The 57,671-nt window shown below is 36.6% G+C and carries 46 protein-coding genes, 24 tRNA genes, 3 rRNA genes, 2 pseudogenes and 1 riboswitch; of the genes and pseudogenes, 11 read left to right on the forward strand and 64 right to left on the reverse strand.

Annotation, left to right across the window (positions count from 1 at the left end; all coding sequences use genetic code 11):
* Positions 1-20: 20 nt before the first annotated feature.
* A complete protein-coding gene (locus LK443_RS01130) occupies positions 21-1,214 on the forward strand; it encodes an acetyl-CoA C-acetyltransferase (RefSeq protein WP_227931809.1) in 1,194 nt (397 codons plus the stop codon).
* 68 nt (positions 1,215-1,282) lie between these two features.
* Here LK443_RS01130 and LK443_RS01135 read toward each other — a convergent pair whose 3' ends face one another.
* The gene (locus tag LK443_RS01135) at positions 1,283-2,572 is read right to left on the reverse strand and encodes an Mbeg1-like protein (RefSeq protein ID WP_227931810.1); all 1,290 of its coding nucleotides are present in this window, start codon (positions 2,570-2,572) and stop codon (positions 1,283-1,285) included.
* 166 nt (positions 2,573-2,738) lie between these two features.
* Between LK443_RS01135 and LK443_RS01140 the strand changes: the two genes are divergently transcribed.
* A complete protein-coding gene (locus tag LK443_RS01140; protein WP_227932427.1) occupies positions 2,739-4,226 on the forward strand; it encodes a DUF1846 domain-containing protein in 1,488 nt (495 codons plus the stop codon).
* A gap of 47 nt (positions 4,227-4,273) precedes the next feature.
* Here the strand turns inward: LK443_RS01140 and pcp are convergent, their stop codons facing one another.
* The 26 genes from pcp to LK443_RS01270 form a co-directional block, all read right to left on the reverse strand.
* Positions 4,274-4,921 (reverse strand): pyroglutamyl-peptidase I, encoded by a 648-nt coding sequence (gene pcp, locus LK443_RS01145; protein WP_227931811.1) that lies wholly within the window; start codon positions 4,919-4,921, stop codon positions 4,274-4,276.
* Between the two features lie 58 nt (positions 4,922-4,979).
* Positions 4,980-5,051: transfer RNA gene (locus tag LK443_RS01150), tRNA-Glu, on the reverse strand.
* A 14-nt stretch (positions 5,052-5,065) separates the two neighbouring features.
* Positions 5,066-5,136 (reverse strand) — tRNA-Gly (locus LK443_RS01155).
* Positions 5,137-5,146: 10 nt separating this feature from the next.
* Positions 5,147-5,219, reverse strand: a tRNA-Asp gene (locus LK443_RS01160).
* Positions 5,220-5,232: 13 nt separating this feature from the next.
* A tRNA-Val gene (locus LK443_RS01165) sits at positions 5,233-5,305 on the reverse strand.
* A gap of 5 nt (positions 5,306-5,310) precedes the next feature.
* Positions 5,311-5,382, reverse strand: a tRNA-Glu gene (locus tag LK443_RS01170).
* Positions 5,383-5,397: 15 nt separating this feature from the next.
* Positions 5,398-5,485, reverse strand: a tRNA-Ser gene (locus LK443_RS01175).
* A 35-nt stretch (positions 5,486-5,520) separates the two neighbouring features.
* Positions 5,521-5,594: transfer RNA gene (locus LK443_RS01180), tRNA-Ile, on the reverse strand.
* 13 nt (positions 5,595-5,607) lie between these two features.
* Positions 5,608-5,678, reverse strand: a tRNA-Gly gene (locus LK443_RS01185).
* 9 nt (positions 5,679-5,687) lie between these two features.
* A tRNA-Phe gene (locus LK443_RS01190) sits at positions 5,688-5,760 on the reverse strand.
* An 8-nt stretch (positions 5,761-5,768) separates the two neighbouring features.
* Positions 5,769-5,841 (reverse strand) — tRNA-Asp (locus LK443_RS01195).
* 10 nt (positions 5,842-5,851) lie between these two features.
* Positions 5,852-5,924, reverse strand: a tRNA-Met gene (locus LK443_RS01200).
* A 12-nt stretch (positions 5,925-5,936) separates the two neighbouring features.
* A tRNA-Ser gene (locus LK443_RS01205) sits at positions 5,937-6,026 on the reverse strand.
* Positions 6,027-6,041: 15 nt separating this feature from the next.
* Positions 6,042-6,115 (reverse strand) — tRNA-Ile (locus LK443_RS01210).
* A 12-nt stretch (positions 6,116-6,127) separates the two neighbouring features.
* Positions 6,128-6,201, reverse strand: a tRNA-Met gene (locus tag LK443_RS01215).
* A gap of 18 nt (positions 6,202-6,219) precedes the next feature.
* Positions 6,220-6,292: transfer RNA gene (locus LK443_RS01220), tRNA-Ala, on the reverse strand.
* A 9-nt stretch (positions 6,293-6,301) separates the two neighbouring features.
* Positions 6,302-6,375, reverse strand: a tRNA-Pro gene (locus LK443_RS01225).
* Between the two features lie 5 nt (positions 6,376-6,380).
* Positions 6,381-6,454, reverse strand: a tRNA-Arg gene (locus tag LK443_RS01230).
* A 25-nt stretch (positions 6,455-6,479) separates the two neighbouring features.
* Positions 6,480-6,565 (reverse strand) — tRNA-Leu (locus LK443_RS01235).
* 25 nt (positions 6,566-6,590) lie between these two features.
* Positions 6,591-6,662, reverse strand: a tRNA-Gly gene (locus LK443_RS01240).
* Positions 6,663-6,678: 16 nt separating this feature from the next.
* Positions 6,679-6,751 (reverse strand) — tRNA-Thr (locus LK443_RS01245).
* Positions 6,752-6,753: 2 nt separating this feature from the next.
* Positions 6,754-6,826 (reverse strand) — tRNA-Lys (locus LK443_RS01250).
* 8 nt (positions 6,827-6,834) lie between these two features.
* Positions 6,835-6,907 (reverse strand) — tRNA-Val (locus LK443_RS01255).
* 14 nt (positions 6,908-6,921) lie between these two features.
* Positions 6,922-7,037, reverse strand: a 5S ribosomal RNA gene (rrf, locus tag LK443_RS01260).
* A 74-nt stretch (positions 7,038-7,111) separates the two neighbouring features.
* A 23S ribosomal RNA gene (locus LK443_RS01265) occupies positions 7,112-10,028 on the reverse strand.
* A gap of 202 nt (positions 10,029-10,230) precedes the next feature.
* Positions 10,231-11,780 (reverse strand): 16S ribosomal RNA (locus tag LK443_RS01270).
* The 16S, 23S and 5S rRNA genes sit together here with 22 tRNA genes alongside, the layout of an rRNA operon.
* A 423-nt stretch (positions 11,781-12,203) precedes the next feature.
* Between LK443_RS01270 and LK443_RS01275 the strand changes: the two genes are divergently transcribed.
* Positions 12,204-12,276: transfer RNA gene (locus LK443_RS01275), tRNA-Thr, on the forward strand.
* A 92-nt stretch (positions 12,277-12,368) separates the two neighbouring features.
* Here the strand turns inward: LK443_RS01275 and pepT are convergent.
* The 14 genes from pepT to thiT form a co-directional block, all read right to left on the reverse strand.
* Positions 12,369-13,601: a peptidase T gene (gene pepT, locus LK443_RS01280; protein WP_227931812.1), complete on the reverse strand. Its 1,233-nt coding sequence runs from the start codon at positions 13,599-13,601 to the stop codon at positions 12,369-12,371.
* Complete coding sequence (gene nusG / locus LK443_RS01285) at positions 13,601-14,158, reverse strand: transcription termination/antitermination protein NusG (protein WP_227931813.1); 558 nt, start codon at positions 14,156-14,158, stop codon at positions 13,601-13,603. The genes pepT and nusG overlap by 1 nt, the downstream gene beginning before the upstream one ends.
* A gap of 93 nt (positions 14,159-14,251) precedes the next feature.
* The gene (secE, locus tag LK443_RS01290) at positions 14,252-14,422 is read right to left on the reverse strand and encodes a preprotein translocase subunit SecE (protein ID WP_227931814.1); all 171 of its coding nucleotides are present in this window, start codon (positions 14,420-14,422) and stop codon (positions 14,252-14,254) included.
* A 19-nt stretch (positions 14,423-14,441) separates the two neighbouring features.
* Complete coding sequence (gene rpmG, locus LK443_RS01295; protein WP_006703972.1) at positions 14,442-14,594, reverse strand: 50S ribosomal protein L33; 153 nt, start codon at positions 14,592-14,594, stop codon at positions 14,442-14,444.
* 74 nt (positions 14,595-14,668) lie between these two features.
* Positions 14,669-15,607, reverse strand: a complete 939-nt coding sequence (gene menA, locus LK443_RS01300; protein ID WP_265416423.1) for a 1,4-dihydroxy-2-naphthoate polyprenyltransferase — start codon at positions 15,605-15,607, stop codon at positions 14,669-14,671.
* Between the two features lies 1 nt (position 15,608).
* Entirely contained in the window at positions 15,609-16,709 is a 1,101-nt protein-coding gene (locus tag LK443_RS01305; protein WP_227931816.1) for an FAD:protein FMN transferase, read from the reverse strand.
* A 128-nt stretch (positions 16,710-16,837) separates the two neighbouring features.
* Complete coding sequence (locus LK443_RS01310) at positions 16,838-17,362, reverse strand: FMN-binding protein (protein WP_227931817.1); 525 nt, start codon at positions 17,360-17,362, stop codon at positions 16,838-16,840.
* A 233-nt stretch (positions 17,363-17,595) separates the two neighbouring features.
* Complete coding sequence (locus LK443_RS01315; protein WP_227931818.1) at positions 17,596-18,573, reverse strand: polyprenyl synthetase family protein; 978 nt, start codon at positions 18,571-18,573, stop codon at positions 17,596-17,598.
* Between the two features lie 56 nt (positions 18,574-18,629).
* Entirely contained in the window at positions 18,630-20,546 is a 1,917-nt protein-coding gene (locus LK443_RS01320) for an NAD(P)/FAD-dependent oxidoreductase (RefSeq protein ID WP_227931819.1), read from the reverse strand.
* Positions 20,547-20,674: 128 nt separating this feature from the next.
* Positions 20,675-21,196: a Gx transporter family protein gene (locus LK443_RS01325; protein ID WP_227931820.1), complete on the reverse strand. Its 522-nt coding sequence runs from the start codon at positions 21,194-21,196 to the stop codon at positions 20,675-20,677.
* Between the two features lie 134 nt (positions 21,197-21,330).
* A complete protein-coding gene (locus LK443_RS01330) occupies positions 21,331-22,632 on the reverse strand; it encodes a lipid II:glycine glycyltransferase FemX (RefSeq protein WP_227931821.1) in 1,302 nt (433 codons plus the stop codon).
* Positions 22,633-22,766: 134 nt separating this feature from the next.
* The gene (glnA, locus tag LK443_RS01335) at positions 22,767-24,101 is read right to left on the reverse strand and encodes a type I glutamate--ammonia ligase (RefSeq protein ID WP_227931822.1); all 1,335 of its coding nucleotides are present in this window, start codon (positions 24,099-24,101) and stop codon (positions 22,767-22,769) included.
* Between the two features lie 12 nt (positions 24,102-24,113).
* The gene (locus LK443_RS01340) at positions 24,114-24,479 is read right to left on the reverse strand and encodes a MerR family transcriptional regulator (protein ID WP_227931823.1); all 366 of its coding nucleotides are present in this window, start codon (positions 24,477-24,479) and stop codon (positions 24,114-24,116) included.
* A gap of 447 nt (positions 24,480-24,926) precedes the next feature.
* The gene (gene thiT / locus LK443_RS01345) at positions 24,927-25,478 is read right to left on the reverse strand and encodes an energy-coupled thiamine transporter ThiT (protein WP_227931824.1); all 552 of its coding nucleotides are present in this window, start codon (positions 25,476-25,478) and stop codon (positions 24,927-24,929) included.
* A gap of 41 nt (positions 25,479-25,519) precedes the next feature.
* Positions 25,520-25,614, reverse strand: a riboswitch (TPP riboswitch).
* A gap of 314 nt (positions 25,615-25,928) precedes the next feature.
* Between thiT and merR the strand changes: the two genes are divergently transcribed.
* The 3 genes from merR (at position 25,929) to LK443_RS01360 (ending at position 29,472) form a co-directional block, all read left to right on the forward strand.
* Entirely contained in the window at positions 25,929-26,321 is a 393-nt protein-coding gene (gene merR / locus LK443_RS01350; RefSeq protein ID WP_000640387.1) for an Hg(II)-responsive transcriptional regulator, read from the forward strand.
* 28 nt (positions 26,322-26,349) lie between these two features.
* Positions 26,350-27,990 carry a mercury(II) reductase gene (merA, locus tag LK443_RS01355; RefSeq protein WP_227931825.1) on the forward strand — a complete coding sequence of 547 codons (1,641 nt, stop codon included), beginning with the start codon at positions 26,350-26,352 and terminating at the stop codon, positions 27,988-27,990.
* A gap of 159 nt (positions 27,991-28,149) precedes the next feature.
* Positions 28,150-29,472, forward strand: coding sequence for an ISL3 family transposase (locus LK443_RS01360; RefSeq protein WP_001281646.1), 1,323 nt, complete (start codon positions 28,150-28,152; stop codon positions 29,470-29,472).
* Here the strand turns inward: LK443_RS01360 and pfkB are convergent.
* Positions 29,400-30,407 carry a 1-phosphofructokinase gene (gene pfkB, locus LK443_RS01365; protein ID WP_227931826.1) on the reverse strand — a complete coding sequence of 336 codons (1,008 nt, stop codon included), beginning with the start codon at positions 30,405-30,407 and terminating at the stop codon, positions 29,400-29,402. The genes LK443_RS01360 and pfkB overlap by 73 nt on opposite strands.
* A 182-nt stretch (positions 30,408-30,589) precedes the next feature.
* Here pfkB and LK443_RS01370 point away from each other — a divergent pair, with 182 nt between their 5' ends.
* Entirely contained in the window at positions 30,590-32,290 is a 1,701-nt protein-coding gene (locus LK443_RS01370; protein ID WP_227931827.1) for an IS1182 family transposase, read from the forward strand.
* 18 nt (positions 32,291-32,308) lie between these two features.
* Here the strand turns inward: LK443_RS01370 and eno are convergent, their stop codons facing one another.
* The 6 genes from eno to LK443_RS01400 form a co-directional block, all read right to left on the reverse strand.
* Complete coding sequence (gene eno / locus LK443_RS01375; RefSeq protein ID WP_227931828.1) at positions 32,309-33,607, reverse strand: phosphopyruvate hydratase; 1,299 nt, start codon at positions 33,605-33,607, stop codon at positions 32,309-32,311.
* Between the two features lie 99 nt (positions 33,608-33,706).
* Entirely contained in the window at positions 33,707-35,236 is a 1,530-nt protein-coding gene (gpmI, locus tag LK443_RS01380) for a 2,3-bisphosphoglycerate-independent phosphoglycerate mutase (RefSeq protein WP_227931829.1), read from the reverse strand.
* Positions 35,236-35,994 carry a triose-phosphate isomerase gene (gene tpiA / locus LK443_RS01385; protein WP_227932428.1) on the reverse strand — a complete coding sequence of 253 codons (759 nt, stop codon included), beginning with the start codon at positions 35,992-35,994 and terminating at the stop codon, positions 35,236-35,238. The genes gpmI and tpiA overlap by 1 nt, the downstream gene beginning before the upstream one ends.
* 80 nt (positions 35,995-36,074) lie before the next feature.
* Positions 36,075-37,265: a phosphoglycerate kinase gene (locus LK443_RS01390; RefSeq protein ID WP_227931830.1), complete on the reverse strand. Its 1,191-nt coding sequence runs from the start codon at positions 37,263-37,265 to the stop codon at positions 36,075-36,077.
* Between the two features lie 128 nt (positions 37,266-37,393).
* Entirely contained in the window at positions 37,394-38,395 is a 1,002-nt protein-coding gene (gap, locus tag LK443_RS01395) for a type I glyceraldehyde-3-phosphate dehydrogenase (protein WP_227931831.1), read from the reverse strand.
* 36 nt (positions 38,396-38,431) lie between these two features.
* Complete coding sequence (locus LK443_RS01400; RefSeq protein WP_227931832.1) at positions 38,432-39,478, reverse strand: sugar-binding transcriptional regulator; 1,047 nt, start codon at positions 39,476-39,478, stop codon at positions 38,432-38,434.
* A gap of 286 nt (positions 39,479-39,764) precedes the next feature.
* Between LK443_RS01400 and LK443_RS01405 the strand changes: the two genes are divergently transcribed.
* A tRNA-Arg gene (locus LK443_RS01405) sits at positions 39,765-39,836 on the forward strand.
* A gap of 354 nt (positions 39,837-40,190) precedes the next feature.
* Here LK443_RS01405 and LK443_RS01410 read toward each other — a convergent pair.
* The 10 genes and pseudogenes from LK443_RS01410 to LK443_RS01455 all read right to left on the reverse strand — a co-directional run bounded on the left by LK443_RS01410 (position 40,191) and on the right by LK443_RS01455 (position 48,415).
* Positions 40,191-41,135: a metal ABC transporter substrate-binding protein gene (locus tag LK443_RS01410; protein ID WP_227931833.1), complete on the reverse strand. Its 945-nt coding sequence runs from the start codon at positions 41,133-41,135 to the stop codon at positions 40,191-40,193.
* Positions 41,132-41,962: a metal ABC transporter permease gene (locus tag LK443_RS01415; RefSeq protein ID WP_227931834.1), complete on the reverse strand. Its 831-nt coding sequence runs from the start codon at positions 41,960-41,962 to the stop codon at positions 41,132-41,134. The genes LK443_RS01410 and LK443_RS01415 overlap by 4 nt, the downstream gene beginning before the upstream one ends.
* Positions 41,955-42,689: a metal ABC transporter ATP-binding protein gene (locus tag LK443_RS01420; protein ID WP_227931835.1), complete on the reverse strand. Its 735-nt coding sequence runs from the start codon at positions 42,687-42,689 to the stop codon at positions 41,955-41,957. Before LK443_RS01420 ends, LK443_RS01415 begins: the two co-directional genes overlap by 8 nt.
* 152 nt (positions 42,690-42,841) lie before the next feature.
* Positions 42,842-43,672 carry a MurR/RpiR family transcriptional regulator gene (locus LK443_RS01425; protein ID WP_227931836.1) on the reverse strand — a complete coding sequence of 277 codons (831 nt, stop codon included), beginning with the start codon at positions 43,670-43,672 and terminating at the stop codon, positions 42,842-42,844.
* Between the two features lie 122 nt (positions 43,673-43,794).
* On the reverse strand, positions 43,795-45,300 hold the full coding sequence (locus LK443_RS01430) for a PTS transporter subunit EIIC (RefSeq protein ID WP_227931837.1): 1,506 nt from the start codon (positions 45,298-45,300) through the stop codon (positions 43,795-43,797).
* A 31-nt stretch (positions 45,301-45,331) separates the two neighbouring features.
* Complete coding sequence (locus LK443_RS01435; protein WP_227931838.1) at positions 45,332-46,006, reverse strand: N-acetylmannosamine-6-phosphate 2-epimerase; 675 nt, start codon at positions 46,004-46,006, stop codon at positions 45,332-45,334.
* Between the two features lie 259 nt (positions 46,007-46,265).
* Positions 46,266-46,960: pseudogene (locus LK443_RS01440) on the reverse strand (phosphoglycerate mutase).
* A 54-nt stretch (positions 46,961-47,014) separates the two neighbouring features.
* Positions 47,015-47,722, reverse strand: coding sequence for a glucosamine-6-phosphate deaminase (locus LK443_RS01445; protein ID WP_227931839.1), 708 nt, complete (start codon positions 47,720-47,722; stop codon positions 47,015-47,017).
* 121 nt (positions 47,723-47,843) lie between these two features.
* A pseudogene (locus tag LK443_RS01450) lies at positions 47,844-47,992 on the reverse strand (PspC family transcriptional regulator); the annotation flags it as partial.
* A 237-nt stretch (positions 47,993-48,229) separates the two neighbouring features.
* Positions 48,230-48,415, reverse strand: a complete 186-nt coding sequence (locus LK443_RS01455) for a hypothetical protein (RefSeq protein WP_227931840.1) — start codon at positions 48,413-48,415, stop codon at positions 48,230-48,232.
* 216 nt (positions 48,416-48,631) lie between these two features.
* Between LK443_RS01455 and LK443_RS01460 the strand changes: the two genes are divergently transcribed.
* Positions 48,632-48,841, forward strand: a complete 210-nt coding sequence (locus LK443_RS01460) for a hypothetical protein (RefSeq protein WP_227931841.1) — start codon at positions 48,632-48,634, stop codon at positions 48,839-48,841.
* A gap of 59 nt (positions 48,842-48,900) precedes the next feature.
* On the opposite strand, the gene nadE is transcribed toward LK443_RS01460, so the two are convergent.
* The 6 genes from nadE to LK443_RS01490 all read right to left on the reverse strand — a co-directional run bounded on the left by nadE (position 48,901) and on the right by LK443_RS01490 (position 56,371).
* Complete coding sequence (gene nadE, locus LK443_RS01465) at positions 48,901-49,728, reverse strand: ammonia-dependent NAD(+) synthetase (RefSeq protein WP_227931842.1); 828 nt, start codon at positions 49,726-49,728, stop codon at positions 48,901-48,903.
* Positions 49,729-49,750: 22 nt separating this feature from the next.
* Positions 49,751-51,226, reverse strand: coding sequence for a nicotinate phosphoribosyltransferase (locus LK443_RS01470; protein WP_227931843.1), 1,476 nt, complete (start codon positions 51,224-51,226; stop codon positions 49,751-49,753).
* A 290-nt stretch (positions 51,227-51,516) separates the two neighbouring features.
* Complete coding sequence (locus tag LK443_RS01475) at positions 51,517-53,229, reverse strand: phospho-sugar mutase (RefSeq protein WP_227931844.1); 1,713 nt, start codon at positions 53,227-53,229, stop codon at positions 51,517-51,519.
* Positions 53,230-53,260: 31 nt separating this feature from the next.
* Positions 53,261-54,193 (reverse strand): LysR family transcriptional regulator, encoded by a 933-nt coding sequence (locus LK443_RS01480; protein ID WP_227931845.1) that lies wholly within the window; start codon positions 54,191-54,193, stop codon positions 53,261-53,263.
* A 119-nt stretch (positions 54,194-54,312) separates the two neighbouring features.
* Entirely contained in the window at positions 54,313-55,356 is a 1,044-nt protein-coding gene (locus LK443_RS01485; protein WP_227931846.1) for a PTS sugar transporter subunit IIC, read from the reverse strand.
* Between the two features lie 73 nt (positions 55,357-55,429).
* Positions 55,430-56,371, reverse strand: a complete 942-nt coding sequence (locus tag LK443_RS01490) for a 2-dehydropantoate 2-reductase (RefSeq protein ID WP_227931847.1) — start codon at positions 56,369-56,371, stop codon at positions 55,430-55,432.
* 108 nt (positions 56,372-56,479) lie between these two features.
* Here LK443_RS01490 and LK443_RS09505 point away from each other — a divergent pair, with 108 nt between their 5' ends.
* Both LK443_RS09505 and LK443_RS01500 read left to right on the forward strand, forming a co-directional pair.
* A complete protein-coding gene (locus LK443_RS09505; RefSeq protein ID WP_227932429.1) occupies positions 56,480-56,578 on the forward strand; it encodes a helix-turn-helix domain-containing protein in 99 nt (32 codons plus the stop codon).
* Between the two features lie 249 nt (positions 56,579-56,827).
* The gene (locus LK443_RS01500) at positions 56,828-57,103 is read left to right on the forward strand and encodes a LysR family transcriptional regulator substrate-binding protein (RefSeq protein ID WP_265416424.1); all 276 of its coding nucleotides are present in this window, start codon (positions 56,828-56,830) and stop codon (positions 57,101-57,103) included.
* The last annotated feature ends 568 nt before the right edge of the window (positions 57,104-57,671 follow it).

The raw sequence follows: 57,671 nt of genomic DNA on the forward strand, positions 1-57,671 counted from the left end.
GAAATTTTAAGGAGAATGATATGAATTCAAACGATATTGTTATTATTAGTGCTACTAGAACAGCCATTGGAAAATTTGGAGGACAATTCGCTTCTATTAGTGCTGTTGACCTAGGTACAGCCGTTGTAAAATCTGCGATTGAAAAAGGAAATATAGATCCAACTTTAATCGACACAGTCATTTTTGGACAAGTATTACAAGCAGGTCTTGGTCAAAACCCTGCCCGTCAAGTTGCGCTAAATTCAGGATTACTGCATACGAGTACAGCTTTAACCGTAAACGAAGTTTGTGGTTCTGGATTAAAATCTATTTTATTAGCAGCTCAAGCCATTCGCCTAGGAGATGCAAAAATTGTATTAGCCGGCGGAATGGAAAATATGTCTTTAGCACCACATTTATTACAAAATCGATTTGCTACAAAAAATGGAAATTACACCATGATTGATGCTTTATTCCACGATGGCTTAACCGATGCCTTTTCAAATGAAGCCATGGGAATAACTGCTGAAAATCTAGTTAAAAAATATGGATTGACTCGTCAACAATTAGATGAATTTGCAGCACACTCTCAAGACAAAACATACCAAGCACAACAAAATGGTGCTTTTGATAAAGAAATTACACCAATTGAAATCACGAATAAAAAAACAAAACAAGTTATAAGCATCGATAAGGATGAATTTATTCGCCCAGAAACAACCGTAGAATCTCTCAGTTCTCTAAGACCCGCCTTTAAAACAGAAGGAGTCGTAACAGCTGGAAATTCTTCAGGAATTAACGATGGAGCTGCAGCTTTAATCTTAACAACACGAGAAGTTGCCGATACTTTAAACTTGCCAATCTTAGCTACTTTAACAGGATATGCTGAAGCAGGAGTCGACCCTTCTATGATGGGAATCGGACCAGTCCCTGCCATTGAAAAACTCATTCAAAGAACTCATATCCCATTAGATAAAGTTGATTTATTTGAATTGAACGAAGCTTTTGCTGCTCAAAGTTTGGCAGTCATCAAAGACTTAAACATTAACCCTGAAAAAGTGAATGTTAACGGTGGTGCCATTGCCTTAGGGCATCCAATTGGAGCTTCAGGTGCTCGGATTGTGGTGACTTTAATTCATGCTTTACAACAACGTCAATTACAAACCGGAATTGCCTCTCTATGTGTTGGAGGGGGAATGGGTGTAGCCTTAAGTTTAAAAGTTGAGGTTCTATAATTTATAGCGTTGATGGAGAAAATCCACCAACCCTATTTGACAAAGAGCCAATATAACCAAGCCAAGCATTATTCAGACTGCTTGGCTTGGTTTGTTTCTAAATTCTTTTGTTTTTGTCGGTGTTGATAATAGTGACGAATTTCTTCGTTTTCTTCTGTAGACTGATAAGTCACAGCAATGCGATGTTCTTCCGTCCAACTTTCTACTAATTCTTCTACACTCGGCAATGTTAAAGGTGGAAGTTCTACTGGAATGGACAACGTATCTTTCCATATTTCATAACGAATTTGGAATAATAATCGTCCCACTCTTAATAAGATTTCTCGTTTTTCTGTATCCATTTGATAGGCTTTTTTGAAAAATTCTTGCATATACATCCTAAAATGATGATAAACTTCATTAACCGTCTCTACGCCCATTTCAAAAAATAATTCAAAAAATGTATCAAAAAATAGTTTTAAATCTTCATCCGTAACGGTCTCGGTCCATTGTTTAAACGTTTGATCCGTTAATTGGCTATTTTTCGTCAATTCGGTTCGTTCAACAAAACAATCCTCTTCTATATTCCACATTAAAGCACTATGTTGAACAATGCCACTTCCTTGACTTTCAATAATATGATAAGGAACTTGAGATTCTAACATCAACCCTACTATCGAATCTTGCGGAATATATCTTTTTGCTTTTGATACTACTCTTTGATATCCTTCTGTCATTAAAATCGAACGATGTACCCCTGGAGAATCCCAACAATAAATCTGCTGTATTCGCTGTTGAATGGATTCTTCTTGCATTGCACTTGCATATAAGGACAGATTTCCTCCTTTAGAATGTCCGGATACATTTAAACTTCCTGCGAATAACTCTGCTTGTTTTCTTAAATACTCTATCGCATCTGTTTGTGCAGGAATCAAGTCAGAATAAGTCATCATAAAGTCTTCTTTCCAACCTATTAAACTTTCATCTGTTCCTCTAAAAATAATCCATCGACTTTCTTCTTCCCATTGATAACAAACTGCAGCAAATTGTTTTGTAAGTTCATCATCAATATCGTTCAAAAATCCAAACACTTTAATATCTTTGAAACGTTGACTTTTAGACACAACATCTAGTAATTTCATTCTTTCTTTTGTAATCATAAAGGGATTATTTTCGTGTTCTTTTTCTTTGATTGTTGCAAATTCTTTACCTAATTGGTTAAGTGAAATGGCAGCTTTTACCTCAAAAGATGAAGGTACAATTCCATCAAATGGTAAATAGGCGATTTCTGTTAAAACTAAAATATCAATATCCGTTACTGATTTTTCTTGAAATGTTTGAGCTTCGTATTGCTGTACATAAGTAATTAAATTTCCCATAAAAAGCTCCTTTCGGACTCGGTTTTATTAAGTAAGTTTACCACCTCATCTAAACAAATGCAAAAGTAGACAACTAAAAATATGCAAAAGTGAAAATTTTTCTTTCTTTTTTGATAAGAGAATGCTATACTTTGGACTTGAAAATAATGAAACGGGGGCGTTAAAAATGCAATTAGGATTTGATAGCGAAAAATACCTGGAAGAACAAAGTCAATATATTTTAGAGCGCGTGAATAGTTATGACAAACTCTATTTAGAATTTGGTGGTAAACTCATTGGAGATTTTCACGCAATGAGAGTATTACCTGGATTTGATCCAGATGGAAAAGTCAAACTACTCTATCGTTTGAGAAACCAAGCAGAAATTATCATCTGTGTTTACGCTGGGGATATCGAACAAAATAAAATACGTGGAGACTTAGGCATTACTTATGACCGAGATGTCTTACGAATGATTGATGATTTACACCACTGGGATTTGAAAATTAATAGCGTACTCATTACAAGATACACTGGTCAACCAGCTGCCACACAATTCAAAAATATGTTAGAACGCAGAGGAATGACCGTTTATACTCACGGTCACACAGAAGGCTATCCAATGGATGTGGATACCATTGTCAGTGATGCAGGCTACGGAGCCAATGCATACATTGAAACCACTCGCCCATTAGTCGTTGTAACAGCACCTGGTGCCAATAGCGGAAAACTAGCGACTTGTTTAAGTCAGCTCTATCATGAAACCAAAAGAGGACGTTCCGCAGGTTATGCAAAATTTGAAACATTCCCTGTATGGAATTTACCATTAAACCATCCTGTTAACATTGCCTATGAAGCTGCAACAGCTGATTTAGAAGATGTCAATATGATTGATCCATATCATTTGGAAAAATATGGCATTACAACGGTTAACTATAATCGAGATATTGAAGCATTCCCACTTTTAAGAAGAATTTTAAGAAAAATATACAAAGACCAAGAAATTCCTTATTACTCACCAACCGATATGGGAGTAAACCGCGTTGGATTTGCCATAACAGACGATGCAGTCGTACAAGAAGCTTCTAAACAAGAAATTATTCGCAGATACTACCACTTACAATGTGATTACAAACGTGGCATTGGCACATTAGAAACTGCTCAACGTGGAAAATATATTATGGATGAAATGGGACTAACCCCTCAAGATCGTCCAGTTGTCGAAAAAGCATTGAGTAAAGCCAAAGAATCCAACAGCGAAATCGTTGCTATTGAGTTACCAAATGGTAAAATGATTACTGGAAAACAAAGCGAAACAATGACAGCAGGAGCTGCTTGCTTATTAAATGCGATTAAAGAATTAGCAGGTATTCAAAAAGATTTACACTTATTACCGCCCGTTATTCTTGAATCCATTACAAAATTGAGTCAAGATGTCTTTCGTCAGCAAAGACGATCCCTCGATAGTAAGGAAGTACTCATTGCTTTAAGTATGTCTGCCGTTACAAATCCATCTGCAGAAGCCGCTAAAAATCAATTAGTCTTTTTAAGAAATTTACAAGCACATAGTACCGTTATTTTACAAAAAGCCGATGAAGAAATTTATCGTGATTTAGGCATTACCATTACGAGTGAACCATCCTTTGCAGGAAATAGTTTTTATTATAGTCACTAAACACAAAACAGGATTGACGGACTCTCCCATCAATCCTGTTTTTTATATTAATGAATTGCTCCACCAATGGTTTTTAAATCCTCTTTATCTTGATAATCAATAACTGTTTCAACACAAAGCGTTAGAGCTTGAACCATTTCTTCTAATTCCATAGAAGGATATTGATTTTTTTCTTTTACTTGTTCAGGTAAGAAAGGTACATGAATAAAGCCAGCTTTTAATAATGGATGATTTTTAGAAGCATAATAAAGTACTTGATACATAATATGATTACATACAAAAGTACCTGCAGTATTTGAAACAGAAGCAGAAAAACCTGACGCAATCATTTTATCCACCATAGCTTTAATAGGTAATGTTGAAAAATAAGCACTTTCTCCATCCTTTTGAATTGGGAAATCAATGGGTTGATTGTCTTCATTATCTGGAATACGTGCATCATCAATATTTATCGCAATACGTTCTGGAGTAATTCCCTGTCTTCCTCCTGCTTGTCCTACACAAATGACAACATCAGGATTGAAACTTTCCATTTCTTTCTTTAATACCTCAAAGGATTTCTGAAATACCGTAGGAATTTGAATTCCTTTTATTTCTGCATTTTTTATTTTTTCTGGAATATGACGAACAACTTCCCAAGAAGGATTAATATTTTCTCCACCAAATGGATCAAAACCTGTTAATAAAATTTTCATTTAACATTCTCCTTTATTTCTATAGATACAAAAAAAGCACTCGTAAGAGTGCTAATGATGACCCGTACGGGACTCGAACCCGTGTTACCGCCGTGAAAGGGCGGTGTCTTAACCGCTTGACCAACGGGCCAAGAAAAAATTTAAAGCGGGTGACGAGAATCGAACTCGCGACAACAGCTTGGAAGGCTGTAGTTTTACCACTAAACTACACCCGCATTCTATAAACGGTCCCGACGGGAATCGAACCCGCGATCTCCTGCGTGACAGGCAGGCATGTTAACCCCTACACCACGGAACCATATTTTAGGGAATGGAGGTTAACGGGATCGAACCGCTGACCCCCTGCTTGTAAGGCAGGTGCTCTCCCAGCTGAGCTAAACCTCCATCTATGACCCGTACGGGACTCGAACCCGTGTTACCGCCGTGAAAGGGCGGTGTCTTAACCGCTTGACCAACGGGCCAGAATTTTAAAAGAACGGAGAAGGAGGGATTTGAACCCTCGCGCCGGTTTCCCGACCTACACCCTTAGCAGGGGCGCCTCTTCAGCCTCTTGAGTACTTCCCCAATATCCAATGCAATATTTCGATAAAAAATATCTATGGGCCTAAATGGACTCGAACCATCGACCTCACGCTTATCAGGCGTGCGCTCTAACCAGCTGAGCTATAGGCCCTTAACTTCCAAAAAGCGGGTGACGAGAATCGAACTCGCGACAACAGCTTGGAAGGCTGTAGTTTTACCACTAAACTACACCCGCATTATATAATGGCTCGGGACAGAATCGAACTGCCGACACTTTGAGCTTCAATCAAATGCTCTACCAACTGAGCTACCGAGCCTAGAATTACGGTCCCGACGGGAATCGAACCCGCGATCTCCTGCGTGACAGGCAGGCATGTTAACCCCTACACCACGGAACCTTGGTAGAAATTGCGGAGGTAGGACTCGAACCTACGACCTTCGGGTTATGAGCCCGACGAGCTGCCAACTGCTCCACCCCGCGATAACATTAGTAAGGAGGATAAGGGATTCGAACCCTTGCACGCTTTTACACGCCTGACGGTTTTCAAGACCGTTCCCTTCAGCCGGACTTGGGTAATCCTCCGTGAATATAGGTCAATGGACCTTGTAGGACTCGAACCTACGACCGGACGGTTATGAGCCGTCTGCTCTAACCACCTGAGCTAAAGGTCCAAGCTCAATTAATAGCGGCGAAGGGGATCGAACCCCCGACCTCCCGGGTATGAACCGGACGCTCTAGCCAGCTGAGCTACACCGCCATAATTATATAATCTTAATGGAGACTAGCGGGATCGAACCGCTGACCTCCTGCGTGCAAAGCAGGCGCTCTCCCAGCTGAGCTAAGCCCCCATAAAAAAATCGGGAATACAGGATTCGAACCTACGACCCCTTGGTCCCAAACCAAGTGCTCTACCAAGCTGAGCTAATTCCCGATATATGCACCCAACAGGAGTCGAACCTGTAACCGCTTGATTCGTAGTCAAGTACTCTATCCAATTGAGCTATGGGTGCAAATTTTATTCAATTATATTGAAAATGCCGAGGGCCGGGGTCGAACCGGCACGGTCATCACTGACCGCAGGATTTTAAGTCCTGTGCGTCTGCCAATTCCGCCACCCCGGCATAGGCCATGGTTTATCATTGGCAAAGCGGAAGACGGGGTTCGAACCCGCGACCCCCACCTTGGCAAGGTGGTGTTCTACCACTGAACTACTTCCGCAATTTATTCGTTTAAATGCCGGCTAAAGGACTTGAACCCTCGACCCTCTGATTACAAATCAGATGCTCTACCAACTGAGCTAAGCCGGCTATGAGTGATACAGGGCTCGAACCTGTGACCCTCTGATTAAAAGTCAGATGCTCTACCAACTGAGCTAATCACTCATGATTCATGGAGGTTAACGGGATCGAACCGCTGACCCCCTGCTTGTAAGGCAGGTGCTCTCCCAGCTGAGCTAAACCTCCATAATATTTGAAAAGCGTGGCAACGTCCTATCCTCACAGGGGGAAACCCCCAACTACTATCGGCGCTAAGAAGCTTAACTTCTGTGTTCGAGATGGGAACAGGTGTATCCTTCTTGCCATCGTCACCACACTTCTCTCTTGAAAAAGCTCTCGCTCTCTCAAAACTGAATCTATATCCAAATTCTTCCTCTTTTACCTTCAACCTTGGTTAAGTCCTCGACCGATTAGTACTAGTCCGCTCCATGCCTCACGGCACTTCCACTTCTAGCCTATCTACCTGTTCGTCTCTCAGGGGTCTTACTCACTTAAAATGATGGGAAATCTCATCTCGAGGGGGGCTTCACGCTTAGATGCTTTCAGCGTTTATCCCGTCCACACATAGCTACCCAGCGATGCTCTTGGCAGAACAACTGGTACACCAGCGGTGTGTCCATCCCGGTCCTCTCGTACTAAGGACAGCTCCTCTCAAATTTCCAACGCCCGCGACGGATAGGGACCGAACTGTCTCACGACGTTCTGAACCCAGCTCGCGTACCGCTTTAATGGGCGAACAGCCCAACCCTTGGGACCGACTTCAGCCCCAGGATGCGATGAGCCGACATCGAGGTGCCAAACCTCCCCGTCGATGTGAACTCTTGGGGGAGATAAGCCTGTTATCCCCAGGGTAGCTTTTATCCGTTGAGCGATGGCCCTTCCATTCGGTACCACCGGATCACTAAGCCCGACTTTCGTCCCTGCTCGACTTGTTGGTCTCGCAGTCAAGCTCCCTTCTGCCTTTACACTCTTCGAATGATTTCCAACCATTCTGAGGGAACCTTTGGGCGCCTCCGTTACACTTTAGGAGGCGACCGCCCCAGTCAAACTGCCCGTCTGACACTGTCTCCCACCTTGCTTCTAGGTGCGGGTTAGAGGGTTCATGTAACAAGGGTAGTATCCCACCATTGCCTCCTTGGAAACTGGCGTTCCCATCTCTTCGGCTCCTACCTATCCTGTACATGTCACACAAACACTCAATATCAAACTACAGTAAAGCTCCATGGGGTCTTTCCGTCCTGTCGCGGGTAACCTGCATCTTCACAGGTACTATAATTTCACCGAGTCTCTCGTTGAGACAGTGCCCAGATCGTTACGCCTTTCGTGCGGGTCGGAACTTACCCGACAAGGAATTTCGCTACCTTAGGACCGTTATAGTTACGGCCGCCGTTTACTGGGGCTTCAATTCAAAGCTTCGCCCTAATGGACTAACCTCTCCTCTTAACCTTCCAGCACCGGGCAGGCGTCAGCCCCTATACGTCATCTTTCGATTTTGCAGAGACCTATGTTTTTGATAAACAGTCGCCTGGGCCTATTCACTGCGGCTGGTATTTCTACCAGCACCCCTTCTCCCGAAGTTACGGGGTCATTTTGCCGAGTTCCTTAACGAGAGTTCGCTCGCTCACCTTAGTGTTCTCCACTCAACTACCTGTGTCGGTTTGCGGTACGGGTTCTGTTAATCTCACTAGAAGCTTTTCTCGGCAGTGTGACGTCAGTTGCTTCGCTACTTTTTTTCGCTCCCCTTCACAGCTTACCCCGTTTGTGACAAGCATTTCACTCATCAGCGGACTCGCTGCTTGGACGTACTTTTCCACTCGTACGCTCAACTTAGCCTCCTGCGTCCCTCCATTGCTCAAACAATTAACAGAAGTACAGGAATATCAACCTGTTATCCATCGACTACGCCTTTCGGCCTCGCCTTAGGTCCCGACTAACCCTGGGAGGACGAGCCTTCCCCAGGAAACCTTAGTCATTCGGTGGACGGGATTCTCACCCGTCTTTCGCTACTCATACCGGCATTCTCACTTCTAAGCGCTCCACATGTCCTTACGGTCATGCTTCTTCGCCCTTAGAACGCTCTCCTACCACTCAGTTATTATCTGAATCCACAGCTTCGGTAATCTGTTTAGCCCCGTTACATTTTCGGCGCAGGGTCACTCGACTAGTGAGCTATTACGCACTCTTTGAATGATGGCTGCTTCTAAGCCAACATCCTAGTTGTCTGTGCAACCCCACATCCTTTTCCACTTAACAGATATTTTGGGACCTTAGCTGGTGGTCTGGGCTGTTTCCCTTTCGACTACGGATCTTATCACTCGCAGTCTGACTCCCGGACATAAATACATGGCATTCGGAGTTTATCTGAATTCGGTAACCCGAGATGGGCCCCTAGTCCAAACAGTGCTCTACCTCCACGATTCTTCATTCCGAGGCTAGCCCTAAAGCTATTTCGGAGAGAACCAGCTATCTCCAAGTTCGATTGGAATTTCTCCGCTACCCACACCTCATCCAAGCACTTTTCAACGTGCCCTGGTTCGGTCCTCCAGTGCGTTTTACCGCACCTTCAACCTGGACATGGGTAGATCACTTGGTTTCGGGTCTACGTCAACATACTCTGCCGCCCTATTCAGACTCGCTTTCGCTACGGCTCCGACTCTTCATCTTAACCTCGCATGTTAACGTAACTCGCCGGTTCATTCTACAAAAGGCACGCCATCACCCATTAACGGGCTCTGACTACTTGTAAGCACACGGTTTCAGGTACTCTTTCACTCCCCTCCCGGGGTTCTTTTCACCTTTCCCTCACGGTACTGGTTCACTATCGGTCACTAGGTAGTATTTAGCCTTGCCAGATGGTCCTGGCGGATTCCGACGGGATTCCTCGTGTCCCGCCGTACTCAGGTGCTCTCTTGTGCCAACTTTCTGTTTTGCATACAGGACTGTCACCTTCTTTGGCCCTGCTTTCCAACAGGGTTCTGCTACAGATTGTCATACACGTTGTTGAAAGTCCTACAACCCCAGTGTGCATGCACACTGGTTTGGGCTCTTCCCGTTTCGCTCGCCGCTACTCAGGAAATCGATTTTTCTTTCTCTTCCTGCGGGTAATGAGATGTTTCAGTTCCCCGCGTCTACCTCGTCATAAGCCTGCGCTTATGCGTAACACCCCATCACGGGTGTTGGGTTCCCCCATTCGGAAATCTCTGGATCTTAGCTTACTTACAGCTCCCCAAAGCATATCGGTGTTCGTTCCGTCCTTCTTCGGCTCCTAGTGCCAAGGCATTCACCGTGCGCCCTTATTCACTTAACCATTATGGTCGCGTTGCTTCTTGTTAAAAAACTCTTTTTCGTTAGATTTCTCTAACTCTCGGTAAATTTTTGGTTTTCATTTGTGATATAGTATTCAGTTTTCAAAGGTCGAGTTGAGAGTTAACCTCTCAAAACTAAACAAAGATTTCAACCTGTAGGGTTCCGTGTTCATCTAACGTCGAAACATTAGATGTTATCCTTAGAAAGGAGGTGATCCAGCCGCACCTTCCGATACGGCTACCTTGTTACGACTTCACCCCAATCATCTATCCCACCTTAGGCGGCTGGCTCCGTAAGGTTACCTCACCGACTTTGGGTGTTACAAACTCTCGTGGTGTGACGGGCGGTGTGTACAAGACCCGGGAACGTATTCACCGCGGCGTGCTGATCCGCGATTACTAGCGATTCCGGCTTCATGTAGGCGAGTTGCAGCCTACAATCCGAACTGAGAATGGCTTTAAGAGATTCGCTTACCCTCGCGAGTTCGCTGCTCGTTGTACCATCCATTGTAGCACGTGTGTAGCCCAAGTCATAAGGGGCATGATGATTTGACGTCATCCCCACCTTCCTCCGGTTTGTCACCGGCAGTCTCACTAGAGTGCCCAACTCAATGCTGGCAACTAGTAATAAGGGTTGCGCTCGTTGCGGGACTTAACCCAACATCTCACGACACGAGCTGACGACAACCATGCACCACCTGTCTCTTTGTCCCCGAAGGGAATGCTCTATCTCTAGAGTGGTCAAAGGATGTCAAGACTTGGTAAGGTTCTTCGCGTTGCTTCGAATTAAACCACATGCTCCACCGCTTGTGCGGGTCCCCGTCAATTCCTTTGAGTTTCAACCTTGCGGTCGTACTCCCCAGGCGGAGTGCTTAATGCGTTAACTGCAGCACTGAAGGGCGGAAACCCTCCAACACTTAGCACTCATCGTTTACGGCGTGGACTACCAGGGTATCTAATCCTGTTTGCTACCCACGCTTTCGAGCCTCAGCGTCAGTTACAGACCAGAGAGTCGCCTTCGCCACTGGTGTTCCTCCATATATCTACGCATTTCACCGCTACACATGGAATTCCACTCTCCTCTTCTGCACTCAAGTCAACCAGTTTCCAATGACCCTCCCCGGTTGAGCCGGGGGCTTTCACATCAGACTTAATTGACCGCCTGCGCTCGCTTTACGCCCAATAAATCCGGACAACGCTTGCCACCTACGTATTACCGCGGCTGCTGGCACGTAGTTAGCCGTGGCTTTCTGGTTAGATACCGTCACACGCATAACAGTTACTCTATGCGCTGTTCTTCTCTAACAACAGAGTTTTACGAACCGAAATCCTTCTTCACTCACGCGGCGTTGCTCCGTCAGACTTGCGTCCATTGCGGAAGATTCCCTACTGCTGCCTCCCGTAGGAGTTTGGGCCGTGTCTCAGTCCCAATGTGGCCGATCACCCTCTCAGGTCGGCTATGCATCACGGCCTTGGTGAGCCGTTACCTCACCAACTAGCTAATGCACCGCGGGTCCATCCATCAGCAGAAGCCGAAGCCTCTTTTCCTTCTTCAGTCATGCGACTAAAGAACCTATGCGGTTTTAGCATCCGTTTCCGAATGTTATCCCCCTCTGATGGGCAGGTTACCCACGTGTTACTCACCCGTTCGCCACTAGATTGACCAATGCAAGCATCGGTCGCTCTCGTTCGACTTGCATGTATTAGGCACGCCGCCAGCGTTCGTCCTGAGCCAGGATCAAACTCTCATGAAAATATATTCATGAGCTTTTGAAAGCTCATTTTAATTACTGACTTATTGTTTTTCTCCTTAGAGAAAAGAAATTGTTGTTTCTTCACTTTTGTGAAGTCCCTACACATTTGGTTTGTCTTCTTTGTTTAGTTTTCAAAGGTCAACGTCGCTTTATCGCGACAACTCCTATATATTATCACAGGTGTTTTTTTCTGTCAACTACTTTTTAAAATTTATTTTAAATTTATTTTTCGCAATCGTTTCAAAGGCGAACGTTCGTTAACAGTGTTTATAATTTACCATAGCTTTTTATTCTTTGCAAGGCTTTTTTGTAACTTTTTTTATATTTTTTGAATATTTTAGTTTTATTCTGCTTAAAACTTTATGTTAACGGTTTTTTACTTATTTACTTCTTTCTTTTAGTGGAGTATACTATATTTGTAAAGCCGAAATAGCTCAGTTGGTAGAGCAACGCACTCGTAACGCGTAGGTCACAGGTTCGATCCCTGCTTTCGGCACTAGATAGAGTTTTTGTTAATTTTTATCAATTCTCAAACCATCTCTATTTCATATTTAAAGCCCTCAGACTTTTTGACCTGAGGGCTATTTTTTATTTGATTACGTTTTGAATAATCGTTAATACAACTTCTTTTGCTTTTTCCATGCTTTCTAATGTAACAAATTCATATTGCCCATGTAAATTTTCTGCACCTGTAAACAAGTTAGGTGTTGGAATTCCTTTAAAGGTAATAATACAACCATCTGTACCTCCTCTAAAAGGTTGGATATCTGGTTCGATTCCACATTGGCGGTATGCTTCTTTTGCTACTTCAACTGAAGTCATATCTTCTTTTAATACTTCATACATATTAAAGTATTCATCATAAATATGGCATTCAATTCTTGGAACATCATAAGTTTTATTTTGTTTTTCTACAATTTTTGCGAAATTTTTCTTACGTTCTTGGAACTTCTCCATAGAATGATCTCGAATAATATATTCCGCTTCTACCATTCCAATATTGCCTGATTGTTTAGTAAGCATATAAAAGCCTTCATACCCACTCGTTCTTTCAGGCACTTCTTGCTCTGGTAATTTTGAAAACAGTTTAGCTGCTTCTGCTAGTGCATTTACCATGACATTTTTTGCTTGACCAGGGTGTACACTTGTACCATTAATTTTCACTACCGCTCTTGCAGCATTAAAAGTTTCATATTCTAATTTTCCGACTATACCACTATCTAATGTATAAGCAAATTGAACCGGCATTCTTTCTGCTTTAAATCGATGGGCGCCTTTCCCAATTTCCTCATCTGGTCCAAAAGCTACCCAAATGTCTCCATGTGGAATTTCTGGGTTATCTAACAAATCGATAGCTGCTTCTACTATTGAAACTAATCCAGCTTTATCATCTGCTCCTAACAATGTTGTCCCATCTGTTGTAATCAGAGTTTGCCCAATATAATTTTTCAAGTTAGGAAATTCTTCTACTCGCATCATCAGCCCTAATTCAGAATTTAACAGAACATCTTCCCCATCATAATTCGAATGAATTTGTGGTTGAATATTTTCCGCATTAAAATCTGCAGTATCGACATGTGCTACAAATCCGATTGCAGGAGCCGTTTTACCTTCTGGTAAATTACTTGGAATACAAGCTACTAAATAAGCATCTTCTAAATCTAAAGAAATATATGAAAATCCTAATTCCTTCAATTCCTGTTTCAACATTTGTAAAAAATCTAACTGACTTTTTGTTGTTGGGACTGCAGATGAGTTTAAATCACTTCTTGTATTAATCTTCGCATATCGTACAAAACGATCTAACAGTCTTTCTCGCATTAGTAAGAGTCATCTTCTTTCACTTGATAGAATTCTAATTCTACAACAGTTTCACGACCAAACATTTCAATTGTTACTTTAACTTTTTGTTTTTCGTCATCGATTTCTGTTACTTTACCGCTCATACCATCAAAGGCACCTTCAGTGATAATAACATAATCTCCAACTTTAACATGCAAATCTACTGGCGCATGAGTTGGCACTCCTAAGCGACCTAATAATGTTTCTACTTCTTCTGGCAATAATGGAGATGGTTTAGAACCCGCTCCGTGAGATCCTACAAATCCTGTAACACCTGGAGTATTTCGTACAACATACCACGCTTGGTCTGACATAATCATTTCAACTAATACATAACCTGGGAAAGTTTTACTTACTATAACTTTTTCCTTTCCATCTTTCACTTCCACTTCTTCATCCTCTGGAACAATTACTCGAAAAATATTTTCTTCCATTCCCATTGAACTAATACGTAATTCAATATTTGATTTCACTTTATTTTCATATCCTGAATAAGTATGTAATACATACCATTCTTTTGCTGCATTACTCATCATAATTCCTCCTAATATTTTTTCATACAAAAAAACCTTCTCACTTGAAGGTTTTTGCTTGTTTTTATTATACCACTATTTTATAACTCTTGCGAATTATTTAATAATTAATTTAAATGCATTTGAAATAGCGAAATCCACCACAGTGAAAAAGCCTAATGCAAGTAATACTGCCATCACAACTGTTAATGTATATTTATTGACTTCTTTACCAGTTGGCCATGTTACTCTCTTCATTTCTTTAACAATATTTACTAAAAAACGCATTCGAAACTGCTCCTCTCGATTATTTAGTTTCTCGATGTAGTGTTTGTTTATTGCAAAACTTACAGAATTTTTTTAATTCTAAACGTTCGACACGTTTATTTTGTCCTAAAGTAAGTGTATAGTTTCTTGAACCACATACACTACATGCCAACGCTGCTTTCTTTTGTGCCATATTTTCACTACTCTCTTTCTTCTACTATATCATATCTATTCAATCATAAAATTCTCAGTGCCAATTGTCAAGCATTAGCGAAAAAATATCACACTAATGACTAATAATAATATTTGCATGACATGAATCATCAATATGTTTTTAATCGCTAATGCAAAAGTTGTTCGTTTCTCTTGTTTTTGAAGGAAGAGTTGAATATTTTTATACACTGGAATTGCAACTACTAAAGTCCCTAGCATTAACATTGGTGCTATTTGTAATACGACTGCTAACAGCATTGCTACAAAACTAATGAAATAGAGGACTTGGTATAATGTTAACGCCGTTGGTTTCCCGATATAATACACTAATGTATAGCGATGATTCGTAATATCTGTCTCTAAATCACATAAATTATTACTTAACATAATATTCGCAATCGTACATACTAATGGCAATGAGAGCAGTGCTACTTTGAAGTGATCTAACAACGATAATCGGACAACTAACATTCCTTGTTCGAATCCCATCCACGCAAAACTTGCTTCTGGAGAGTTTAGGAAAATCACAATCCAAAAAATTCCAAATCCCATAGTCACTCCTGACAACACTTCTCCTAACGGCATCCTCGAAATTGGAATCGGACCAAAAGTATAAAAAATACCAATCACAAAACAAAGTGCGCCCACAAATAATAAAATCACATTCGTTCTCATCACTAAAATGATTCCAATAATCGTTGCAATACCGACTAGAGCAGTAAATATAATGGTTGCCTGTTTCACCGTTAAAGATGATGTTCCAATAATATTTTCTTCTTGGCGGTACGTTTTATTTTTCGCTTTGACATAGTCCATCAAATTATTCATAACGGTCGTTGCCATATCAAAACATAACATTCCAACAAAGAACAACATCATATTCACAGCGTTGCAATTTCCGAATGTCCAAATGGAAAAGAGTAATCCGACCACAAAAGGAATGACACTCGCAATTTTCGTTCTTAACTCTACTAATTCTATAATATCTTTCATATTAATGCGTCCCCTCCCATGTATATTGATCATTCGTTAGTTTAAACGCATTTTTAATAGAATTTGAAACATAGACTTTCTTATCTCGAGTCATGAAGACTGCATCCACATCATCTTTTTGATTGACATATTTCAACCCTTCTTCTACACCGATTGAAAACATTGAAGTTGATAATGCATCTCCTCGTGTAGAACTTGAGACAATAATTGAAACTCCTGCAATGTCATTTTCATATGGATATCCTGTTTTTGGATTTAAAATATGATGATAAGTCTTACCATCTACTTCTAAATAACGTTCATATATCCCAGAAGTTACAATTGTCTTTTCTTTTTCTAAAATCGTTCCTAAAGTTGTACCGCGACTTTCTAGCGGATCTTGCAACCCAACATTCCAAGCTACCCCATCTCGCGCAGGAGAACCACCCATTACAACAATATTTCCTCCTAAATCAAGAACCGCTGTTGTCACACCTTCTTTTTTAAAGAAATTCCATAATTGATCTGCAATGAACCCTTTCGCAATTCCACCTAAATCTAGTAACATTCCTTTTTGAGTTAGAAAGACACTTTTTTCTTCATCATTTAAAACGACATTTTTATAATTCACTAAAGGTAGTGCATCATCAATTTCTTTTTGGGATGGTTTTCTAGCATCTGGGAATCCAATTCTCCATAAGCTTGTTAGAGGACCTACTGTAATATCAAAACTACCATCAAATTCCTCACTATAAGCTAGACCTTGTTTAATGACATCATATACTTCATCGCTGACTACAACCGCATGATCTCCTGCCGCCTCATTAATCACATCTACTTCAGAACCACTCGCATTCACTGTAATTCGAGCTTCCAAATCTTTCACCATTGTAAATGCGCGCGTTAATAATTCTTCAGTATTTGGATGATAAACAGATAACGCTACTGCAGTCCCTAGTAAAAAATCTGTTTTCTTAACAGGAGACTTAATAATTTCTCTAGGTGTTTTCACGGAAGCTGATGAAACAACTTCTACTTTTTGAACTTTCTTTTGTTGGCAACTCACTAATCCAATTGAACTTAAAGCAAGAGTTGTTACCAACAACCATTTATTGATTTTCATATTTCTCTCCTTAAATGTATAAATTCCATTCAAATAGTCTACTAAATTTTTCACAATAACTCAAGCCAAACTCCTGTTTCCCAAAAACAAAAAACCGAGCCTAAGCCCGGTTCATCGTCAAATTGAAATTAGCCTTGAGGTGCTGCCACCTTAATTTCTTTAGTGTCACCTTTTTGAGCTGCTTCAATTAATTTATTTGCATATTCTACAAATGAAGTGTGTGCATGTGTTGCTCCTGCAACTACTTCAACATCTGATGGAGTTTGTTTTTGTACTAAACCAACATTGTATGCTTTGAAGTATTCAGCTGGTCCAACTTTAACTTTATCTTTCATTTGTTTTTCATAAGCTTCATCTTCTGATTTACGTTTGCCATCTTTATTTAAGTTGTCATAATCTGAAGAAGTGATTTTGCCACCTTCAACTACGATTGTAAATTCTACATGCCAACCACGTTTGTCAGTTTCAGATACTAATTTGTAAGTACCATCTTTTAATTCTCCTGAAGCAGTAGATTTTGCTGCTTGAGTAGTTGCTGCTGTTGTAGTTGCAGTAGATGAAGTTGTTGATTTAGAACCTCCACCACATGCAGTTAATACAACTACTGATGATAATAAAACAGCTGCTGTTGCTAATGATTTTTTGATTGTCATTTGATTCATCCTTTTCTATTTAATTTTAGAATTTAGTAAATCCTTTTGGTATTATTATACCATGTTCCATTTTCTTTGCAAACTTAAACTGAAAGAACCATTTATCAGGCCCTATCTTCTACATCTCCCCAAAATTTCTATACGATCGACATCTTCTATTTTCAAGATGCCTCTTATACAATAAAACTCCAATCAACAGTCTATGCCACTATCAATTGGAGTTTATTTTACGATTACATCGTGCGTTCTAATAATTGTTTCGTTAATTGCGTTACTGTTGCCTTCATATCACTTTCAGGCAAACGTTCAATTTGAGACAACGCTTGTTTCGTATATTGCATTGCTAATTGTTGTGCTTTTTGCAGCCCACCAGAATCATGCACTAATTTCCTTAGTACCAATCTTTCTTCTTCAGAAATTTCTTGTTTTTTTTCTAGCAAAGGAATAATCTTTTGAGAGTTATTTTCCATTGCATAAATTAGCGGCGCTGTATAAATCCCTTGCGCAACATCTTCTAGAACAGGTTTTCCAAATTCTTGAGGAGTTACTTGATAATCTAAGATGTCATCTAAAATTTGAAACGCCATGCCAATTTGCTGACCAATTTTCTTTGCTCTGAGTGCATCATCCATTTCTCCTAATGTTGCGCCCATATAACAACTAATCATGAATAACTGGGCTGTCTTTCCCTCAATTCGTTTCAAATATTCTTGAAGTCCTAAATCATAGCGATAACAATTTCTCATTTGAGCTAATTCGCCTTCTAGAACTCGAGCCATACCATTTGTTGGAAGGACAATCCCTTCTAAATCTTTCACATATTCTGATAAGAGTTTATAACAACTCGTTAAAATAAAATCTCCTGCATAAATTGCTACACGATTTCCATAACGAGAGTTAATCGTTTTTTGACCTCTTCTCATATCCGCTTCATCAATCACATCATCATGGAGTAATGTTGCAACATGTAACAGTTCTAACGCCGCTGCAACGGCTCTTACTTGTTGCTGTTTCCCATTGTTACTCCAATTAGCAAATAATGTTAGATACGCTGGACGAATCATTTTCCCACCTTGTTGTAGCATCGTTACAATTGCTTGATGAATAGCTTGATCTTCCATTTCAACACTGTCTAACATTAACTGACGAATAGCTGATAATTCTTGTTTTAAAAACGGGTATTCATTCCACATTGAATGAATCATTTCCATAATTTTTTCTCCAATCACTATAGACAAAAAGCCGGCAAAGCCGACTTTTATCTTATTTAACGTTCTTGTTTATCTGCACCGAAACCATAAATATGTTTCGAAGTTCCATACCACCATTTACCAGCAGTTTTTTGGAACCATGGAATGAAGTAGTAATCTAAACCAAATGCACGTCCTGATCCGTTCATTAAAGCAATAGCTGCTGGGATAAACCACATATTTACCCAGTAGAACATACCTGACAATACAAATGTTGTGACTAATCCAACGGTTACTGCATTGACAATCCACGTTAAGAATCCAGCCATAATTGCTAAACCGATGGCTAATTCTACAAATGACATAATTGTTTGCATAACATGAGCTACTTCAACGTTTGGAATCATGATTTGCATAATTGAAGCAAACCAGTCTGGCATTTTATCTAATACCATCATTGGCTGTTCCCCATATGAATAGTTAAATCCAAATGAAGTTGCTACTTCCGCTACTGTTTGAGTTGCTGCTCCACTTGCTGCTGCTACTGTTTCAGCTGCTCCACTTGCTGCACTTGTTGGTTCAACTAACCAAGGGAATGGGAATGCTAAATGCGTTCCATCAATCCAACTATGTGCACCCCAAAGACCAAAGATTTTCTTCAATCCCTCGATTGTCCACATTCCACCATAGAATAAGCGTAATGGTAATGCCCAAAGAACATTCCCGTAACGAGATAAATGTCCACGGAAGATATTACGACGATCTTTAATGTGGAAGAATTCGTGGAATACATATTGAATGGCATAATATAATGAGAAGATTTCTAAGAAGTATTTGATATTTACTAAATGTTTCATCAACATTGCAAAGAATCCACTCAAGTGATATTTGCCCATTAAGAAGGCTACACCATAATGAGATCCAATTGAAACCATGAATCCATCATATTTCCCTTTATAAGCAACTTTTGCATCATTTTCTACATCTGCAATAATATTTTCCGCTGCTGTATGTCCAGTTTGTTCAGCTGCTTGAACGATTTGTGGAGTTGGACAATTTTCTTTATCAGGTTCTTCATAATAAGCTAAGTCCCCGATAGCATAAATGTATTCTTCTCCATCTACTTGCATGAATTCATTTACGACTAAACGACCTGCACGAGCAGATTTGAATCCAAATACTTCAGATTCAGTATTCGCTTTAACACCAGCTGTCCAGAATAATGAGTAAGTTGGAATAACAGTCCCGTCTACTAAACGAATGCTGTTTTCTTTTACTTCTTCAATTCCGTTGCCTTTAATCACTTTAATGCCACGGCTAGTCATGAATTTCTCAGCTTTAGCAGCATCTTTTTCATCCAACATATTTAAAATCGTTGGAACGGCTTCAACGATGTATAGTGAGAATTCACTTTCATCTAAGTTATATTGTTTTGCTAACACTGGAACCCAGTCCATAATTTCACCGACTAATTCTACCCCAGTAAATCCAGCACCACATACTGTAAATGTTAATAAAGCACGGCGTTTTGGAGTTACATGCTCTTTCGCTGCACGTTCTATACAGTGAATAATGTGTTCGCGCATTTTAATCGCATCTTCCATTGACCATAATGTAAATCCGTGTTCTTTCACACCTTGTACACCAAAGTCATTCGCTTCTCCGCCCATACCGATTACTAAATAATCATATCGGAAAGATTTATAAGTTGTTGATACAACTTTTTTAGTTTTATCTAAGCTTACTACTTTGTCTGTTACTAATTGAACATTTTTTGAACGAGCAAATAATTTTTGTAAATCATATTGAATTGATTCTGGTTCTACACGACCTCCAGCTACTTCATGTAACTCCGTCATGTATGTTAAATATGGATGTTTGTCAATTAATGTAATTGTAACATCTTTATCTTTTCTGAAATGACGTGATAATTTCTTCGTTGCTGCTACTCCTGCAAATCCTGCACCGATAACAACAATATTTTTTTTCGTCATTAGAAATCCCCTCTCATTTTATAAATTTTTCACTTAAGCATTATAGTATAAAATCCATGTTTTGTCTAATTTATTTTTAACTTTTCATAAATTTTTATAAATTTTCACAAATTTACATTTCCTGTTTTTCACGATAATTTTTTTAATATCTTCACATGATTTAATGCATAATTTGCCGCAATCCCAATCGCAATACCTGCAAAAATTCCTACAATCGACATGGCTGGTAAATATAAAAGTACTGTCCAAGATTTTGCGATAAAACTCGCAATCACTAATTGCCCAAAATTATGTAAGATTCCTCCTGTCGCACTCACACCAATCAGACTCACACGTTTTGGACCTAATTGTTTAATCAGTAACATTCCTAACAAACTAAACGTAGCACCAGCACTACTGTACAATAAAGTAGAGAAAGTCCCCCCTAACAAAGCTGCTAATAATGTTCTGAGTAACACTACTAATACCACTTCTTGTAAGGACAATGTATATAAACCGATGACCGTAATGATATTCGCAACTCCTAATTTAGCTCCTGGTGCAAACGCAAAAGGAAAAGGAATCGCTTGTTCTAGCAAACTCAAAATAATTCCTTGAGCTGTTAATAACGAAATAAATAACATTTTTTTCAACGTTAAATTTTGTTTCATTTATCTACCTCCTCTCTTCAAACTCGTCTTATAATTGTACCATAACTCTCAAAAATCTTAAAAAGATATCTAAAACCGAACACGAAAATGCCCCAAAAGCAGCTTTTATTCTTACTTTTGGGGCAGTACGCCAGTTATGAACGACGCATCAATAAATTTCTCTTCCATTCCATCACTTTTGGTGCAACATCTTGGAATATTGTAAACCAAAAGCGATTAATCGGTAAATCAAATTCTCCAATATACTCGACTAATATTGGGGCAAAAGACTGTTTGAATTTTGTAATACCCGTATGATCTTCCGCATTACTTGAAACACCAAACATATCATAGTGGCGAATACCTTTTTCATCATACAGTTGTTGCATAATCCATGTTTGCAAAGCTTTATTTGCATTTAAGCCTGCATCATCTGTAATATTCGCTCCATATAAATAATACGCCGTTTCTTTATACGTTGCGACAAATGCACCGCTTAAGACTTTTCCATTTGGATATTCTTTACATAACGCTTCTAACTCAACCACTTCTTGTTCATATTTTGAAATATTTTTCAACAAGCTTTCTCTTTGATTCAATAAATTAGCTCTCTTTTTCTCATTTTGAGTACTTTCAACTTGTGACGCAATTTTTTCCACCTCTGCTTTGGCTTGGTGAATTCTATTTTCTGTTGATTCTTTTGCGACATGATAATCAATTTTTGCAAAATATAAATCCATCATATCGTGAGTATGTAATGTTTCATAAATCGTTGTTAAATACTCTTTACTTCTCGCAATATATTGATCACGCTCAGCAGTAATACGATTTAACACTTCATAATCATCAATATCTTCGATACTCCCTTTATAACAAACAACTCCACGTTTTTGTGCCATTGTGACTTTATATCTTTCCTTAGAAGAGAAAGTGTCTAAAATCCCTTTCCCTTTATCTTCCAGTTCAACAATCATCGTCATTCTTGGTTGAATGCCATCAAAACCTAAATCTAGTGGCTGACTTACAAATCCTGATTCTAACAATAATTGACGAACGGATTCTTGATTGATTCCATCTTCTACAATTGAAAAGTCATTGCATCGTTCTCTCCACATAATTTCTGGGTCAATTTTCAACCCAAACACTCGTTTTTGTTTTAAATAAGCCTTCAAAGCTTGAATCACTTCTTTAAATTGTTCTGCATGATGATAATCCGTCACAATTCCTCTAGGAGCATACGCTAAATATCTTTTCACAACAGGAAGGGCACGATATAAAATCATCGTCGCTGCAACTGGTTCATCTTGATCATTCATCACAAAAAGAATGTCATTACTCCATTCTCCTCTTGTTTTCACTTCTCCCCATTCCGGAGTTTGAAAAAGAGTACAATTTCCTTGAGTTTGTAAAAACTCATGATATTCTGCAATAGAATTTCTCATATCTTTAATATACATCTCTAACTTCCTCTCACGTGTTGTCATTAAATAGTATGACACTTATATAGTGGATTGTCAAAAAATGTTGGAAGGGATGTTGTTGAATTTTTCCTTATAAAAAAACCGAGCTTTCGCTCGGCTTTTCTCATCTATTAAAACAGTTTTAAATATTGATCTAATTCCCATTGTGTGACTTGTGAACGATACGCTGCCCATTCGAATTTTTTCGCTTCTACAAAGTTGCTGTAAATATGTCCACCTAATGCATCTTTTACAACTGTGTCAGCTTTCAAGCAATCAATTGCTTCTGCTAAACTACTTGGAAGATCATCAATTCCTACTTCTTTTCTTTCAGCTGTTGTCATTGCATAAATATTGCGATCAACTGGATCAGGAACTGGTAATTTTTCACGAATTCCTTCTAAACCAGCACGTAAAATAGCTGCCATTGCTAAATAAGGATTTGCCACTGGATCCACACTTCTTAATTCGATACGAGTAGAAAGTCCTCTTGCTTCAGGAATACGAATTAATGGAGAACGGTTTTGAGCTGACCATGCAATATATACAGGCGCTTCATATCCTGGCACTAAACGTTTATAAGAGTTGACTGTAGGATTACAAATCGCTGTTAAAGCTTTCGCATGTTTCATAACACCTGCAATGAAATAACGACAACTATCACTTACTCCATGTTCATCCGTTGGGTCATAGAAAGCATTATTCCCTTCTTTATCAAATAATGATAAATTGAAGTGCATTCCACTTCCTGCAATTCCAAACACTGGTTTTGGCATAAAGGTTGCATGCAATCCATGTTTGCGTGCAATTGTTTTGACGACTAATTTAAAGGTTTGAATATTATCACAGGCTGCTACTGCAGGAGCATATTTCCAGTCAATTTCATGTTGACCTGGTGCTACTTCATGGTGACTGGCTTCAATGTCAAATCCAATTTTTTCTAATTCTAGTACAATTTCACGACGACATTCTTCTCCTAAATCGACTGGAGCTAAATCGAAGTAACTTCCTTGGTCATTTCCTTCAAGCGTTGGTTCTCCATTTTCATCTAATTTGAATAAGAAGAACTCTGGCTCTGGTCCTAAGTTAAAATTAGAAAATCCTAAGTCTTCCATTTCTTCTAAAATACGTTTTAAGTTTGAACGTGGATCTCCCGCAAATGGTGTTCCATCTGGTTTATATACATCACAAATTAATCGCGCGATTGTTCCGTGTTTACTACTCCATGGAAATACAACCCACGTATCTAAATCAGGATATAAGTACATATCACTTTCTTCAATACGAACAAAACCTTCAATAGATGAACCATCGAACATCATTTTATTCGATAATACTTTTTTTAATTGAGTAATTGGCACTTCCACATTTTTAATCGTTCCTAAAATATCCGTAAAAATCAAACGTAAATAGCGAACGTCCATTTCCTCAACTTGTTTTAAAATTTCTTCTTGTGTGATTGTCATCTTTCTCCACCCCTATAGTAATTTCTCTTGTCCAGATAATCTTCCAATATGCATAATTTCGTTATATAAAATTCGTCGAACGTCTTCATCCGTTAAACCATCATTTGATGAAGGTTTTTCTAACGGATTCTTTTTCACATTCGAATAAATTTTTTGAATCGCAACAATGGTCAATCCATCTGCCAAGTAGTCTTTGATTTCTAATAATCGATCTACATCGTTTAACGAATACATTCTACGATTAGTGTCTGAACGTTCCGGTGAAACTAAACGTTGTTCTTCATAGTAGCGAATTTGTCTTGCTGTTAAATCCGTTAATTTCATGACTGTTCCTATTGGAAACACTGCTAAAGAACGTCGTAATTCCTTTTCTCCCATCGTCAAACACCTCTCTTATCCTATATGATAGCTGTATTGTAAAAATAACGCACATAAAAGTCAAGGATTCTCTTACTTTTTATGTTATATTTTCTAACATGATTTTCTTTTCAATAAAAAAGACTAGGTTTCCCCATCCTTTCCATTTCGTTATTAGTTTTCAGTTCCCAAAACTTCTTTAATTAATGCTAATTTTGCCCATTGTTATTCTTCAGTTAAGATATTTCCTTCTTCAGTGGAAGCAAATCCACATTGAGTACTTAATGATAATCTCTCTAATGGAATATATTGGATCGCTTCTCTAACTAACGTAATGACATTGTAACTGACGGATCCGTTATTTTCACACACTAATTTAATATCGATATCTATAGTTTTTAACTATGTTAAAATGCTAAAAAAACTCTTATAGAACATCCATTCTACAAGAGTCTTTCTATATGCAACTTATTTTTCTTTATAAATTTTTGGAGATTTCAATAATAAAATTGCTACCACAATTGTTACAATGAGCGTTTGCAATCCAGCAACTCCATTAACAGTGAAAGAATACCAATATGGAGATACTCCTTCTGGTGCATATTTCCCCCAGAATAAAAATCCTGCTACAAAATGCCAAAAATAGCGAATACCAACACCGATGATCGAAGAAATAAAAATATAAACAATTGCTAACGCTTGTTTTTCACTACGAATAGCAGATTGGAATTGATGATGAAGTAATCCAGCAAATCCCATCACTCCAAACGCAACAATATATTCTAAAAGTACTTGAGAGAATGACAAGTAAACAACTTTTCCAAGCACAAAATGTAAGATTCCCCACACTAGACCTGAAAATAGCGCTGGATACAATCCTCTACGCAACGCGAACACTACTAAAACAATCGCACCAAACGATGGAGAAAACCATCCCATAAAATGAGGAATAAATGATAACGCCATCGCTAAAGCTGCAACAATTGCTCCCTCCACCCATGCAATTCTTTTGATTGACATAAAAAAGCCTCCTTGTTTTTTTACAAAGAGACCCTGTTGCAGACAATAATTCATACAATCCCTACGCACGTATTAACGTAACAGGTTCTAAGAGTTTGTAAACACATCTCAGCCAACGGCACCTCTTTGTATCTTTTTTTGAAATATGAATTTAGTATACGCCCTTATAAAGATAGTTTCAACACTGATTTCTTCATAAACAGTCTATTTTCTTGAAATTTCCTTAATTTTTATAGGTCTTCGGAATATATAGTGGAATTACTTTCTTAATAGTTTAAAAACAACTGGTGTTTAAATCGGATTTTCTGGTGGGATGTTAGGATAATCAATAGTATTATATAAAAGTATCAATCACATACGAGTGATACTTTAGGAAAAAAATAAAATAGTCCAATTTACTTGACCGTGTACTATGGTACATGGTTTATAATATTCAGGGGGTGAAATAAGATGATTTATCGCATTAGTGAGTTTGCAGATAAATGTGGAGTTAATAAAGAAACGATCAGATATTACGAGCGAAAAAATTTATTACAAGAACCTCACCGAACGGAAGCTGGTTATCGGATATATTCATATGATGACGTTAAGCGTGTTGGGTTTATTAAACGAATACAGGAACTTGGTTTCTCTTTAAGCGAGATTTATAAATTACTTGGTGTTGTAGATAAAGATGAAGTTCGTTGTCAAGATATGTTCGAATTTGTTTCTAAAAAACAAAAGGAAGTGCAAAAACAAATAGAGGATTTAAAACGAATTGAAACTATGTTAGACGACTTAAAACAACGATGTCCAGATGAAAAGAAATTACATTCGTGTCCAATAATAGAAACATTAACATGAGAGATTAATTAACGAAAGGAGCTTTTTTATGAATAAATTTAAGGTAAACATTTCAGGAATGACTTGTACGGGTTGTGAAAAACACGTAGAATCAGCACTTGAAAAGATAGGTGCTAAAAATATTGAGTCTAGTTATCGTCGTGGTGAAGCAGTATTTGAACTGCCCGATGATATTGAGGTTGAAAGTGCAATAAAGGCGATTGATGAAGCAAATTACCAAGCCGGAGAAATTGAAGAAGTATCATCACTAGAAAACGTGGCGTTAATTAATGAAGACAATTATGACCTTCTTATTATTGGTTCTGGTGCTGCTGCCTTTTCTTCGGCAATTAAAGCTATAGAATACGGTGCAAAAGTTGGAATGATTGAGCGTGGAACGGTTGGGGGAACCTGTGTGAATATTGGCTGTGTTCCGTCAAAAACTCTTCTTAGGGCAGGGGAAATCAATCATTTATCAAAAGACAATCCGTTTATAGGTTTACAAACATCCGCTGGAGAAGTGGATTTAGCTAGTTTAATCACGCAAAAGGATAAATTGGTGAGCGAACTTCGGAATCAAAAATATATGGATTTAATTGATGAATATAATTTTGATTTAATTAAAGGTGAAGCAAAATTCGTTGATGCTAGTACGGTTGAGGTCAATGGGACAAAGTTATCTGCAAAACGCTTTTTAATTGCAACAGGTGCATCGCCTTCGTTGCCCCAAATTTCAGGACTTGAAAAAATGGACTATTTAACTAGTACAACACTTCTTGAGTTAAAGAAAATACCAAAACGATTAACTGTAATTGGTTCAGGATACATTGGAATGGAGCTTGGACAACTATTTCATCATTTAGGTTCAGAAATAACGCTTATGCAAAGAAGTGAGCGACTTTTAAAGGAGTATGATCCTGAGATTTCAGAGTCAGTTGAAAAAGCGTTAATTGAACAGGGTATAAACCTTGTCAAAGGGGCAACTTTTGAGCGTGTTGAACAAAGTGGAGAGATAAAAAGGGTTTACGTAACAGTAAATGGCAGTAGAGAAGTCATTGAATCAGATCAGTTACTTGTTGCCACTGGAAGAAAAACAAATACGGATTCTTTAAATTTAAGTGCAGCAGGTGTTGAAACTGGAAAAAATAATGAAATCCTGATCAATGATTTTGGTCAAACAAGTAATGAAAAGATTTATGCAGCAGGAGATGTGACTTTAGGACCACAATTTGTATATGTAGCAGCCTATGAAGGTGGAATTATTACTGATAATGCTATTGGTGGATTAAACAAAAAAATAGATTTATCGGTAGTTCCTGCTGTTACGTTTACGAATCCGACGGTTGCAACGGTTGGTTTAACAGAAGAACAAGCAAAAGAGAAAGGGTATGATGTGAAGACATCTGTATTACCTTTAGATGCTGTTCCAAGAGCAATTGTAAACCGTGAAACAACCGGTGTATTTAAACTAGTAGCAGATGCAGAAACACTAAAAGTATTAGGGGTTCATATTGTATCTGAAAATGCAGGAGATGTCATCTATGCAGCATCATTAGCTGTTAAATTTGGCTTAACGATAGAAGATTTAACAGAAACCCTAGCACCATATTTAACAATGGCTGAAGGGCTAAAATTAGTTGCACTTACGTTCGATAAAGATATTTCGAAATTATCTTGTTGTGCAGGCTAAGGGAACTTTTTTACAACTCCCTATTCAAGTGAACCAGCTAATGCTTTAAGGGATTTTCTAAGTGCATTTGTGGTCACAAAAATAATTTAACACTGATGATTTCGACATCAAATCTATAATTGATACCTTAACACCGCAGAGTAATAAAGGATGAATAATATGTCAGACTTATTATCCCTACCAGACATTAAAACAATAGAACCGCCACAAGAAAATGAAACCGATATGATGTTTAAAGTTGAAGCAGTCGGACCACCTGAACGTTGTCCTGAATGTGGTTTTGACAAGTTGTACAAACACAGTTCAAGAAATCAACTAATTATGGATTTGCCCATTCGTTTAAAGCGAGTGGGCTTACAATTGAACCGTAGACGATACAAGTGTCGTGAATGCGGATCTACCTTCTGGGAACGCCTAATATCTGTAGATGAAAAGCGTAGTATGACCAAAAGGCTTTTAAAGTCCATTCAAGAGCAATCCATGTCTAAGACCTTTGTAGAAGTCGCAGAAAGCGTTGGTGTTGACGAGAAAACCATTAGGAACGTTTTTAAGGACTATGTGGCACTCAAAGAACGTGAATACCAGTTTGAAACTCCTAAGTGGCTTGGGATAGACGAGATACATATTATCCGTAGACCTCGGCTTGTATTGACTAATATTGAACGCAGGACTATTTATGACATCAAGCCTAACCGTAACAAGGAAACAGTCATCCAACGTCTTTCAGAAATCAGTGACAGGACTTACATTGAGTACGTCACAATGGATATGTGGAAGCCCTACAAAGACGCAGTGAACACTATCCTTCCACAAGCTAAAGTTGTCGTAGATAAGTTTCATGTAGTTAGAATGGCTAATCAAGCCTTAGATAACGTCAGAAAGTCTTTGAAAGCCCATATGAGCCAAAAAGAAAGACGTACCCTTATGCGTGAAAGGTTTATCCTTCTAAAGCGTAAACACGATCTAAATGAACGTGAATCATTCCTCTTAGATACTTGGTTAGGTAATCTTCCTGCTTTAAAAGAAGCCTATGAACTCAAAGAAGAGTTTTACTGGATATGGGATACTCCTGATCCAGATGAAGGTCATCTTCGTTATAGTCAATGGAGACACCGTTGTATGTCCAGCAACTCTAAAGACGCATATAAAGACCTCGTGAGAGCCGTAGACAACTGGCATGTTGAAATATTCAACTACTTTGATAAAAGGCTCACTAATGCTTATACGGAGTCAATTAACAGCATTATTAGGCAGGTAGAGCGAATGGGTAGAGGTTACTCGTTTGATGCCTTACGAGCCAAAATCCTTTTCAATGAGAAGCTCCATAAAAAGCGTAAGCCACGATTTAATTCAAGTGCTTTCAATAAAGCTATGTTATACGATACTTTCAATTGGTATGAAGTGAATGATCACGACATTACAGACAACTTAGGTGTCGATTTTTCCACACTTATTAAGAATTTGGAGAAGGGTGATTTATAAGCCCTTTTCCACCATAAAATCCGAATACCCATTTTTATTTGTGGTATTAATGCTTCAATCAACTCTCTAGTTGCAATCCCTACAGAAAAGGCAGTGGCACTACCTGATGCCGCCCCTTGTTTAAGGCTCTCTTTAAAATCATTTGTTTCTATATATTTCGCCATAAAACCTGCTAACATCGAATCTCCAGCACCGACAGAATTGATTAGGATACCTTTTGGAGTATTGGAAGTCAATACTTGTCCTGTTTCACTGACTAGAAATGCTCCTTCACCTCCACAAGAAATCAAAACATTACGTGCGCCCTTTTCTTGTAATTTAAACGCATAGGCTATCATTCCTTCTTGCGTTTTAATTTTCACTCCAAATAATTCTTCTAATTCATGTTGGTTCGGCTTAATAATAAACGGTTGATAAGGTAAACAGGCTAATAATGAAGCTTTTGTTGTATCTAGTACTAATTTTACCCCTCTTGCATGACAAAGCTTTGCAATTTCAACATAAGACGTCTCATCTAATCCTGGAGCAGCATTACCAGCTAAAAATACAACATCCTCTTCTTTCACCTTGTCTTCCAAATAATTCACTAATTCTTGAAACTTCTCTTTCCCCACAGCAGGGCCAGCTGCATTGATTTCTGTTTCTACTTCTCCTTTAACTTTGACATTAATTCTTGTTGTACCTTCTACAGAAATAAACCTCGGGTTAATCCCTTCGCTTTCTAGAAACCCTTCAATATACTTCCCTGAAAACCCTCCAATAAAACCTGTAGCAACATTATCAACTCCTAGTCGTTTTAACACAACCGACATATTAATCCCTTTGCCACCTGCTACATATTCCTCACCCATTGAACGATTTAATTTACCTAATTGACAATTTGGAACTTGGATGACTAAATCCACTGCTGGATTAAACGTAATGGTGTAAATCATATTCTCACCTACTTTCTAATGTAAAAAATAGAGGCTGGGCAAAAAGTCTCAAAAATAGAAGAAAGCACTATAAAATTCTGAAACAGGATTTTATAGTGCTTTTTAGTCTTATAAATTAAACATAGGAGTCTACCTCTGTTATAATAAGTTTGAATGAAATAAAATAAGAAAGGGTGACTCCTATGTACAAAAATTATACCACACCAACAGATACTTTAGAACTAAATTTTACATTAACCGTCCCTAAAAACCACATTGCTCAATTTATTAATCAGTTTGTAGATTCTATTCCAGATTCTATTATCTTTCCTAATACAACATCAAAAATGGGTAGACCTGCTCATCATCCTCGTATGTTATTAAAAATGATTCTCTTCGCTTATACTCGTTCTACGTATAGTGGTAGAAAAATTGTTCAATTAAATGAAGAAAATATTCCGATGCAGTGGCTTTCTCAACAAACTTATGTCTGTTACCATGTTATTAATAATTTTAGAAGTAATGAACAGTTTTCCTCTATCATTAAAAACATTTTCGTATACTTTACTTTATTACTCCAACACTATCATATTATTGATTCAGATAGTTTATTTATTGATGGTACAAAAGTTCAAGCAGATGCCAATCGTTATTCATTTGTATGGCGTAAAGCTATTGAAAGATATGATGAAGCTTTAAATGAAAAAATTAGTACATTATATGATCAATTAATTCAAAATCAAGTGAATATTGCTTTATCAGAAGAAGAAAAAATTACTGAATATGGTGTTCATGCCATGATTGAAGCTACTAATAACTCTCTAGAACAGTTAGAAGAACTCATTGAAGAAGAACCTAAACATATTGTTGGTGGTTCTAAAAACAAACAGAAAAAACGCTTGTTAAATTCTTTTAAACGTCAACTTGAAAAAGATTTTCTGCCTCGTAAAGAAAAATATACGATAGCTAAGGAAACATTTGATAACCGGAATAGTTATTCTAAAACAGATAACGATGCTACTTTTATGTGTATGAAAGAAGATGCCATGAAAAATCGAGAATTAAAACCTGGCTATAATCTTCAAATCGCAACGAATCATCAATATGTTTTAGGTTTTGATGTATTTCCTAATCCTACAGATATGCGTACTCTTAAACCATTTTTAAATTCATTTAAACTATTAGACAAATTTTCTATTATTATTGCGGATGCTGGATACGGTAGTGAAGAAAACTATCAATTGATTCTTGAAGAGTATGAAAAGACACCTTTGATTCCTTACACAATGTACGAAAAAGAACAAACGAAGAAATTTAAAAATGATCCATCTAATAGACAAAATTGGTATTACAATGAAGAGGAAGATTATTATATTGATCATTTAGGTGTAAAATTTAGTTTTAAATATTATTCAACAAGAAACGATAAGAATGGATTTACTCGTAGATTTAAAGTGTATGAGACAGATTCAATTCAAGAAACAGAAGCATTGGATGAATTAGCGAAAACTCCTACTGGACAACAACGTCAAATCCGTGTAAACCAAGTTTGGGAATCTTATAAAGAAACGATTAAAGAAGCGTTACATAGTGACCGTGGAAGTAGTATATATGCTCAACGAAAAATTGAAGTTGAGCCAGTTTTCGGTCAAATGAAGCGCAATTTTGGCATGCGCAGAACTCATGTTAGAGGTAAAAATGCAGTTCATAATGACATTGGTCTGCTCTTTTTAGGGATGAATTTGCAGAGATTAAGGAAATATATCTTAAATAATATGAATCAAGGGTGGTTTATCCCCCTTGATTTTACTGAATTTATTAAAAAGCACGTCCTAATTTTGATTTCAGTCAAAATCGGGACGTGCTTTCTTCTATTTTTGAGACTTTTTGCCCAGCCTCTCTAAAAACATCCTAAAATGAAATTATTTTTTTAAGTTATAGAATGCTGAAAGACCTTGGTAAACAGCTAAGTCACCTAATTGATCTTCAATACGTAATAATTGGTTGTATTTAGCAATACGGTCTGTACGGCTTAATGAACCAGTTTTGATTTGTCCAGCATTTGTAGCAACTGCGATATCAGCAATTGTTGAATCTTCAGTTTCACCTGAACGGTGTGATACAACTGCAGTGTATCCAGCTTTTTGAGCCATTTCAATTGCGTTGAATGTTTCAGTTAAAGTACCGATTTGGTTAACTTTGATTAAGATTGAGTTTGCAACGCCTTGTGCAATACCACGAGATAAGATTTCAGTGTTCGTTACGAATAAATCATCACCTACTAATTGAACTTTACCGCCTAAGCGTTCAGTTAATAATTTCCATCCATCCCAGTCGTTTTCGTCACATCCGTCTTCGATTGTGATGATTGGGTATTTTTCAACTAATTCAGCTAAGTATTCTACTTGTTGCTCTGGAGTACGTTTAGCACCTTTTTCACCTTCGAAGATTGTATAGTCATATACGCCATCTTTGAAGAATTCTGATGAAGCACAGTCAAATCCTAAGAATACATCTTTACCTGGTTCTAAACCAACTTTTTTAATTGCGTCTAAGATTGTTTCTACAGCATCTTCAGTACCTTCAAATGTTGGAGCGAAACCACCTTCGTCACCTACAGCAGTTACTAAACCACGGTCGTGTAAAATAGCTTTTAACGCATGGAATACTTCAGCACCCCAACGTAAAGCTTCTTTAAATGTTGGTGCACCAACTGGTAAAATCATGAACTCTTGGAATGCGATTGGAGCATCTGAGTGAGATCCACCGTTAACGATGTTCATCATTGGTGTTGGTAATACTTTAGTGTTGAATCCACCTAAGTATTGGTATAATGGTTGATCTAAGTAATCAGCAGCAGCACGAGCAACAGCGATAGATACGCCTAAAATTGCGTTAGCTCCTAATTTACCTTTGTTTGGAGTTCCATCTAATTCGATCATTAATTTGTCGATCGCCATTTGTTCGCGAACGTCAAAACCGATGATTGCTTCAGCAATAATGTTGTTTACATTATCAACAGCTTTTTGAACTCCTTTTCCTAAGTAACGAGATTTGTCGCCATCACGTAGTTCAACTGCTTCGTATTCACCAGTAGAAGCTCCTGAAGGAACCATACCGCGTCCGAACGCTCCGCTTTCTGTGTAAACTTCAACTTCGATAGTTGGGTTACCACGTGAATCTAATACTTCTCTTGCTAATACATCTGTAATAAATGGCATGATTTATTAACTCCTTTATATTTATTTGTACGTTTCTATTTTAATTGAAAAATGCTTTATATGCAATCTTTTCCTGAAGTTGAAAGCATTTTCTTAAGATTATTTTTGAATTAAGCTTTCGCCTGTCATTTCTTCAGGTTTTGCTACATTCAATAAGTCTAACATTGTTGGAGCAACGTCTGCTAAACGACCACCTTCACGTAAGGTAACACCTTTTTTCGTTACAATAACTGGTACTGGTACTGTTGTATGAGCAGTATGTGGTGTACCTTCTGGTGTAATCATTGTTTCTGAGTTACCGTGGTCAGCAAAGATAATTGCTGTACCGCCTTTAGCTAAAATAGCATCCACTACTTTACCTAAGTTTTCATCCACTGCTTCGATTGCTTTAATCGTTGGTTCTAACATCCCTGAGTGTCCAACCATGTCTGGATTTGCGAAGTTTAAGATGATTGCATCATTTTCATCATTTTGAATCGAATGATATAATGCATCTCCAACTTCATAACAACTCATTTCAGGTTTTAAGTCATATGTTGCAACTTTTGGAGAAGGGATTAAAATACGGTTTTCTCCTTGGAACTCTTCATTACGTCCACCATTCATAAAGAATGTAACATGTGGATATTTTTCAGTTTCTGCAATACGTAATTGTGCAAGCCCTGCTTTTGATAAAACTTCTCCTAAAACATTTGTCATTGGAATTGGTGGGAATGCAACTTCTGCATCTACACTTGGATTGTATAATGTCATTGTCACAAATTTAACATTTGCAGCATGTTCACCACGATCAAAGTTTGTCCACTCTTTATCTGTAAATGCATTTGATAATTGAATCGCACGGTCAGGACGGAAGTTAAAGAAGATAACTGCATCATTTTCTTCAATTTTCGCAACTGGTTGTCCATCTTTCACAATTACTGACGGAATAACAAATTCATCTGTTACATTTTCAGCATAGCTATGTTCAATGACTGCTTGAGCTGATTCGAATTGAGGTCCTTTTGCATGCGCAATGGCATCATAAGCTAATTGAACACGTTCCCAACGTTTATCACGGTCCATTGCATAGTAACGACCTGATACAGTTGCGATTTGACCTACTCCAACTTCTGCAATTTTTTCTTCTAAAGTCTTAATGTATGATGGACCAGCTTTTGGATCCACGTCACGTCCATCCATAAATGCATGAACATACACTTTAGAAATTCCTTTTGCCTTTGCTGTTTCAATTAATGCTAATAAATGATTAATATGGCTGTGTACCCCACCATCAGATAATAATCCGAATAAGTGTAATGCTGAACCATTTTCTAATACATGATTAAATGCACCATTTAATGCTGGATTTGTATCGAATTCACCATCTAAAATTGCTTTATCAATACGAGTTAAACTTTGGTATACGATACGACCTGCACCGATATTTGTATGACCCACTTCTGAGTTCCCCATTTGTCCATCTGGAAGACCTACATCTAATCCAGAAGCTTTTAATGTTGTATGAGGAAATTCATTATAATAACGGTCAAAATTTGGTTTCTTTGCTTGTGCTACAGCGTTACCTTCTACTTCTGGTCTCCATCCGAAACCATCTAAGATAATAATCGCAACTGGTGATTTAGACATTATTTTACTGCCTCCAATAAAGCTAAGAATGATTCAGGTTGTAAGCTTGCTCCGCCTACTAAAGCTCCATCCACATCTGGACAAGCCATGTATTCTTTAATGTTTTCAGGTTTAACCGAACCACCATATTGTACACGAACTTTGTCTGCTACTTCTTGACCAAAGTCTGCTGCTACAACGTCACGTACTACTTTACACATTTTTTGAGCATCATCTTGAGAAGCTGATTTACCAGTTCCGATTGCCCAAATTGGTTCATACGCAATCACTAATGATGAAACTTGTTCATTTGATAATCCAGCTAATGCAGCTGAAACTTGTGCTCCTACAAACTCAGCAGCTTTACCAGCTTCATAAGTTTCTAATGTTTCACCACAACAAATAATTGGTAACATACCATTTGCAAAAATAGCTTTTGCTTTTTTATTAATGTCAGCATCTGTTTCGTGGAAATATTCACGACGTTCTGAGTGGCCAATTACAACATAGTGAATGCCCATTTCAGATAATACTTTTGGAGAAGTTTCGCCTGTATAAGCACCTTCTTGTTCGAAATAGCAGTTTTGAGCAGCTACTTTTAATTCTGAACCTTCAGCTGCAGCTAATAAAGTAGATAAATCAACTGCTGGAGCTGCAACAGCAGACTCAACAACTTCTGATGATGGTAATTTTCCTGCTAAAGCCTCAACAAATGCTTGAGTTTCTTTAGGATTTTTATTCATTTTCCAGTTTCCTGCAATAATTGGTTTACGCATAATTTTTCCTCCTAAAATTGTTTATGAAGCAGACTCACAAAAATGAACATTCATTTCAGTGAGTCCTTTTCAATATTTTTTAATTATTTATCACTAATTGAAGCTACACCAGGTAATTCTTTACCTTCTAAGTATTCTAACGAAGCTCCACCACCAGTTGAGATATGAGTGAATTTATCCGCATATCCTAAAGAAATTGCTGCTGCTGCAGAATCTCCACCACCGATGATTGTTGTAGCTCCTTGTAAATCTGCAATCGCTTCACAAACACCAATTGTTCCTTTAGCAAAGTTAGGTAATTCGAATACACCCATTGGTCCATTCCATACAACAGTTTTTGCATCTTTCAAGTAGCTAGCAAATAATGCTACTGTTTTAGGACCTACGTCTACCCCTTCTTGGTCAGCAGGGATTTGATTAGATGCTACAATTGTTGCAACTGCATCATTTGAAAATTCTTTAACAACAACGTTATCGATTGGTAACACTAATTTATCGCCAGCTTTTTCCATAATTTGTTTTGCTAATTCAATACGATCTACTTCTAATAATGATAGACCTACTTCACGACCCATAGCTTTAAAGAATGTATAAGCCATTCCTCCACCGATTAACACTTTATCAGCTTTATCAATTAAGCTTTCAATTACACCGATTTTATCTGAAACTTTCGCTCCACCTAAAATAGCTACAAATGGACGTTCTGGTGTATCTACTGCTCCACCAATGAATTTAATTTCTTTTTCCATTAAGAAACCTGCAGCTGATTCTAATTGACTAGCAATCCCTACGTTTGATGCGTGAGAACGGTGAGCTGTACCAAATGCATCATTTACAAACAACTCTCCTAAAGATGCCCAATATTTGCCTAACTCAGGATCGTTTTTAGATTCTTTTTTACCATCTAAATCTTCGAAACGAGTATTTTCAAATAATAAAACATCTCCTTCAGCTAAACCATTAATAGCTGTTTCTAATGCTTCTCCACGTGTTTCTGGAACAAATGTTACTTCTTTTTTCAATAATTCTGATAAACGTTCAGCAACTGGACGTAAGCTTAAACGAGCTTTATCTTCTTCAGATTTTACTTTTCCTAAGTGAGAGAAAAGAATTACTTTAGCATGATTATCAATTAAATATTGAATAGTTGGTAATGCTTGTACAATACGGTTGTCATCTGTGATTACACCATTTTTTAATGGAACATTAAAGTCAACACGTACTAATACTTTTTTTCCTCCAACAGATAAATCTGTTACAATTTTTTTAGCCATAGAATAGCCTCCTAAGTTTTATATATTTGGAGCGAGTGTAATACCCACATTATGAAAACAGGGCGAGGAAGCGAATGCTCCCATCGCCCTGAAAAATTCGATACGATTAGCTTTATCAAAACTTTAAATTATAAATTTGCAAAGTATTGTAAAGTACGAATTAATTGTGCAGTGTATGACATTTCGTTATCGTACCAAGCAACTGTTTTAACTAATTGTTTGTCGCCTACAGTCATTACTTTAGTTTGAGTAGCATCAAATAATGATCCATAAGTGATACCAACGATATCAGTAGATACTAATGGTTCTTCAGTATATCCGTAAGATTCAGTTGCAGCAGCTTTCATAGCAGCGTTAATTTCTTCAGCTGTAACTGGTTTTTCTAATACTGTTACTAATTCTGTTAATGAACCTGTTGGTACAGGAACACGTTGTGCAGCTCCATCTAATTTACCGTTTAATTCTGGAATTACTAAACCGATAGCTTTAGCAGCACCAGTTGTGTTAGGAACGATGTTTACTGCTGCAGCACGAGCACGACGTAAGTCACCTTTTGCGTGAGGTGCATCTAATGTGTTTTGGTCACCAGTGTAACCGTGAATTGTAGTCATTAATCCTTCAACGATTCCGAAGTTATCGTTTAAAGCTTTAGCCATAGGTGCTAAACAGTTTGTAGTACATGAAGCACCAGAGATAACTGTTTCTTTACCTGTTAAAATGTTGTGGTTTACATTGTAAACAACTGTTGGTACATCGTTACCACCAGGAGCAGAGATAACAACACGTTTAGCTCCACCTTTTAAGTGTAATTCAGCTTTAGCTTTAGAAGTGAAGAAACCAGTACATTCTAAAACGATATCAACGCCTAGTTCTCCCCATGGTAATTCTTCAGGATTACGGTTAGCTAACACTTTAACTTCTTTACCGTTTACGCGGAATGCGCCTTCTAATACTTCAACTTCTCCGTTGAAACGTCCTTGTGTTGAATCGTATTTTAATAAGTGTGCTAATTGTTTAGCATCTGTTAAGTCGTTGATTGCAACAACTTCTAATCCTTCCACTTCTTGAATACGACGGAATGCTAAACGTCCAATACGTCCGAAACCGTTAATACCAACTTTAACTGTCATAATAGTTTTTCCTCCTAGGAATAAATTTTTTTATTTTTAGCGGGTTTCCCCGTTCAAAACCATATTTGCTAAACTCTCATCAATCACAAACCATGTTCGATCAATAGGAGCTAATTTTGCATAAGCTATTAAAGCTTCTGCCTTTTGAGCACCTTCCACAATAGCAATACTATGCGGAATAGACTCTAAATCACTAAGATGCAAACCTACTCGTGGAAGTTTAAAAACAACCTTTCCTTTTGCATCGAAGAAACAACCAAATGCTTCACCTACAGCGCGCCTGTTCGCAATAAATTGACTTTCTTGAGGTAACAATCCTCTTCTTTCAGCCATGACACTTGCATTCCCAACACTGTACAATAAACAATTAGCTTGTTTCATCATTGTTAATGTTTGCGAAACTAATGGTTCTTGTAATAAAGGTAAATACGTTTCTTTACTTACATGTTCTGGAACATATAATGAAAAATGTTCTCCACCTATTTTCGTCGCCATCTTTTCACTCACACTATTTGCTTGGATTAAAGTGGAACCTCCCACTCCTCCTCTAGCAGGGACAAAAGAAATCTCTCTTTGTTGTAAAATCTCTTTTGAAAAATATTCTGCTACCATTGCCATCGTTCTTCCACCCGTTACTGTAACGATTGATTGATCCACCGGCAACATCCATTTCATCAATTCTTGAACTTGATTACTAATCTGCATTCCTTTATGCAATTCGCTTTCAGCGACCACTTTACAAAATCTAATGCCTAACTTTTTCGAAACTTCTTTTTCAAAAGCAGTCATCTCAATATATTGTTGAATAATAGACGTTAATCCTAAATAAGTTTCTTCCCCTAAATCCGTGATTAACATTCCTTTTGCAGAATATGTAATTAAACCTTGTTCTTTTAGTATATCTGTTTCAGAACGAAGAATGCGTTCTGATATTTCCAATTGCTTTGCAAGCCCTCTTCTACCAATCGGTTGTGTTCGTTGTATCGCTCGCAAAATTTGGAAACGAATTTTTAACAATTGATTGCTTTCGGGGACTAGAAGTTGCATCAATGTCATACAATCCATAATTACGATTCCCTTCATTTCATTACTGGGCTAAAAACCGTCCCTAAAAACTAGCTATCTATACGTAGAAAACTTTTTTAATTACAAAAATATTGTACCAACAATCTTTGTAAAATGCAACTTGAAAGTGTTTAATATTTTTAAAAAAAGAAATCGATAGGGACGTTTTAAGTCCCTAGCTTTTCCTTATTTCCTTTTCCTAACATCCTCTTTCCTATCTATCCCTTATCATTTCTAGTCTTTTTTGTAAGAGTTTCTTCTTGTTTTTTTATACGAATTTGGATAAAATATTCTTACATTGTTAGCCATCTTAGTGTAATGGATATCACATAAGATTCCGGTTCTTATAATGGGGGTTCGATTCCCTCAGGTGGCGTTGTTAATAATTTCCGACAAATACCACAAAGTGCAAAGCATTGTCAAATCAACATTTCTAACATTTCCTCAAATTGCCAATTTCACGGAACATTCACGGAACATTTACAGAACATTTACGGTACACGGAACAAAAAAGGTGCTATTTTAAGTAGCGCTTTTTTATTTACTAAGTTTTTAAATTTAAGATAGTTGCTGACTCTATTTCATCGCTGTCTAGCACTTCATTTTTTCAAATTCAATCTTTTTCTACCTCAATTTTTCTTAAATTGCGTTTTTCAGATGCAAATAAGCCAGAGCTGAAGCTCTGGCTTATTTACAGTTTTATAGCTCACCATACTATTAGACTGCTTAATTATTTTTCTAAACCTTCAATAATTTTTGTTAAGTTCCATTTCATCATGCTTAAGTAGCTATCTCCATCTTTACCTTTTTCAGCAATTGAGTCAGTAAAGATTGTTGAGTAAATTGGCTTACCTGATTCTTTTGAAACTGTCTTCATTGGACGATCATCAACACTTGATTCAACGAATAATGAAGGAACTTTAGATTTTTTAAGAATTTCTACTAAACGAGTTGTTTGTTCAGGAGTACCTTCTTCTTCAGTGTTAATTTCCCAGATGTAAGCTGATGGAACTCCATAAGCTTTAGAGAAGTACTTGAAGCATCCTTCACTTGTAACAATTAATTTTTTCTCTTCTGGAATTTTAGCAAGACGTTCTTTTGCATCTTTATCTAATTTATCCAACTCAGCAACATATTTATCAAGATTCTTTTGGTAAATATCTTTATGTTCTGGATCTTTTGCAATTAATTGTTTTGCAATGTTTTTAGCATAAATCACACCATTTTCGATGTTTAACCATGCGTGAGGGTCTTCTTTACCTTTTTCTTTTTCTCCTTCAAGGTAAATCACTTCTACTCCATCACTTACTGCAAAGTAGTCTTTATCAGCTACTTTACCTGCATTTTTAACCATTTTTGTAAACCATGCATCATCTGAATTTTCTAAGTTAATTCCATTATAGAAAATTAAATCTGCATCATGACTTTTTTGAACATCTTGTGGTAATGGTTCATATTCATGTGGATCTTGTCCAACTGGAACAATACTGTGAATGTCCGCTAAATCCCCAGCAACATTTTTAGTAATATCATAAATGATAGAGTTTGTTGTTACGACTTGTACTTTTTTTGGTTCATTACTTTTTGTTGTAGTTGAAGAAGATGAATTACTTGCACATCCTGCAAAACCTACAAATGATAATAAACCGACTGTTAATAATTTCCCGATTTTCATGCTTTTTTCCTACCTTCCCTTTGTTTTGGTGATACAATAAAACTAATCATAAAGAATGCTGCAGCAGTTAATATAATCGTAGAACCTACCGCAATATTAAACGTATAACCAACTACTAATCCAACAATCGAAGAGAGCGAGCCAAACATTGCTGACAATGCAAGCATTGTTTTTAAACTCTTCGAATATAAATATGCTGTTGCCGCTGGTGTAATCAGTAACGCTACAATCATAACTGTTCCGACACTTTGCATTGCTGTAATCGAAACTAATGCTAAAAGAAACATCAATAAGTAATGATAAAATGATACATTCAATCCTGCTGAACGAGCAAAGACTGGATCAAAACTCGTTACTTGTAATTCTTTAAAGTAAGAAATAATTGTTACAAAAACAAATATTCCCACAATTGCTGTAATCAATAAATCAAAATCTTGTACCGCTAAAATATTCCCGAATAAAATATGGAATAAGTCAGTCGAACTTTTCGCAACACCGATTAAAATAATCCCTAAAGCTAAAAACGAACTAAAGGTAATTCCTATCGCAGTATCACTTTTTACGACACTATTTCGATTAATAAAAGCAATAATAAATGATGCAAATAATCCAAATGCTAGTGCTCCAAAGAAGAAATTAATACCGAGAATAAAAGATAATGCTACCCCCGGTAACACCGCATGAGAAATCGCATCTCCCATTAACGACATTCCACGAAGAATGATAAAACATCCAATCATTCCCGCAACCGCTCCAATTAAAACAGAAGAAATTAATGCATTTTGCACAAAATGGTAATCCATCAATCCTTGTAAGAAATTATTCATGTTGTGATCCTCCTTGTGCAACGAAAACTTCTCCTCCGTAAGTTTTTCTTATTTTATCTGGAACAAAAGTAGTTTCTGTAGAACCGCTATCTACAATTCCTCGATTCACTAAAATGACTTGATCAAAATAATCACGCACCTTAGATAGATCATGATTCACCATTAAAATAGTCTTACCTTCTTCTTTCCACTGACGAATTAAAGACATAATCACTTTTTCACTCAGCATATCAATCCCAACAAATGGTTCATCTAAGAAAATATAATCAGCTTTTTGCACTAAGCAACGTGCTAATAATACCCTTTGGAATTGTCCACCCGATAGAGCTCCTATTGGACGATGAGCTAATTCTGTTAAACCAACTTCTTCAATAGCCTCATCTACATCTTTCCAATCTTGAGCTTTTAATCGATGAAATGGTTTCATTTTAACTGTTTTTCCTAATGCTACACATTCACGAATTGTAATTGGAAATGTAAAATCCAAGTTACTTTTTTGTTCTACATAAGCAATTCTCCCTAGCGACTGACTTGCTTCTTTCCCATCGAACGTCACTTTTCCAGTATGTGTAATTAATCCTAACATCGCTTTTAATAAAGTTGATTTTCCCGCTCCATTAGGACCAATGATTCCTAAAATCGTTGGACCATTTATCTCTACATGACAGTCTTTTAACACATTCGGTTGCATCGCATATGATACACCTAGATTTTCGACTTTAATCATAAATCTATCCCCTTCTTTCTCTCATAATTCCTATACTAATGTTTAGGTTACCCTAAATAAATACTCTCGTCAAGAGTTTTTTAGGGATTCCAAAATATTTTTGAAAAAGGTGAAGAATGCAACGCTTTCATGTCCTTTACCTTCTTAAATTCCTATTCTTTTTTATCTTCCTTCGCTCCTAAAGCGGATAATGTATTCGAGAATAAGTGATGCTTATAATCCTTATCAATTTCTTTATAGTAACTATAAAAAATATCTACCATAACTAAAATTGGAAATTGTGGTGAAATAAGTCCGCCTTGATCCAAGGCATTTTTCATTGCAATTAAGACTAATTCGTCACAAACTTTTTCACTTTCTTCACTCCGTTTTGAAGTAATTAAAACGGTTTTAGCTCCTTGTTTTTTCGCCTGACGAACTGCTTCTACTACACTCGCATTAGCAGAAACTGAAATCCCAATGACTAAACACTGCTCATCAACTAGTACCCGATTCATAAGCATTGTATGCAAATCCGTAATCGCCTCACAAATCATCCCCAACCTCATAAATCGAAACTTCATCTCATGAGCTGCTAACCCTGAACTCCCTTGTCCATAAATATAAACTCGTTTAGCATTATTCAACAACCCACACACCTTAATGACTTGGCTCTCATCAATTAACGAAAAAGATTTGGATAGTAGTTCTTCATAGTCCGATAAAACCGTCTTCGTTAAATCGTTATGAATCACTTGCCCCTCTTTTTTACTTTCTTGGAAATCATAAATAAATTGTCGATAGCCTTTATAACCACATTTTTGTGCAAACCTCGTCAATGATGGAATAGACACAAACAACCTCTCTGATACGGCTCTTGCTGACAAAGATTCTTCAGCTGAACTTTGTTTCAAAAAATATTGCGCAATTGTTTTTTCATTAGGGGTTAATGCATCATAAATCGATTCAATTAATGGTGTGACTTTTTTCTCAAAAGATATCATATCTTTACTCCCTTAACCTTTTTGATTACTGCTAGTGTATCATATTTTTCAACTCTCGTGTTTCAAAAAAATAAAAAGCTAGAAGACATTCATCCCCTAGCTTGAAAGTATTTAGACAACAATTAGTCATCTACTCCTAAAATTTCGTTAATATTGTTTTTATAAAGAATAGCTTTTGCACCGTAGATAGCTTGAACTCCACCTTTAACTTCTAATACATCTACCGCACCAATTGCTTTTAGTGTTGCTTTATCTACTTTATCGACTGAACGAACAGCTACACGTAAACGAGTAATACATGCATCTACATCTTCGATATTTTCAGCTCCACCTAAAGCTTCGATAATACGAACGCTGTCTTGTTTTAATGAATCTTTTGTTTCTACAACAGGTTTTGCATCATCTACTAAATCTTCATCTAAACGTCCTGGAGTTGCAACGTTAAATTGAACGATAAACCATCTGAATACTACATAGTATAGAACACTCCATACTAAACCAAATGGAATTTGTAATAACCAATTAGTTTTATCATTACCTTGTAATACCCCAAATAATGTAAAGTCGATAACCCCGCCTGAGAATGTATTACCAATTGAAATATTTAAGATATCAGCAATAAAGAAGCTTACACCATCTAAGAATGCGTGAACAACATAAAGTACTGGACTTACGAATAAGAACATAAATTCAATTGGTTCTGTAATACCTGTAATGAATGATGTTAAAGCTACCCCAAAGAATAAACCTGCATATTTTTTACGACGATCTTTTGGAACACAGTGATACATTGCTAAGCAGGCTGCTGGAAGACCAAACATCATTGTTGAGAAACGACCAGCGAAGAAACGAGTTCCTTCAGTAAATAAACCAACATGTGTTGGATCCGCTAATTGAGCAAAAAAGATTTTTTGAGCTCCTGCTACAGATTGACCCGCAACAGTTGCAACGCCACCTAATTCTGTATACCAGAACATTGGGTAAATCATATGGTGTAACCCAACAGCACCACATAAACGCATTAAGAATCCATATAAGAATGTTCCAAATGGTCCAGCTTGAGAAATATAACCACCAGTTGATACTAATAATTGTTGGAATGGAGGCCAAACTACGAAGAATACGCCACCTACTAAAATAGAAGCAAATGAAGTTACGATTGGAACAAAACGGCTACCACCGAAGAATCCTAAAAATTGAGGTAATTGAATATTGCTGTAACGATTGTGTAAATATACTGCTACAGAACCTACTACGATGGCACCAATTACACCTGTATCAATAGCAGAACCTTCAGCCATATATAATTTCACAAGAGCTTTAATCGTTGCTGTCATTACGAAAAATCCAGTAACACCAGCAAGTGCTGCTGTACCTTTATCACGTTTTGCTAAACCAATACATAATCCTACGCAGAGTAGTAATGCTAAATTCGCAAAAACTACTTCCCCTGCTGAACTCATCACTGTGAAAATAGCTTGTAATGCACTATTTTTTAATACTGGATAAGTAGCTACTGTTGTTGGATTTGACAACGCACCACCAATCCCTAATAACAAACCAGCTGCCGGTAAAATAGCAATCGGCAACATAAAGGCTTTACCAATTTTTTGTAATACTTTAAACATATAGTTTCCTCCTAAAAAATTTATTTTCCTTTTATGAATGAATGGCCTCTACAAATTTCTTTGTAATTAATTGAGGTCTTGTAATCGCTGAACCAACTACTACACTATATGCACCTAATTCTAGTACACGTTTTACCTTTTCAGGTGTATCAATATTTCCCTCTGCAATGAGAGGATGTTTAATGACTTTTAAGACTTCTCGAAGAATTTCAAAATCGTTTGCTTCGATTTCGTCTCCTTTACTTTGTTCGGTATATCCTACTAACGTACTACCAATATAATCAAACCCTAATTCATCTGCATGAATCATTTCATCTACCGTTGAACAGTCTGCCATTAATTTTTGTTCTGGATATTTTTGACGAATTTCTTTATAAAACTCATCTAAACTTTGTCCATTTGGACGAGTAGAAATGGTTGCATCTAATGCAATAATCTCTGGTTTTGCTTCCATTAATTCGTCTACTTCTTTAATAGTAGCTGTAATATAAACATCTGCATCATTATAATCTCTTTTAATAATTCCAATTACTGGTAAATCAACTGCTTGTTTGATTGCTTTGATGTCGATAACAGAATTTGCCCGAATCCCTTTTGCTCCTCCTTCCTTCGCTGCGGCTGCCATACGAGCCATAATAAAATCGCTATGCAACGGTTCATGTGGCAGCGCTTGGCAAGATACAATTAATTGCCCTTGAATACTCATATTCAACCTCCTTTATAGTTTTATAAAAGCCTTTACAGTGATTAGTATAATTGCTATAGAAAGCATTTTCAATAAAAGGTGTTATTTTAGAAAGTAATTTCACTTTTCTACAGTTTACTGTCCCATTTCCTTTAAAATTAGAAATTACTTTCACAATTTTTAGAGATTATGAACTATTCTTACATCAAATAATGAAGGACTTACCATTCAATCGATAAGTCCTAAGGGTATAACTATTCAGTTTTAAAGATTTAGAAAATTATTTTCCTAAATAATATTCTGAAACAACTTGTAAGTCTTCATCAAATTCAAAAACTAAAGGTGGGAAATTCGGAATTTCCACTCCCATAATTTCATCATCTGACAATCCTTTAATATGTTTTACTAATGCACGAATAGAGTTTCCATGTGCACCAACAAAAATATTTTTACCAGCTTTTAAATCTGGAGCAATTTTATCCTCCCAGAATGGAAGAACACGTTCCAGAGTCACTTTAAGATTTTCTGCATCTGGAATTACTGAATCATCCAATTTTGCATACCGACGGTCGCCATGTGCTGAATATTCATCATCGCGATCCATTTTTGGAGGTAACACATCATAAGAACGACGCCAAATATGAACTTGTTCCTCTCCAAATTTTTCAGCAGCTTCTGCTTTATTTTCCCCGTTAATCCACCATAATGACGTTCATTTAAACGCCATGTTTTTTCAACAGGAATCCATAATTGATCACAAGCTTCCAACGCCAAATCCGTTGTTTTAATAGCACGTTTTAGCACTGAAGTATAGGCTTGATCAAATTCAATCCCTGCTTCTTTGATTAATTTCCCGGCATCAATTGCTTGTTGAATCCCCTTTTCAGACAAATCAACATCCGCCCAACCAGTGAAGAGATTGGCCTTATTCCATTCTGACTGGCCATGGCGAGCAAAAACTAATTTTACCATCATATCGCTCTCCTTTTCTTCCAAACCTTTTCCCGAGTAAATGTATACCCTATTTCATTATCTAGTTAATAATGCAGCTGCAGCTTCATCAACGATAATGGTTACATTTGGATGTTTTTGTAAAATACTTGCAGGTACATCTGTTGTAATTTCCCCTTTTACCGTATCTAAAATTGCTTTTGCCTTCTTTTCCCCGAATGCAATTAATAGAATTTGTTTTGCATCCATAATCGATTGTAATCCCATTGAATAAGCAAATCTTGGTACATCTTCTTCATGTTCAAAGAAACGTTTATTTGCTTCAATTGTTGCTTGTGCTAAAGCCACTTTATGCGTTCTTTGTGTAAATGGTGTTCCTGGTTCATTGAATCCAATATGGGCATTACTCCCTATCCCCAATAGTTGGAAGTCAACGGGATTGTCTTGTAAAATTTTTTCATAACGTTCCACTTCAGCATCAATATCTTCTGCTAAACCATCTGGTAAATAACTGTTTGAAAATGGTTTTGCTTCAAATAATTGCTCATTCATAAAATAGTGATAACTATGTTCATCTTCATTTGATAATCCTGCATATTCATCTAAGTTTACAGAGACTCTATCCGAAAAATCTAATGAACTTTGACGAATTTGTTCATATAAACCAAGAGGACTAGAACCTGTTGCTAATCCGAAAACTTTTGCTCCGTTTTCATAAGCTTGTTTAAAAACTTCAAATGCAACTAATGCGCCTTCTTCTTGATTTTTTACAATTTTAATGTCCATACTACTTCCTCCCTCAACTTGTCATTACCAGTATTGTAACAGATTTTTTTTGAAATGAATATAGCTATTTAACGATTTTCAATTTTACCTAATTCTATCATCCTTTTTATTCTATAAATGATTAAATCCATTCACCAGTTCCATTGACAGTATATCCATCAATTGTTGTGTTAACAGCTAATGCTCCTGAAGGTTGTAAGTAATACCAGTTACCATTGTCTTGAATCCAACCCGTCATCATTAGATTTTTTTATCTAAATAATACCAATTGTTTCGGTAATTAAGCCATCCATGAGTACCATGTCCTATTCTACCCTCAAAAATTATATAGCGCCATCCTTGATCTTCTTTTTGCCATATTCCGTTTATGTTAACCACTTTACTTAGCTCCTTAAGAGCATTATTTCTATACTTATCCAATTCTTCCTTTTTCAATCCAAGACGTTTTTCATATTCAGAAAAAGGTACTTCTTTTAATCTTTCTGGGACTTTAATTTTTATTTTTCCTCAATCAATAACAGCTTCTGGATTTGTTTGGTTTTTATTAAGAAAAGCATATTCCAAAATTAATTGAGAAAACTTATCCCCTTTCGTCTTATAATAGAGTACAGTTGTATTTAACATTTCCTCTTTAGCAGAAACACTCGACATATTTGATACTGCTAACATTGCAATTTTCTTTTGTAGTTTCATTAGAAACATCTCCTTTTATTTTGACTTCTTACAATTGCAGTATAACGAATTTATTGATCAATCATTTAAAAGCGTAACTATGTTTACCTTGTTAAAATATCTGTTCACATTTTTATTCTAAAAAAAGAAACTATACATACACTTTCTTTAAAAACACTTGCATAATTGTTATAATCAAGAAAACAACGCATACATTTAGAAGGAATAAGGAGGAAATTGACACAATTTATTGTTCTGTCTATGGAGCACTCCTGGAATTTCCTTCGTCAAAATGATGTCTATAGTTTAGAACTTGCTAAACATATCTTTGCAACTCTAGACTATCTAGAAAAGACGTTCCAAAATCAATTAATTATTCGTTTGAGGGAAGATTTCTTTTCAAAAGTTACTCAATTGAATAAAACAGGTCATCCTTTAGAACAATAAAACAACATACAAAAAACTCTATTAGACTAGGAATCATCCTATCTAATAGAGTTTTTTGATTATTTCCAAAAATCATCATAAATTGTAATCGGTAAACGACGTTTATGTTCTGATTTGATATACCAATTTTCGATGGTTTGAGCATCTTTTTCTGCAACTTCTTTTCCTTCAAGATAGTCATCAATTGCTTCATAAGTCACGCCTAAAGCAACTTCATCTGGAAGTGATGGACGTTCTTCTTCTAAATCTGCCGTAGGTTGTTTTAAATATAAATGTTCCGGAGCTCCTAAATATTCTAGCAACTGACGTCCTTGTCGTTTATTCAAACGCCATAATGGTAAAATATCTGCTCCACCATCTCCAAATTTTGTATAAAATCCTGTCACAGATTCCGCTGCATGATCCGTACCGATTACCGCACAACCTGTTTGACCTGCAATCGCATATTGGGCAATCATCCGTTCTCGAGCTTTAATATTTCCTTTATTAAAGTCACTAATCGATAATCCTAAACTTGTAATACTATTCATAGAAGCATCCACTGCTGGTTTAATATCCACTCGTAATATATCGTTTGCTTGCATAAATTCAATAGCATCCATCGCATCTTGTTCATCTGCTTGAATTCCATAAGGTAGACGAACTGCATAAAAATGATAATCTTTTTCTGGATATTCTTGGTTTAATTCATCAACCGCTAACTGAGCTAATTTACCCGCTAGAGTAGAGTCTTGACCGCCACTAATGCCTAATACATATCCTTTTAAAAAAGAGTGTTTGACTAAATATTCTTTTAAAAATTGAATTGTTCTGTGAATTTCTTGTTGAACATCAATTGTCGGTTGTACTTTTAATGTTTCAATAATTTTTTGTTGTAATGGTCTCATGATTGTTTCCTTTTCTATCTGATTACCCTAAACGATTTGCTTTCTCTTTCACTTCTGCACGAATCGCTTCAATACTGGCTAGTTTTTGTTGATAAGTTTCTGTAGATAAGTCGACTGGATATTGTTCTGGATTTAAGATACGTTTATATTCATCCCATAACGCTTCTAGTCGTTCATCTTTATACGCTTTAATCTCATTTAATGATGGTAATGTATAGACTAATTTCCCTTGTTCAAAAATAGATTGTAAAATTGGACGAGCATCAAAATCCGTCACTGTTTTATTAATGTATGTGTAAACTGGATGGAACATATATAGTTCTTCTAATTCGTCTGGACGTTCATGCCATAGTGCAATATAATCCCCTTCAGATTTCCCATCACTCTTGCGTGTAATACGCCATACTTGTTTTTTACCCGGTGTTGAAACTTTTTCAGCATTATTAGAAATTTTTACCGTTGGAACCATTTCACCATTTTCATCTTCAATCGCTACTAATTTATAAACACACCCTAATGCTGGTTGATCATAAGCAGTAATTAATCGTGTTCCAATTCCCCAAACATCAATTTTAGCACCTTGCATTTTTAAGTTTAAAACTGTTTTTTCATCTAAATCACTTGAAGCATAAATTTTAGCTCCCGTAAAGCCGGCATCATCTAATTGCTGACGAACTTTTTTCGACATATACGCCATGTCTCCACTATCTATACGAACGCCTAAGAAATTAATTTTATCTCCAAATTCCTTCGCTACACGAATCGCATTTGGGACACCGGAACGTAAAATATCATACGTATCGACTAAAAATACACAATCACGATGAGTAGAAGCATAAGCCTTAAACGCTACATAATCATCACGATACGCTTGGACTAAAGAATGTGCATGAGTTCCTGAAACCGGAATTCCAAACATTTTCCCTGCACGAACATTACTTGTCGCATTACATCCCCCAATATACGCTGCTCTTGTTCCCCAAAGTGCCGCATCTAATTCTTGTGCTCGTCTTGTTCCAAATTCTAATACCGGATCATCTCCTGCTACTGTCCGAATACGTGAAGCTTTTGTGGCAATTAGCGTTTGAAAATTAATAATATTTAATAGGGCTGTTTCAATTAACTGGCATTCTGCAAGAGTTCCTTCCACTTGAACTAATGGCTCATTTGCAAATACTAATTCTCCTTCAACAGCAGAATGAATATTCCCTTTAAATTTAAAATTTTTCAAATAGTCTAAAAATTCTTCTGGATAAATGTCTAAACTTCTTAAATAGTCTAAGTCTGTTTGGCTAAATGTTAAATCTTCCATATAGTGAACGATACGTTCTAAACCGGAAAAAATCGCATATCCATTTTCAAACGGTAACTTTCTAAAATATGCTTCAAAAATCGCTTTTTTCTCATGAAGACCTGTTTCCCAATAAGTCTTCATCATATTAATTTGATACAAATCAGTATGTAGCGTTAAACTATCATCTTGATAACGGAAATTCATGGTTCCATAACCCTCTTTTCATTGTAGTTACATTCATTGTACACCAGTTTTCATAGTTTGTACAAATTTCTAAACTCTTTTTTTCACAAAGTAGCAAGAGTTTTTTGAAAAAATCCTAAAAATTTCCACTTTAAATAAAATGGTTGCGGTATAGAAACAGACTCCTCCTTGTAGCATTAAATATAACCGCAGAATTACAGCCATCTAATACTCCTTTGGAGAAGTCTCCTGTTAAACAAACTACTTAGAATTTCACTTCTAATTTAGAAATATTATTTTAATTTTTCATTTTAGATGTACGCATCCAAATCTTTTTGGAATTTTGCTAATTTTTCTTCCGCTTCCTCTTGAGTGGCAGCTTTCACACCCATATAGAACTTAATTTTTGGTTCTGTTCCACTTGGTCTTACTGCAATCCATGAACCATCTTCTAAAATATATTTCAATACATTTGAAGTTGGTAAGCCGATTTCAGATACAACGCCTTCTGCATCTACTTGTTGATTCACCGCAAAGTCTTGCGCTACAGCTACTTTAATACCACCAAAGTTAGAAGGAACTTCTTTACGTAATCCATCTAATAAAGCTTTAATTTTAGCAGGGCCTTCTAAGCCTTGGACGGTTACAGAAATTGTTTTTTCTAAGAAATAACCATATTTTTCATATAAAGCTTGAAGTCCGTCATATAAAGTTTTACCTTCACTCTTGAAGTGAGCTGCTACTTCTGTTAATAACAATACTGCTTGAATCGCATCTTTATCACGAACAAACGGTTGAACTAAATAGCCATAACTTTCTTCAAATCCAAACATAAATGTATGAGCATTTGTTTCTTCATAGTTTTTAATTTGTTCTGCAATAAATTTGAATCCAGTTAATACATTTACCATTTTCGCACCATAATGTTCTGTAATGACTGTTGGTAATTCACTAGATACAATTGATTTTACAGCAGCAGCATTAGCTGGTAATGTTCCTGCTTTTTGATGGGCAAATAATAAGTAATCTAATAAGATTGCTGCAATTTGGTTTCCTGTAATGACTTGATAAGTTCCATCAGGTTGGCATACGGCTGCACCCATTCTATCTGCATCTGGGTCTGTTGCTAATAATACATCCGCTTTAGTTTCTTCTCCTAAACGAATCGCATATTCAAATGCACCAGCTTCTTCAGGGTTTGGAGATTTCACCGTTGTAAAGTCTCCATCTGGCACAGCTTGTTCTGATACAACATGTAATCCTGTAAATCCAGCTTGATCTAATGCACGTTTTGTTAACATTAATCCTGTTCCGTGTAATGGAGTATACACAACTGATAAATCTTTTATATCTGATAATAAGGCTGGATTGACAGAAACAGATTTAATTTCTTCTAAATATGCTGCATCTACTGCTTCACCAATCCATTCAAATAATGCTGATTGTTCTAATTCTTCTTTTGTCACTACTTCCACTACTAATGGATTTTCAACTTGACGAACATATTCTGTTAAAGCATCCGCATCTTTTGGAGGCATTTGTCCTCCATCTTCACCGTATACTTTATATCCATTATAAGCAGCTGGATTATGACTAGCTGTAATCATAATTCCTGAAAATGTATGCAAGTGACGTACGGCATAAGATAACTCAGGTGTTGGTCTTAAATCTTCGAACACATAGGCTTTAATCCCATGTTTTACTAAAACTTTTGCAGACTCTAATGCAAATTCAGGAGAGAAATGACGAGAATCATGAGCAATTGCAACCCCACGTTTTTTCGCTTCTTCTCCATATGTTTCAATTAAACGCGCTAACCCTTCTGTTGCTTGACGAACCGTATAAATATTCATACGATTAATCCCAGGTCCAACAATCCCACGCATTCCTGCTGTTCCAAATTCTAATGGAGCGTAAAATGCTTCTTCTTTTTCTTTCTCAGAAAAGTTTTTTAATTGTGTTTTTAAATAATCTTCTAACCCTTCAAACTTTTCCCATTTTAATGCAACATCTTGCCAATTCATAAAATCATTCTCCTTTTACTTCTTTTTATATTTATTCTAATACAGTTGCTACTTCAAATCCATATCCACGAATATGAGTAATTAATAGTTCTAAAAAGATATGTGCTACCGGTGATAATTCCATTTGATGATGTTTTAAGTATCCTATTTCTAATTCATCTTCAACAGCTAATGGAATTGCCACAATTTTATCGTCATTTAGTTCACTACTAATAATTCCTGAACTAATCGTATAACCATTTAATCCGACCATTAAGTTAAAAATTGTTGCTCGATCACTTACCTTAATGCTCTTCTTATGTTCCATTGTACTTAAAATCTCTTCAGCAAAATAGAAAGAATTCTCTTCCCCTTGTTCATAAGATAAGTAAGGATAGTCTTCTAATTCTTCTAGAGTAATACTAGTTTGAGATGCCAAAGGATTATCTCTACTAATAAACACGTGCGGTTTTGCTGTGAAAAGTGGCTTAAATTCTAAATTTTTCTCTTTAAATAATTTCTTCATGACTTGACGATTAAAATTATTTAAATATAAAATCCCTAATTCACTTTTGAATTTCATTAAGTCTTCTAAAATATTTTGAGTTTCTGTTTCTCTTAACGTAAATTGATATTCATCTCCAGCTTCTTGTCTGATTAATGCCACGAACGCATGAACGACAAATGCATAATGCTGAGCTGAAACTGAAAAATCCCGTTTCCGTTTTGTTTTACGTTTATACTTTTCTTCCATCAAGTTTACTTGATCCAATATTTGCCTAGCATAGACTAAAAACTCTCGACCTTCTTCTGTTAAAGTAACTCCATTTTTATGCCGAACTAATAATTGAATATTCATTTCTTGCTCTAAATCTTTCATGGCATTTGATAGACTTGGTTGAGTTAAAAATAAATCTTTTGCGGCTTCATTAATGGATCCTTTTTCTGCAATTTTTTCTAAATAAACTAATTGTTGAATACGCATATTTTTTCTCCTTTGCTAGCGTACTCTTATTATAAATGAGTTTTTCATTTCTTGCTAGCCTATAGTTTTCGCAAATAAAAAAACTGAGCTTAATGCCCAGTTCTTTTAAATGATTCATATTATTGTTGGAATTTAAATACCACATTAGAATCGTATAATTTTAATACTTTTTCATAAACAAATTTCGTTGCTAAGGCTGCAACAATTGGTACAACTAACCACGCAACGACTGCTAAAACAACGCTTAATCCAGCATCAATAGAAGCTAGAGGACCTACTAAACCTACTAAACCAAAACCTGCAGATTGAGGAGTACCACTGACACTAAATAAGGCAACCGGAATTGCAGAAATAACAGCTGTTGTTAAAGTTGGTACTAAAATAATTGGATACTTGAATAAGTTTGGCATCATTAATTTCATAGCTCCTAAAGCAATCGCTAAAGTAACCCCTGAATTATTTACTTTCCATGAATGAACCACTAATACTACTGCTGTAACAGCTACACCCATCGCTGCTGCCCCTGCAGACACACCATTTAATTGAATCGCTAAACCAATCGCAACTGTTGAAATTGGTGAAATAATTAAGAATGCAAATGAACATGCAATTAAAATAGACATTAAAATCGGTTGTAAATGAGTAAATTCATTAATGAGTGCTCCAATTGCTGCTGTTAATTTTGCAACGAATGGTAATAATTGTAATCCAATAAATGCAGCCCCTACACCGACTACGATTGGCATCGCAACTACAGCTGTAGAACCGAATTTATCTTTAATCCACATTAATGCTAATACCGCAATTGCAGCTGTTAACATTGTATTAATTAAGTCCCCAGTACCAGCTCCAACATATTTTCCTAGTTCTGGATTGAATTTTACAACACCTGATGCTACAAAACTTGCCCCGGCTGTCACCATCATTGGCATTGGTTTAAAACCAAATTGTATTCCGATTAAAGCACCGATAATTAATGGTGTTGCTAATTGGAAAATCACAGCAATTTGTGTGATTTGAACTGCTAGTGGATATTGACTAAAATATTTTAAAATAGCAGATAATACAGCGTTCGGAATTAATCCGATAATCACCCCTAATGCAGTTCCTTGTAAGATTTTATTCATAAAGACTTTTGCAGTCATTTTTTCTTGAGTTTCCATATAACCCCTTCTTTCTTTTTGTCTACCCCCTTATAAAAGCTGTTGAAACTTTTCACAATTTCACTACCTTTTATTAGTGAGCTTTCAAAATTTGCTCTTTACAATGAATCAATGATGTTAAAAAGGCACAATAAGGTGTTGGAACTCCGTATTTCTTACCTTTTCTTACTACTGCTCCATTAATATAATCAATCTCCGTCAAACGATTATTCAAAATTAAATCTTGATGCATCGATGGATGATGAAGACCGATTGTGTCACGATTATAACAATTCATTTCAATGTAATCAACAACTTCTTTCACGTTTATTTCAACGTTTTCATGTTTTGCAACTGATGAAAATTCTGTGACAATAGCTTCAACGATTTCATGAGCAGTCGTTGTTTCCCCGAAATCAGCCATATTCGAATCTAAAATGGTACAAAGACCATTCATTGTTCCATTAACACAAGCTTTTTTATAAATAGCAAATAAAATATTTTCAGAATAAGTCGCATTGAGTCCACCAGAATTTAATACGTCCACTACTTCTTTAGCATCCTCGACTCCCTCTGGCGCTAAATTTTTCAAAGCAACTGTTCCATTTCCAAATAACGTTACTTTTCCAGGTCCATTCATTCCGGATGTCCACATTGTATTACCTAATAAAATATGAGTTGGTGCAACATATTTTTCAATAATTTCTTCATGTCCAATTCCATTTAATAAGCATAAGATTTTTGTATCCGAACGAATCAACGACTGAATATCTTGCAACATTTGATCTAATTGCATTGCTTTTGTAAACAAAATAATTAAATCAGCTTGCGTATCCTCTTTTACTTTTGATTGTAATACTGCGGGAATATGAAATACTTTCTCCTCTCCATTATCATTTACTTGAAGCCCTTGTTCATTGATTGCTTGAACATGACTTTCCCAGCCGTCTACAAATAACACCTCGTGTCCAGCTTGATGTAACATCACTCCGAAACGACTTCCCATCGCTCCTGCTCCTGCAATTACAATTTTCATACCAATTCCTCCTATTTTTTATTATTCTCCATTGAAGTTCAGAAAGCCTCTTGTTAAAATGATAACAAAAAACCAGAACGGAGAATGATTATAGACATTAATCAACTCATGTACTTCATTAGCATCGTTGAACATCATAGCTTTTCCGATGCTGCAAAAAGTCTCTTTATCACGCATCCTACCCTTTCTCAAACGGTTAAAAATTAGAACAAAAATTTAATACCCGTTTATTTGTTCATAATTCCACTAAAAAACAACTAACGACTAGTGGAGAATTACTGTATAAGGAAGGATTAATTTTAGTAAAATAGTTTGAACAATTAACTCAACAAATGCACCAACTCCAAACAACTTCAAAAAAATCCATTCGAATTGGACTTCCAACACTATTTGCAATGGAATTTATGCCTCTTTTTTCTGAATTATATGTTTTCCCACCCTAGTGTAGAACTTACTATGGTACAAGGTGGTTCTTATGAATTACAACAAAAACTAGCAAAAGGAGAGATTGATTTAGGAATCTTATCATTCCCGAAATATGAAGCTACTATCACATTAGAGCCCTTTTTAAATCCGAAACTTGGCTATGATATTAGTATTGTCGTTTCAAAAAATCATATTCTAGCAAACCGAAACTCTCTCACATTTGAAGAGTTAACGAATCAATCCTTTTCTACTTTACCAAACCAATATATTCTTGGACAATTTTTACATTCTCAAGCAAAGAAATAAAATATTCATCCTCGTATTTTATATACTGATAATCATTGGGAAGTTGTTTTATCAAGTGTGAAAACTTTAAACACTGTCTGTTTAATGGCAACTCAATACCAACAATATTATATCGTTACTGAATTGGCAGTGTCAAGAATTTTGTGTAAACTGAATCATTTACCCTGTAACCCTTTCTTTACATAAAATAGCAGTTTTATTATTTTTGAAAAGAAAATCGATTCTCGAAACAAAAAAATGATTCCAAAAACGGAAAATTATTTCGGAAAACCTTTTTGATTTTCATTTTCGGACATCCTTATTCAATATGAACCTCTGTTCCTAAAAAAGGGCAGACTATCCCCTTTAAATTCCCACTTTTGTACATTTTTAGATTGACGTTTATAATTTATACTCTTAGAAAATCTAATTCAAACCACATCAGCTACGCATTGCCGTACTCAAGTATTGTCTGTGGCTAGCTTCCTAGTTTCCTTTTTGATTTTCATTGAGTATTAATGATTCACAACTTAAAACCCCCACATTTTTATCACCCTTAAACTCGAAAAGGAGAAGACCAAACTGGTCC

Origin of the sequence: Granulicatella elegans, from assembly GCF_020735385.1 — a bacterium.
Taxonomy (GTDB): Bacteria; Bacillota; Bacilli; order Lactobacillales; family Aerococcaceae; genus Granulicatella; species Granulicatella elegans_B.

Excerpts from the sequence above, each read along its gene's own strand:
- LK443_RS01455 (WP_227931840.1), bottom strand. The coding sequence starts at position 48,415 with ATGAAACTACAAAAGAAAATTGCAATGTTAGCAGTATCAAATATGTCG.
- LK443_RS01135 (WP_227931810.1), bottom strand. The coding sequence starts at position 2,572 with ATGGGAAATTTAATTACTTATGTACAGCAATACGAAGCTCAAACATTT.
- LK443_RS01420 (WP_227931835.1), bottom strand. The coding sequence starts at position 42,689 with ATGATTAAAGTCGAAAATCTAGGTGTATCATATGCGATGCAACCGAAT.
- LK443_RS01370 (WP_227931827.1), top strand. The coding sequence starts at position 30,590 with ATGTACAAAAATTATACCACACCAACAGATACTTTAGAACTAAATTTT.
- pcp (WP_227931811.1), bottom strand. The coding sequence starts at position 4,921 with ATGAAAATTTTATTAACAGGTTTTGATCCATTTGGTGGAGAAAATATT.
- eno (WP_227931828.1), bottom strand. The coding sequence starts at position 33,607 with ATGCCATTTATTACAGATGTATTAGCAAGAGAAGTATTAGATTCACGT.
- LK443_RS01360 (WP_001281646.1), top strand. The coding sequence starts at position 28,150 with ATGTCAGACTTATTATCCCTACCAGACATTAAAACAATAGAACCGCCA.
- secE (WP_227931814.1), bottom strand. The coding sequence starts at position 14,422 with ATGCGTTTTTTAGTAAATATTGTTAAAGAAATGAAGAGAGTAACATGG.
- LK443_RS01340 (WP_227931823.1), bottom strand. The coding sequence starts at position 24,479 with ATGGGAGAAAAGGAATTACGACGTTCTTTAGCAGTGTTTCCAATAGGA.
- nusG (WP_227931813.1), bottom strand. The coding sequence starts at position 14,158 with ATGATGAGTAATGCAGCAAAAGAATGGTATGTATTACATACTTATTCA.
- LK443_RS01415 (WP_227931834.1), bottom strand. The coding sequence starts at position 41,962 with ATGAATAATTTCTTACAAGGATTGATGGATTACCATTTTGTGCAAAAT.
- LK443_RS01310 (WP_227931817.1), bottom strand. The coding sequence starts at position 17,362 with ATGACAATCAAAAAATCATTAGCAACAGCAGCTGTTTTATTATCATCA.
- nadE (WP_227931842.1), bottom strand. The coding sequence starts at position 49,728 with ATGAGACCATTACAACAAAAAATTATTGAAACATTAAAAGTACAACCG.
- merR (WP_000640387.1), top strand. The coding sequence starts at position 25,929 with ATGATTTATCGCATTAGTGAGTTTGCAGATAAATGTGGAGTTAATAAA.
- rpmG (WP_006703972.1), bottom strand. The coding sequence starts at position 14,594 with ATGGCACAAAAGAAAGCAGCGTTGGCATGTAGTGTATGTGGTTCAAGA.
- LK443_RS01325 (WP_227931820.1), bottom strand. The coding sequence starts at position 21,196 with ATGAAACAAAATTTAACGTTGAAAAAAATGTTATTTATTTCGTTATTA.
- pfkB (WP_227931826.1), bottom strand. The coding sequence starts at position 30,407 with ATGATTTACACCATTACGTTTAATCCAGCAGTGGATTTAGTCATCCAA.
- LK443_RS01445 (WP_227931839.1), bottom strand. The coding sequence starts at position 47,722 with ATGGACATTAAAATTGTAAAAAATCAAGAAGAAGGCGCATTAGTTGCA.
- LK443_RS01330 (WP_227931821.1), bottom strand. The coding sequence starts at position 22,632 with ATGTATATTAAAGATATGAGAAATTCTATTGCAGAATATCATGAGTTT.
- LK443_RS01140 (WP_227932427.1), top strand. The coding sequence starts at position 2,739 with ATGCAATTAGGATTTGATAGCGAAAAATACCTGGAAGAACAAAGTCAA.
- LK443_RS01305 (WP_227931816.1), bottom strand. The coding sequence starts at position 16,709 with ATGAAAATCAATAAATGGTTGTTGGTAACAACTCTTGCTTTAAGTTCA.
- LK443_RS01500 (WP_265416424.1), top strand. The coding sequence starts at position 56,828 with ATGGTACAAGGTGGTTCTTATGAATTACAACAAAAACTAGCAAAAGGA.
- merA (WP_227931825.1), top strand. The coding sequence starts at position 26,350 with ATGAATAAATTTAAGGTAAACATTTCAGGAATGACTTGTACGGGTTGT.
- LK443_RS01400 (WP_227931832.1), bottom strand. The coding sequence starts at position 39,478 with ATGAAGGGAATCGTAATTATGGATTGTATGACATTGATGCAACTTCTA.
- LK443_RS01390 (WP_227931830.1), bottom strand. The coding sequence starts at position 37,265 with ATGGCTAAAAAAATTGTAACAGATTTATCTGTTGGAGGAAAAAAAGTA.
- LK443_RS01485 (WP_227931846.1), bottom strand. The coding sequence starts at position 55,356 with ATGGAAACTCAAGAAAAAATGACTGCAAAAGTCTTTATGAATAAAATC.
- LK443_RS01480 (WP_227931845.1), bottom strand. The coding sequence starts at position 54,193 with ATGCGTATTCAACAATTAGTTTATTTAGAAAAAATTGCAGAAAAAGGA.
- LK443_RS01475 (WP_227931844.1), bottom strand. The coding sequence starts at position 53,229 with ATGAATTGGCAAGATGTTGCATTAAAATGGGAAAAGTTTGAAGGGTTA.
- LK443_RS01315 (WP_227931818.1), bottom strand. The coding sequence starts at position 18,573 with ATGGAAATGATTCATTCAATGTGGAATGAATACCCGTTTTTAAAACAA.
- LK443_RS01490 (WP_227931847.1), bottom strand. The coding sequence starts at position 56,371 with ATGAAAATTGTAATTGCAGGAGCAGGAGCGATGGGAAGTCGTTTCGGA.
- LK443_RS09505 (WP_227932429.1), top strand. The coding sequence starts at position 56,480 with ATGTACTTCATTAGCATCGTTGAACATCATAGCTTTTCCGATGCTGCA.
- LK443_RS01435 (WP_227931838.1), bottom strand. The coding sequence starts at position 46,006 with ATGAGTATTCAAGGGCAATTAATTGTATCTTGCCAAGCGCTGCCACAT.
- glnA (WP_227931822.1), bottom strand. The coding sequence starts at position 24,101 with ATGACAATCACACAAGAAGAAATTTTAAAACAAGTTGAGGAAATGGAC.
- LK443_RS01130 (WP_227931809.1), top strand. The coding sequence starts at position 21 with ATGAATTCAAACGATATTGTTATTATTAGTGCTACTAGAACAGCCATT.
- LK443_RS01470 (WP_227931843.1), bottom strand. The coding sequence starts at position 51,226 with ATGAATTTCCGTTATCAAGATGATAGTTTAACGCTACATACTGATTTG.
- LK443_RS01425 (WP_227931836.1), bottom strand. The coding sequence starts at position 43,672 with ATGATATCTTTTGAGAAAAAAGTCACACCATTAATTGAATCGATTTAT.
- LK443_RS01430 (WP_227931837.1), bottom strand. The coding sequence starts at position 45,300 with ATGTTTAAAGTATTACAAAAAATTGGTAAAGCCTTTATGTTGCCGATT.
- thiT (WP_227931824.1), bottom strand. The coding sequence starts at position 25,478 with ATGTCAATCAAAAGAATTGCATGGGTGGAGGGAGCAATTGTTGCAGCT.
- menA (WP_265416423.1), bottom strand. The coding sequence starts at position 15,607 with ATGAAAGATATTATAGAATTAGTAGAGTTAAGAACGAAAATTGCGAGT.
- LK443_RS01410 (WP_227931833.1), bottom strand. The coding sequence starts at position 41,135 with ATGAAAATCGGGAAATTATTAACAGTCGGTTTATTATCATTTGTAGGT.
- LK443_RS01320 (WP_227931819.1), bottom strand. The coding sequence starts at position 20,546 with ATGACGAAAAAAAATATTGTTGTTATCGGTGCAGGATTTGCAGGAGTA.
- gpmI (WP_227931829.1), bottom strand. The coding sequence starts at position 35,236 with ATGTCTAAATCACCAGTTGCGATTATTATCTTAGATGGTTTCGGATGG.
- gap (WP_227931831.1), bottom strand. The coding sequence starts at position 38,395 with ATGACAGTTAAAGTTGGTATTAACGGTTTCGGACGTATTGGACGTTTA.
- pepT (WP_227931812.1), bottom strand. The coding sequence starts at position 13,601 with ATGCGAGAAAGACTGTTAGATCGTTTTGTACGATATGCGAAGATTAAT.